48 protein-coding genes are annotated in these 51929 nt (G+C 62.4%); 31 read left to right on the forward strand and 17 right to left on the reverse strand.

What is annotated here, in order from left to right:
* The first annotated feature begins 278 nt into the window (after positions 1-278).
* From GSQ79_RS01615 to GSQ79_RS01650, 8 genes are all read left to right on the forward strand, one after another.
* Positions 279-998, forward strand: coding sequence for a FadR/GntR family transcriptional regulator (locus GSQ79_RS01615; RefSeq protein WP_210252981.1), 720 nt, complete (start codon positions 279-281; stop codon positions 996-998).
* Positions 995-1990, forward strand: a complete 996-nt coding sequence (locus GSQ79_RS01620) for an ABC transporter ATP-binding protein (protein ID WP_158806993.1) — start codon at positions 995-997, stop codon at positions 1988-1990. The genes GSQ79_RS01615 and GSQ79_RS01620 overlap by 4 nt, the downstream gene beginning before the upstream one ends.
* The gene (locus GSQ79_RS01625; RefSeq protein WP_158806994.1) at positions 1987-3075 is read left to right on the forward strand and encodes an ABC transporter ATP-binding protein; all 1089 of its coding nucleotides are present in this window, start codon (positions 1987-1989) and stop codon (positions 3073-3075) included. The genes GSQ79_RS01620 and GSQ79_RS01625 overlap by 4 nt, the downstream gene beginning before the upstream one ends.
* Complete coding sequence (locus GSQ79_RS01630; RefSeq protein WP_210252982.1) at positions 3072-4574, forward strand: ABC transporter substrate-binding protein; 1503 nt, start codon at positions 3072-3074, stop codon at positions 4572-4574. Before GSQ79_RS01625 ends, GSQ79_RS01630 begins: the two co-directional genes overlap by 4 nt.
* 25 nt (positions 4575-4599) lie before the next feature.
* Positions 4600-5547: an ABC transporter permease gene (locus GSQ79_RS01635; protein ID WP_158806995.1), complete on the forward strand. Its 948-nt coding sequence runs from the start codon at positions 4600-4602 to the stop codon at positions 5545-5547.
* Entirely contained in the window at positions 5544-6422 is an 879-nt protein-coding gene (locus GSQ79_RS01640) for an ABC transporter permease (RefSeq protein WP_158806996.1), read from the forward strand. Before GSQ79_RS01635 ends, GSQ79_RS01640 begins: the two co-directional genes overlap by 4 nt.
* 12 nt (positions 6423-6434) lie before the next feature.
* Positions 6435-8027 (forward strand): gamma-glutamyltransferase family protein, encoded by a 1593-nt coding sequence (locus GSQ79_RS01645; RefSeq protein WP_158806997.1) that lies wholly within the window; start codon positions 6435-6437, stop codon positions 8025-8027.
* Positions 8028-8229: 202 nt separating this feature from the next.
* Positions 8230-8832 (forward strand): SOS response-associated peptidase family protein, encoded by a 603-nt coding sequence (locus GSQ79_RS01650; protein WP_158806998.1) that lies wholly within the window; start codon positions 8230-8232, stop codon positions 8830-8832.
* 70 nt (positions 8833-8902) lie between these two features.
* Here GSQ79_RS01650 and GSQ79_RS01655 read toward each other — a convergent pair whose 3' ends face one another.
* The 3 genes from GSQ79_RS01655 to GSQ79_RS01665 form a co-directional block, all read right to left on the reverse strand.
* Positions 8903-9157, reverse strand: a complete 255-nt coding sequence (locus GSQ79_RS01655) for a hypothetical protein (protein WP_158806999.1) — start codon at positions 9155-9157, stop codon at positions 8903-8905.
* A gap of 261 nt (positions 9158-9418) precedes the next feature.
* Positions 9419-9571, reverse strand: a complete 153-nt coding sequence (locus GSQ79_RS01660; protein WP_158807000.1) for a hypothetical protein — start codon at positions 9569-9571, stop codon at positions 9419-9421.
* Between the two features lie 124 nt (positions 9572-9695).
* Positions 9696-11795, reverse strand: a complete 2100-nt coding sequence (locus tag GSQ79_RS01665; protein ID WP_158807001.1) for a methyl-accepting chemotaxis protein — start codon at positions 11793-11795, stop codon at positions 9696-9698.
* A 273-nt stretch (positions 11796-12068) separates the two neighbouring features.
* On the opposite strand from GSQ79_RS01665, the gene GSQ79_RS01670 reads away from it, so the two are divergent.
* On the forward strand, positions 12069-12275 hold the full coding sequence (locus tag GSQ79_RS01670; RefSeq protein ID WP_158807002.1) for a hypothetical protein: 207 nt from the start codon (positions 12069-12071) through the stop codon (positions 12273-12275).
* A 138-nt stretch (positions 12276-12413) separates the two neighbouring features.
* Here the strand turns inward: GSQ79_RS01670 and GSQ79_RS01675 are convergent, their stop codons facing one another.
* Positions 12414-13220: a pentapeptide repeat-containing protein gene (locus tag GSQ79_RS01675; protein WP_158807003.1), complete on the reverse strand. Its 807-nt coding sequence runs from the start codon at positions 13218-13220 to the stop codon at positions 12414-12416.
* Between the two features lie 187 nt (positions 13221-13407).
* On the opposite strand from GSQ79_RS01675, the gene GSQ79_RS01680 reads away from it, so the two are divergent.
* From GSQ79_RS01680 to GSQ79_RS01695, 4 genes are all read left to right on the forward strand, one after another.
* Positions 13408-13746, forward strand: a complete 339-nt coding sequence (locus GSQ79_RS01680; RefSeq protein ID WP_158807004.1) for a hypothetical protein — start codon at positions 13408-13410, stop codon at positions 13744-13746.
* A 495-nt stretch (positions 13747-14241) separates the two neighbouring features.
* Entirely contained in the window at positions 14242-15918 is a 1677-nt protein-coding gene (locus GSQ79_RS01685; protein ID WP_158807005.1) for a hypothetical protein, read from the forward strand.
* 177 nt (positions 15919-16095) lie between these two features.
* Positions 16096-16401, forward strand: coding sequence for a hypothetical protein (locus GSQ79_RS01690; RefSeq protein ID WP_158807006.1), 306 nt, complete (start codon positions 16096-16098; stop codon positions 16399-16401).
* A 248-nt stretch (positions 16402-16649) separates the two neighbouring features.
* The gene (locus GSQ79_RS01695) at positions 16650-17348 is read left to right on the forward strand and encodes a response regulator transcription factor (RefSeq protein ID WP_210252983.1); all 699 of its coding nucleotides are present in this window, start codon (positions 16650-16652) and stop codon (positions 17346-17348) included.
* 22 nt (positions 17349-17370) lie between these two features.
* Here GSQ79_RS01695 and GSQ79_RS01700 read toward each other — a convergent pair whose 3' ends face one another.
* Positions 17371-18708, reverse strand: a complete 1338-nt coding sequence (locus tag GSQ79_RS01700; RefSeq protein WP_158807008.1) for a HAMP domain-containing sensor histidine kinase — start codon at positions 18706-18708, stop codon at positions 17371-17373.
* A 158-nt stretch (positions 18709-18866) separates the two neighbouring features.
* On the opposite strand from GSQ79_RS01700, the gene GSQ79_RS01705 reads away from it, so the two are divergent.
* The gene (locus tag GSQ79_RS01705) at positions 18867-19049 is read left to right on the forward strand and encodes a hypothetical protein (RefSeq protein WP_158807009.1); all 183 of its coding nucleotides are present in this window, start codon (positions 18867-18869) and stop codon (positions 19047-19049) included.
* 535 nt (positions 19050-19584) lie between these two features.
* Here the strand turns inward: GSQ79_RS01705 and GSQ79_RS01710 are convergent.
* A complete protein-coding gene (locus GSQ79_RS01710; RefSeq protein ID WP_158807010.1) occupies positions 19585-21021 on the reverse strand; it encodes a porin in 1437 nt (478 codons plus the stop codon).
* A gap of 627 nt (positions 21022-21648) precedes the next feature.
* Between GSQ79_RS01710 and GSQ79_RS01715 the strand changes: the two genes are divergently transcribed.
* Positions 21649-23223 carry a porin gene (locus GSQ79_RS01715; RefSeq protein ID WP_158807011.1) on the forward strand — a complete coding sequence of 525 codons (1575 nt, stop codon included), beginning with the start codon at positions 21649-21651 and terminating at the stop codon, positions 23221-23223.
* A gap of 835 nt (positions 23224-24058) precedes the next feature.
* On the opposite strand, the gene GSQ79_RS01720 is transcribed toward GSQ79_RS01715, so the two are convergent.
* A complete protein-coding gene (locus tag GSQ79_RS01720) occupies positions 24059-25885 on the reverse strand; it encodes a sigma-54-dependent Fis family transcriptional regulator (RefSeq protein WP_158807012.1) in 1827 nt (608 codons plus the stop codon).
* Positions 25886-26299: 414 nt separating this feature from the next.
* Between GSQ79_RS01720 and GSQ79_RS01725 the strand changes: the two genes are divergently transcribed.
* The 5 genes from GSQ79_RS01725 to GSQ79_RS01745 are packed head-to-tail and all read left to right on the forward strand — an operon-like array spanning position 26300 to position 31220.
* On the forward strand, positions 26300-26707 hold the full coding sequence (locus GSQ79_RS01725) for a copper chaperone PCu(A)C (RefSeq protein ID WP_158807013.1): 408 nt from the start codon (positions 26300-26302) through the stop codon (positions 26705-26707).
* A gap of 14 nt (positions 26708-26721) precedes the next feature.
* The gene (gene aldA, locus GSQ79_RS01730) at positions 26722-28149 is read left to right on the forward strand and encodes an aldehyde dehydrogenase (protein WP_246725034.1); all 1428 of its coding nucleotides are present in this window, start codon (positions 26722-26724) and stop codon (positions 28147-28149) included.
* A gap of 43 nt (positions 28150-28192) precedes the next feature.
* Positions 28193-30007: a PQQ-dependent dehydrogenase, methanol/ethanol family gene (locus GSQ79_RS01735; RefSeq protein WP_246725035.1), complete on the forward strand. Its 1815-nt coding sequence runs from the start codon at positions 28193-28195 to the stop codon at positions 30005-30007.
* 8 nt (positions 30008-30015) lie between these two features.
* Positions 30016-30585, forward strand: a complete 570-nt coding sequence (locus GSQ79_RS01740; protein ID WP_246725036.1) for a c-type cytochrome — start codon at positions 30016-30018, stop codon at positions 30583-30585.
* The gene (locus GSQ79_RS01745) at positions 30582-31220 is read left to right on the forward strand and encodes a hypothetical protein (RefSeq protein WP_158807014.1); all 639 of its coding nucleotides are present in this window, start codon (positions 30582-30584) and stop codon (positions 31218-31220) included. Before GSQ79_RS01740 ends, GSQ79_RS01745 begins: the two co-directional genes overlap by 4 nt.
* A 248-nt stretch (positions 31221-31468) precedes the next feature.
* Here GSQ79_RS01745 and GSQ79_RS01750 read toward each other — a convergent pair whose 3' ends face one another.
* Positions 31469-32287, reverse strand: coding sequence for a transporter (locus GSQ79_RS01750; protein ID WP_158807015.1), 819 nt, complete (start codon positions 32285-32287; stop codon positions 31469-31471).
* Positions 32288-33264: 977 nt separating this feature from the next.
* Between GSQ79_RS01750 and GSQ79_RS01755 the strand changes: the two genes are divergently transcribed.
* From GSQ79_RS01755 to GSQ79_RS01780, 6 genes are all read left to right on the forward strand, one after another.
* Positions 33265-34017, forward strand: coding sequence for a response regulator (locus GSQ79_RS01755; protein WP_158807016.1), 753 nt, complete (start codon positions 33265-33267; stop codon positions 34015-34017).
* Between the two features lie 89 nt (positions 34018-34106).
* Positions 34107-35024: a cytochrome-c peroxidase gene (locus GSQ79_RS01760; RefSeq protein ID WP_158807017.1), complete on the forward strand. Its 918-nt coding sequence runs from the start codon at positions 34107-34109 to the stop codon at positions 35022-35024.
* Positions 35021-36517, forward strand: a complete 1497-nt coding sequence (locus tag GSQ79_RS01765; RefSeq protein WP_158807018.1) for a DAHL domain-containing protein — start codon at positions 35021-35023, stop codon at positions 36515-36517. Before GSQ79_RS01760 ends, GSQ79_RS01765 begins: the two co-directional genes overlap by 4 nt.
* Positions 36426-37475: an ATP-binding protein gene (locus GSQ79_RS01770; protein ID WP_158807019.1), complete on the forward strand. Its 1050-nt coding sequence runs from the start codon at positions 36426-36428 to the stop codon at positions 37473-37475. The genes GSQ79_RS01765 and GSQ79_RS01770 overlap by 92 nt, the downstream gene beginning before the upstream one ends.
* A 152-nt stretch (positions 37476-37627) precedes the next feature.
* Positions 37628-37894 (forward strand): chorismate mutase, encoded by a 267-nt coding sequence (locus GSQ79_RS01775; protein ID WP_158807020.1) that lies wholly within the window; start codon positions 37628-37630, stop codon positions 37892-37894.
* 538 nt (positions 37895-38432) lie between these two features.
* The gene (locus tag GSQ79_RS01780; protein ID WP_158807021.1) at positions 38433-39188 is read left to right on the forward strand and encodes a hypothetical protein; all 756 of its coding nucleotides are present in this window, start codon (positions 38433-38435) and stop codon (positions 39186-39188) included.
* A 108-nt stretch (positions 39189-39296) separates the two neighbouring features.
* Here GSQ79_RS01780 and GSQ79_RS01785 read toward each other — a convergent pair whose 3' ends face one another.
* From GSQ79_RS01785 to GSQ79_RS01810, 6 genes are all read right to left on the reverse strand, one after another.
* Positions 39297-40310 carry a methyltransferase gene (locus GSQ79_RS01785; protein WP_368669901.1) on the reverse strand — a complete coding sequence of 338 codons (1014 nt, stop codon included), beginning with the start codon at positions 40308-40310 and terminating at the stop codon, positions 39297-39299.
* Positions 40311-40511: 201 nt separating this feature from the next.
* Positions 40512-41282 carry an AraC family transcriptional regulator gene (locus tag GSQ79_RS01790; RefSeq protein ID WP_158807022.1) on the reverse strand — a complete coding sequence of 257 codons (771 nt, stop codon included), beginning with the start codon at positions 41280-41282 and terminating at the stop codon, positions 40512-40514.
* Between the two features lie 417 nt (positions 41283-41699).
* The gene (locus GSQ79_RS30205) at positions 41700-42803 is read right to left on the reverse strand and encodes a response regulator (protein ID WP_368669902.1); all 1104 of its coding nucleotides are present in this window, start codon (positions 42801-42803) and stop codon (positions 41700-41702) included.
* 16 nt (positions 42804-42819) lie between these two features.
* Positions 42820-43545: a class I SAM-dependent methyltransferase gene (locus tag GSQ79_RS01800; protein ID WP_158807023.1), complete on the reverse strand. Its 726-nt coding sequence runs from the start codon at positions 43543-43545 to the stop codon at positions 42820-42822.
* Positions 43546-44350: 805 nt separating this feature from the next.
* Positions 44351-44812, reverse strand: a complete 462-nt coding sequence (locus tag GSQ79_RS01805; protein ID WP_158807024.1) for an SRPBCC family protein — start codon at positions 44810-44812, stop codon at positions 44351-44353.
* Positions 44813-44994: 182 nt separating this feature from the next.
* Positions 44995-45828, reverse strand: coding sequence for an SDR family oxidoreductase (locus GSQ79_RS01810; protein WP_246725037.1), 834 nt, complete (start codon positions 45826-45828; stop codon positions 44995-44997).
* Between the two features lie 68 nt (positions 45829-45896).
* Here GSQ79_RS01810 and GSQ79_RS01815 point away from each other — a divergent pair, with 68 nt between their 5' ends.
* Positions 45897-46319 carry a helix-turn-helix domain-containing protein gene (locus GSQ79_RS01815; RefSeq protein WP_158807025.1) on the forward strand — a complete coding sequence of 141 codons (423 nt, stop codon included), beginning with the start codon at positions 45897-45899 and terminating at the stop codon, positions 46317-46319.
* A gap of 26 nt (positions 46320-46345) precedes the next feature.
* On the opposite strand, the gene GSQ79_RS01820 is transcribed toward GSQ79_RS01815, so the two are convergent.
* Positions 46346-47272, reverse strand: a complete 927-nt coding sequence (locus GSQ79_RS01820; protein ID WP_158807026.1) for an AraC family transcriptional regulator — start codon at positions 47270-47272, stop codon at positions 46346-46348.
* A 151-nt stretch (positions 47273-47423) separates the two neighbouring features.
* Between GSQ79_RS01820 and GSQ79_RS01825 the strand changes: the two genes are divergently transcribed.
* On the forward strand, positions 47424-47774 hold the full coding sequence (locus GSQ79_RS01825; protein ID WP_158807027.1) for a nuclear transport factor 2 family protein: 351 nt from the start codon (positions 47424-47426) through the stop codon (positions 47772-47774).
* Positions 47775-47826: 52 nt separating this feature from the next.
* Here GSQ79_RS01825 and GSQ79_RS01830 read toward each other — a convergent pair whose 3' ends face one another.
* Entirely contained in the window at positions 47827-48678 is an 852-nt protein-coding gene (locus GSQ79_RS01830) for an alpha/beta fold hydrolase (RefSeq protein WP_158807028.1), read from the reverse strand.
* 153 nt (positions 48679-48831) lie between these two features.
* On the opposite strand from GSQ79_RS01830, the gene GSQ79_RS01835 reads away from it, so the two are divergent.
* Positions 48832-49734, forward strand: coding sequence for an AraC family transcriptional regulator (locus GSQ79_RS01835; protein ID WP_158807029.1), 903 nt, complete (start codon positions 48832-48834; stop codon positions 49732-49734).
* A gap of 236 nt (positions 49735-49970) precedes the next feature.
* On the opposite strand, the gene GSQ79_RS01840 is transcribed toward GSQ79_RS01835, so the two are convergent.
* Entirely contained in the window at positions 49971-51125 is a 1155-nt protein-coding gene (locus tag GSQ79_RS01840; RefSeq protein ID WP_158807030.1) for an epoxide hydrolase family protein, read from the reverse strand.
* Positions 51126-51373: 248 nt separating this feature from the next.
* Here GSQ79_RS01840 and GSQ79_RS30210 point away from each other — a divergent pair, with 248 nt between their 5' ends.
* Complete coding sequence (locus GSQ79_RS30210) at positions 51374-51628, forward strand: hypothetical protein (RefSeq protein WP_210252985.1); 255 nt, start codon at positions 51374-51376, stop codon at positions 51626-51628.
* Positions 51625-51870, forward strand: a complete 246-nt coding sequence (locus GSQ79_RS30215) for a DEAD/DEAH box helicase family protein (RefSeq protein WP_368669903.1) — start codon at positions 51625-51627, stop codon at positions 51868-51870. Before GSQ79_RS30210 ends, GSQ79_RS30215 begins: the two co-directional genes overlap by 4 nt.
* Positions 51871-51929: the final 59 nt, after the last annotated feature.

The raw sequence follows: 51929 nt of genomic DNA on the forward strand, positions 1-51929 counted from the left end.
CCAGCGACGGCTCGCTCGAAGCGCGCCTGACCCGATCGATCGCGGGCGTCGATCCGGACGTCACCATCGTCAACGTCGGAAACGCGGACGACCACGCCGGCATGCTGACCCGCGTCATCAAAGGCGAATGAGGTTCACGTCGATTCAACGAACCAATTTAAAACTGGTACGACCCTTGCCAAGAGGCTTCACAACCTTCAGACCCTAGACCTCTTTATGTTTTTAAGCCTTTATAAGTCACCATGGTAGATCCAGCCTGTGAAACCAACGATCAAAGGTTGAGCGCGAGCATCGACTCCGCTTCGAAGCGCGCGCTCGACGGTTTGCGAGCACTGCTCGTGCAGCACGCGTCCGATCCCGAGCGGCCATTGCCGCCGGAGCGCGACCTTGCCGCAGATTTTGGCGTCGGTCGCGGTTCGGTGCGCCGTGCCCTTTCAATTCTCGAGATGGAGGGCCTGGTCTGGCGCCGTCAGGGCAAGGGGACGTTCGTCGGGCCGATCCGCCGCGGCGCTGCCCTCAACGTCGCGACACTTTCGAGCCGAACCAATCTGAGCGAGGTCATGGAGGCGCGGCTCCATCTCGAGCCCTCGCTTGCCGCCTTGGCCGCCGTCCGGGCCAGCCCCGAGCAGGTGACGATGCTGCGGCGCCTCGCCAAACAGACGGCGCAGCAGCAGCGCGCCGGGGACGACCCCGACGAGTTGGAGCGTTGCGACAGCGCCTTCCATCGCGGCATCGCCGAAGCCGCCGGCAACCGCCTGCTGCTGGATATTTTCGAGCTCGTCGACACGATCCGCGTCGATCCGACATGGCAGGCGCTGCGGCAGCGGGCCCGCACCGCTGACCTGCGGACCGGATACATGCGCGATCACGACCTGATCGTCGATGCCATCGCCGAGCGCAACTCGGTCACCGCGGCCGCGGCAATGCGCAGCCACCTTCGCACCCTGCAAAAAGCTCTCGACGACACCATTCACGGCGACCTGGAGGGGCGTGCGTGACCGCAGGTCTCCGCGACGTCCTCAGCGTGCGCGATCTGACGGTTCGCTTCGGTGGCGCTCCGGCCAATGTCATCGACGGCATTTCCCTTGACGTCGCAGCCGGCCGCACGCTCGCCATCGTCGGGGAATCCGGCTGTGGCAAGAGCGTAACCTCCATGGCGTTGATGGGGCTGCTGCCGTCCAATGCCACCGTCGCGGCGACGGCGACGACGTTTCTCGACGCGCCCCTGCTCGGGCGGGACGAAAAGCATTGGCGCGACATTCGCGGCAACCGGATGGCGATGATCTTTCAGGAGCCGATGACGGCGCTGAACCCTGTCTTCAGCATTGGCGACCAGATTGCCGAAAGCATCGCCCGCCACCGGGGCCTTTCCGCCAAAGCGGCGCGGGCGCGCGCTCTGGCGATGCTGGAGACGGTGCGCGTGCCCGATGCCGCGCGGCGCCTCGACGCCTATCCGCACGAGCTGTCCGGCGGCCTGCGCCAGCGCGTGGTCATCGCCATGGCGCTGGCCAATGCGCCGGCGCTGATCATCGCCGACGAACCGACGACGGCGCTCGACGTCACCATCCAGGCGCAGATCCTGTCCCTGATCGCCACGTTGCAGGCGGAGACCGGCACGGCGATGATCCTCATCACCCACGACCTCGGCGTTGTCGCGGAAGTCGCCGACGACGTGGCGGTGATGTACGCAGGCCGCATCGTCGAAAGCGGGCCGGTGGCGGCCCTGTTCGACGATCCGCAGCATCCCTACACGATCGGCCTGATGGGCTCGATGCCCTCCCAAGGTCCACGCGGCGGGCGACTTGCGACGATTGCCGGCCGTGTTCCGACACCGGCCGAGATGCCGCCGGGCTGCCGCTTCGCCACCCGCTGCCCCTTCGTCGTCGAGGCCTGCCGCACGGCGCGCCCGCCGTTGCGCGCGATCACGCCGGGCCACGACGTCGCCTGCATCCGCGCGCCGCTGGAGCAGCATCTGGGTGCGGCGGCGTGAGCCTCGCCGCGCATCCGATCCTCGAGGCCATCCACCTCACCAAGCATTTTGCCACGCCGCCCGGCTTTCTCCAGCGCGCCAAGCCCCCTGTGCAGGCCGTCACCGACGTCTCGCTCGCGGTCCGCAAGGGCGAGACGCTGGCGCTGGTCGGCGAATCCGGCTCGGGAAAGTCGACGCTCGGCCGCCTCCTGCTGAACCTGATGCCGGCGACATCGGGCGACGTCCTATATGATGGTCGTAATCTCGGAAATCTTAGCGCGAGCGCGCTGCGCCAGGTGCGCCGCGACCTGCAGATCATTTTCCAGGATCCGTTCGCCTCGCTCAACCCGCGGATGAGCGTGGAAGCCATCGTCGGCGAGCCGATCTGGCTGCATTCCACCATGAGCCGCGCGGATCGGCGCGCCCGCGTGGCGGACCTGCTGAAGACCGTCGGCCTCGCGCCGGAGCAGGCCGGCCGCTACCCTCACGAATTCTCCGGCGGTCAGCGCCAGCGTATCGGCATCGCCCGGGCGCTCGCCTCGGAGCCGCGGCTGATCCTCGGCGACGAGCCGGTGTCGGCCCTCGACGTCTCGGTGCAGGCGCAGGTGGTGAACCTTTTGGAGGACTTGAAACATCAGTTCGGCCTGACGCTGCTGATCGTGGCGCATGGGCTCGGCGTCATCCGCCACATGAGCGATCGCGTCGCGGTGATGTATCTCGGCGAGATCGTCGAGCTGGCGCCGGTCGACGCTTTGTTCGAGACGCCGCTGCATCCCTATACGCAGGCGCTGATGACCGCGGTGCCGGTCAGCCATCCCGGCCTGAGGCGGCCGCGCGCGATCCTGAGCGGCGAGATGCCAAGCCCGACGGCGCCGCCGTCCGGCTGCCGCTTCCACACGCGCTGTCCGCATGGGCGGCCGCTGTGCCGGGACGAAAAGCCGGTCTTCGAGCGGTTGGATGACGATCGTCATGTCGCCTGCCATTTCTGGAAAGAGCTGGCGAATGCCGGAGCCGGCAGCCTCGCGCCGCCGCCAGCCAGCGCCGCATACGTTACGCGGCTCGACCTGTTCAAGACCGCTCAAGCGACGATGGAGAGCCACCCGTGACACGCCTCAGGATTCTGATTGCCGCGCTCGCCCTGCTCGCCAGCACGGCCGCTTTCGCCGAAACCACCATCAAGATCGGCATCCAGGACGATCCCGACTTCCTCGATCCCGCACGCTCGCGCACCTACGCCTCGCGCCTGGTCTTCACGGCGCTCTGCGACAAGCTCGTCGACGTCGCGCCCGACCTGACCTTCGTGCCGCAGCTCGCCACCGCCTGGACCTGGAGCGCCGACAACAAGGTTTTGACGATGACGCTGCGCGACGGCGTCACCTTCCATGACGGCGAGCCTTTCGACGCGGCAGCGGTGAAATTCAACCTCGACCGCTCGCGCACGCTGCCGGAGTCGCTGCGCAAGAGCGAGATCGCCTCGATCGTTAGCGTCGACGTTGTCGATGCCAAAACCGTCGCGATCAACCTGAAGCAGCCCGACGCCACGCTGATCGCCCAGCTCTCCGACCGCGCCGGGATGATGCTGGCACCAAAGGCCTCGACCGGCGACGTCGGCGCCAAGCCGGTCTGTTCGGGCCCCTACAAGTTTCTCCAGCGCGTCCAGCAGGACCGCATCGCGCTGACCCGCTTCGACGGCTACTGGAACAGGGCGGCCTATCATTTCGACAAGGTCGTCTTCCTGCCGATTCCCGACACGTCGGTGCGGCTCGCCAACTTGCGCGCCGGCGATCTCGACATCATCGAGCGCGTGGCGCCGACCGACATCAAGACGGTGAAGGATGACAAGAGCCTTCACGTCTTCAACAATCCCGGCCTCGGCTTCTCCTTCATTACCTTCAACGTCGCCAACGGCGACCGCGCGAAGACGCCGATCGGCCAGGACAAGCGCATCCGCAAGGCGTTCGAGCTGGCGATCGACCGTTCGGCGATCAACGACGTGGTGTTCGAGGGCCTCTACACGCCGAGTAACCAGCCGTTCCCGCCGACGAGCCCGTTCGTCGACAAAAGTTTCGCGCTTCCCGCCCGCGACGTGGCGAAGAGCCAAGCGCTGCTCGCCGCCGCCGGCGTGAAGACGCCACTCGATGTCGAACTGACGGTGTCGAACAGCCCGATCACTCAGCAGGTCGGCCAGATCATCCAGGCGATGGCCGGCGAAGCCGGCTTCAACGTCAAGCTCGTCGCCACCGAATTCGCGACGCTGCTCAGTCAGCAGCAAACCGGACGCTTCCAGGCCAGCATGCAGTACTGGTCCGGCCGCCCCGGTCCGGACGGCAACATCCATCAGTTTCTGACCTGCAAGGGCAGCCAGAACGACAGCCATTACTGCAATCCCAAGCTCGATGATCTGCTCAACACGGCGCGCACGACGACCGACCTGGCGCAGCGCAAGGCGCTTTACGCGCAGGCGCTGCCGATCCTGGCCGACGACATGCCCAGCATCGACCTCTATTTCGAGCCGCGGCTGATCGTGATGCAAAACAAGATCAAGGGCTTCGTCCCGAATCCGGATGGGCTGATCCGCCTGAAGGACGTCGAGGCGAAGCCGTGACGACCGGCGCCTACGGACAACGCGCATGATCGCTTTCATCGCGCGGCGGCTTGTCGGCGCCATCCCGACGCTGATCCTCATCTCGCTGTTCGTGTTCACGCTGCAAAAGCTGCTGCCCGGCGATCCGATCCTGGCGATGGCGGGCGAAGAGCGCGACCCTGCCGTGATCGCGTTGCTGCATGAAAAATACCATCTCGATCAGCCGATCCCGATCCAGTACATCCGCTGGGTCGGAGGCCTCCTGCAAGGCGATTTCGGCATGTCGCTGCGCACCGAGCAGCCCGTGACCACCCTCGTCGCCTCGAAGCTGCCGGTGACGCTGGAGCTTGCCGCCCTGGCTCTGATCATCGCCCTCGCCATCGGCATTCCCGCCGGAATCATCGCGGCGCTGCGCAAGGGTACCGCGCTCGATTACGGCGCCAATATCGTGGCGCTGTCGGGCATTTCGATCCCGCATTTCTGGCTCGGCATTCTGCTGATCATGCTGTTTTCCGTCAAACTGAAGTGGTTGCCGGCCTCCGGCTTCGTGCCGCTGTTCGACGACCCCGTGCAGAACTTCAAGACGCTGATCTTGCCGGCCTTCGTCGTCGGCGTGGGCCTTGCCGGCACGCTCATGCGGCACACGCGTGGCGCGATGCTCAGCGTGCTCGGCACCGACTACGTCAGAACCGCCCGCGCGAAAGGCTTGATGCCCCGTTCCGTGGTCCTCAAGCATGCCTTCCGCAACGCTCTGATGCCGATCGTCACCCTGACCACACTGCTGTTCGGCGAGATGCTCGGCGGCGCCGTGCTGACGGAGCAGGTTTTTAGCATTCCCGGTTTCGGCAAGATGATCGTCGATGCCGTGTTCAACCGCGACTATGCCGTTGTGCAGGGCGTGGTGCTGTGCGTCGCCGTTGGCTTCGTCCTGCTCAATCTGCTTGCCGACGTCCTCTACCGCGTCATCAATCCGCGGCTGAGGACGGCATCATGACGATGATCGAGACCGTCAGCCCGATCCTGTTCCGCCCCCGCTCGACCTCGCGCGCGCTGCAAAAATTCCTCGGCAATAAGGGCGCGATGATCGGCGCTGGCATTCTAATCGTGTTCGCGCTCGCTGCGATCTTCGCGCCATGGATCGCGCCCTACAATCCGATCAAGACCAACTTTCTCGTGATCCGCAAGCCGCCGTCGGCGCTGTTCTGGCTCGGTACCGACGAACTCGGCCGCGACCTGCTGTCGCGCCTGATTTGGGGCGCGCGCGGGTCGCTCGTCGCCGGCGGCATTTCCGTCGCCATCGCGATGGCGATCGGCGTGCCGCTCGGCCTGCTCGCCGGCTATTTCGGCGGCAAGCTCGACGCGCTGATCTCGCGCATCGTCGACGCTTTGCTCTCTTGCCCGTTCCTGGTGCTCGCCATCGCGCTCGGCGCCTTTCTCGGGCCGAGCCTGATCAATGCGATGATCGCCATCGGCCTATCCGCGATGCCGATCTTCGCGCGGCTGACGCGCGGCCAGGTGCTGTCCATCCGCCACGAGGATTATCTTGAGGGCGCCCGCGCCATCGGCCTTCCCGATCGGTGGATCATCGCCCGCTATGTGCTACCCAACATCCTTTCGCCGCTGGTCGTTCAGGCGGCCCTGACCATCGCGTCCGCGATCCTTGCGGAAGCCAGCCTCTCCTTCCTCGGCCTCGGCCAGCAACCGCCCTACCCGTCGTGGGGATCGATGCTGAACGCAGCCCGAAACTTCATGGAACAGGCGCCGTGGATGTCACTTGCGCCCGGCGCCGCCATTTACATCACCGTCCTCAGCTTCAACCTGCTGGGCGACGGCCTGTCCGACGCGCTCGACCCCAAAAGCCAACACTGACAGAGATTTTTCATGCATACCCTCGACTTCAGCCGCCCTTACTCGTCCGCCCGCTCGCCGGTGATGGGCCGCAATATGGTATCGGCCTCGCAGCCGCTGGCAGCCCAAGCGGGACTCGAAATGCTGCGCCGCGGCGGCAGCGCCGTGGATGCGGCGATCGCCGCCGCCATGGTCCTGACGGTGGTCGAGCCGACCGGCAACGGCATCGGCAGCGACGGTTTCGCCATCGTCTGGGACGGCAGCAAACTGCAGGGCCTCAATGCCTCCGGTCGTGCGCCGGCTGGTTGGACGCCGGCGTATTTTGCGGGGCGCAAAACCATGCCGGTGCGGGGCTGGGATGCTGTCACCATCCCCGGTGCCGTGTCGAACTGGGTCGCGTTGTCCGACCGCTACGGCAAGCTGCCCTTCGCCACGCTCGCGGAGCCGGCCATCCGCTATGCTCGCGACGGATTTCAGGTCACCCCCATGATCGCCGAGCTGTGGCGTCAGGGCGGCGAGGCTTTGAAGGATCAGCCAGGCTTCGCCGATTGTTTCCTGCCCAACGGCCGCGCCCCGAAGGCCGGCGAACGGATCAAGATGCCGGGCCACGCCCGCAGTCTCGAGCTGATCGCGCGGACCAAGGGCGAAGCCTTTTATCGCGGTGAGCTCGCCCGCGAGATCGTCGCCTTCTCCACTGCCTGCGGCGGCGTCATGAGCCTCGAGGATCTCGCGAGCCACACCGTCGATTGGGTCGACACAATCTCCGTGCCCTTCGCCGGCGCCGTGGTGCATGAACTGCCGCCCAACGGCCAGGGCATCGCCGCGCTCAGCGGCCTCGGCATTCTGGAAGCCCTCGGCATCGGCGATCATCCCGTCGATAGCGTCGAAACGCTGCACATCGTGCTCGAGGCGATGAAGCTGGCGCTCGCCGACCTCAACCAGCATGTCGCCGATGAAGGCCACATGCGCGTGCCGACCGCGCATCTGCTCGATCCCGCCTATCTCCGCGAGCGCGCCGCACTCGTCGGCCCCACCGCCGTCGATCCCGGCCACGGCACGCCGAAGCCGGGCGGCACCGTCTGCCTCTCCGCGGCGGACGAGGGCGGCATGATGATCTCCTTCATCCAGTCGAACTACATGGGCTTCGGCTCCGGCGTGGTCGTGCCCGGCACCGGAATCAGCCTGCAGAACCGCGGCGTCGGTTTTTCGCTCGATCCCGCCCACGTCAATGTCGTGGCTCCCGGCAAGCGGCCGTTCCACACCATCATCCCCGGCTTCGCGATGAACGCCGACGGCACGCCGCTGATGGCCTTCGGCCTGATGGGTGGCCCGATCCAGGCGCAGGGCCATCTTCAGATGATGCTGCGCATCCTAAGCTACGGCCAGAATCCGCAGGCCGCCGCCGACGCACCGCGCTGGCGCCTCGAAGGCGGCCTGAAGGTGGCGGTCGAAAGCAGTTTCGACCCCGATGTCGTCGCGGCGCTGCGCGCGCGCGGCCACGACATCGAGGTGCAGCCGGCGAACGGCGTTTTCGGCTTTGGCGGCGCGCAAATCATTCTGCGCACGAAGGACGGTTATGTTGCCGGCTCCGATCCGCGCAAGGACGGACAGGCCGTCGCCTATTGATAGGCCGCTTGCGACCGCGCAGGCGCATCGCCATTCGGCGGCGTCTGCTGCGATGAATATGTGATGTGTGACAGTCAGAAACCGGCTATACACATTGTTAGACACAGTTCGAAGGCAATGCGCGCCGCTCCGCGGCTCGTGATCTGACTGGTAACGGCTCCCTGATGGCGACCATGCAAGGTCGGCACGAAGGACCGGCTGCTTGAAGTCAGAACGGGCCGCCATGGCGAATGCATTTCAGCTCAGATACGAGCATGGCCGACTGTATCGCCAATTTCAGGTTTCTAACGCCTATGCGTCCTGGGCGAGCGACGTGACCTTCGAAGCCGGAAGCCTCGTCGCAACAGTGGGATGGGATACCGTCGGCCGATCCATTCTGCGGTTGGCGAATTTCGGCTTCAAGATGCGGCATGGCGTCTTCCCGATGACGAGCCATCGTTCGGAATCGATCAATCTCGACACGCCATCCCAAACTTTCCGGGAAGGCCGCTGTCTGGTGCCCGTCGATGTCTTCTACGAGCAGGGACTCGGACCTGACGGCGACATCGTCCGGTCGTCCTACGGGTCATATGACGGCAGTATGCTCGGGCTCGCCGCGCTGATCAGGCCGGAAGGTGCCGGCCTTTCCGTGACGATCCTGACCATTCCCGCGGGCGTGACGGTCGGCAGCGCGAACGGGCGGATGCCCGCGATCGTCGGAGAAGACGACTACGATCTCTGGCTCGACGACACGACGCACGCGAAGGCCGCGATCAATCTCATTCGTTTGCCGCGCGACGATCTTCTGGTCGAACGGCCATTCTGAAACCGCTCGCGGGTGATGGGCTCTGTCGGAAGCGTCCTCCCGACAGAACCTGAAGCGATGTCGGCTGGCGCTAGAGGCTGTGCAGGCCGAACAGATCCTCATGGACCTTATGCGCGATCAGCTCGGCATCGCGGTCATGACGCAGGCTCCGGCCCGCCTCGACGTGTTTTCGCGCCTCGACGATAATCGAGCCCGCCAGTAGATCTTGCGTCGTCTCATCCACGTCGCCGGTCTTTATCAGATCGCCGAAGATCTTGGAATAAGCGCGCTTAATAATCGCGGCTTCCGTCGTACCGAAATCGGCAAGGTCGACTGCTTGAACCATCCCGAATAACCCCCGTTTCTGCAGGAGTGATTAACGTATAGCTAAGCTGCTGCCGCTGGCAACCCCTCTCGTCTTTATCGGACGCCCAACCGTGTCGGCTATCGCTGAATAGCGCACAATTAAACTGCTTCGCCAGACCACGACACGAGCGCAAAAATCCGATTTGTAACAGACGGTTGCTGCCGTGTTGCGGACCGGTGCGGTAGCCGATCTCCTTCGGGCGCCCGAACCGGGTACGGGCCGGAAGTTCGAAAGATTGATTTAGTAGCAAACGGATTTTGCGTCGGACCCGATCGAGGTTTCCTGACAAAGCGCCCGCTTTCGGTAGGTGCCGTCGTCGGCATGCGATCCGCTCCCGGCACATCCGCCGAGCATGAGCACAATCACCAGCAGGGCCGCGTTTTTCTTCGCCATCGTCGCTTCGTCCTCGTCTGCAAGTGGCCCCGGCACATCGGACGCGCACTGCGCGCCAGGTCAGCGCAGCGTGGCCCTTGCCATGAAGGCGCCAATGATCGTCGCGATGCGGCCCGGCAGCCTGTTACGCCGAGCGCAGATGATCGAGGAAACGCCGCACCTCGCCCTCTAGCGCCGAGGAACACAGGGCCAGGTCCGCCGCCGAAGTCAAGACGCGGCCGGCCGAGAGGCCGGTGCGACTGGCGGTCTCGCGCACGCGTGCGGTTTCCTCGGTCAGCACACTGGCGCCGAGCGCGGCACCCGCCATTTCGCTCGCGATATCGTGAGTGGCGGCGCGCTGTTCCTCGGCAGCGGCGGCGATGGAGCGCGCGATCGAGTGCACTTCGTCGACCACGGCGGAAACCGACGCGATCGCCGAAACCGCGCTCCCGGTCGCCTGCTGGATGGCCTCGATCTTCGATCGGATCTGCGCGGTCGCCCGGATCGTCTGGTGGGCGAGTTCCTTCACTTCCGACGCGACGACGGCAAAGCCGCGTCCGGCTTCGCCGGCGCGGGCCGCCTCGATGGTCGCGTTCAACGCGAGGAGATTGGTGCGCGAGGCGATTTCATTGATCAGGCTGACGACGCTGCCGATCGCCGAGGCCTCCGCGACGAGTGTCTCGATCGTCGCGTGGCTTCGCCGGGCGTCGACAACCGCCTGGGCCGCGATCGTCGTCGTCTGCGTGATCTGGATGCCGACCTCCTGCGCCGAGGCGGACAGTTCCTCGGAGGATCGCGACGCCGCCTCGACGTTGCGCGCGGCGCTCGCGGCGGCGGTCGTGACAAGCACCGAGCGTTCGCGGGTGATGTCGGCTGTCTGAGACATTTCCAGAGCGGTTGTCTTCAGCTCGGCCGCGCCGATCGCGAGCGTGCTGACGAGACCGCTGACGGTGCTTTCGAAGGACTTTCCAAGCTCCGCCAGGGCCTGCCGCTTCTCTTCCGCCATCCGACGCTTCGTCTCGTCGGCTTCGCGCTCGAGGGTCTTGCCGCGAATCATCGTCTGTCGAAAGATTTCGAAGGCCTGGGCCATCGCCCCGAATTCGTCGGGACGGTTTGCCCCGATAATCGTGACCCGTTCGTCGCCGCCGGCGAGGCGCCCCATGGCGCGTGTCATCGACCGCATCGGCGCGATGAGACGACGGTTGATCAGGATCAGCCCGGCAATGCCCACGAGGCACGACAGCACCAAGGCGGAAATACGAAACACGAGCCCATTGCGGGTGACCTGCTGCCGCTCGACCGCCCGGTGCTCGGCGACCTGCATCGCGGTGCCGGCCACTTCGGTCAGCGCTTCCAAGGCGTCGAACGACACCTCCGTCAGCTCCTCGATCGTGACGTTGGAGGACTTTCCGTCCATCAGATCGCCATACAGACTGTCGCTGAGTCGACGAAAGATTTTGAACGTCTTCACGTCGGCATCGGCGACCGCCGCAGCGATTTCGGGCGCTGTCCCCGGCCGGGCGGCAAGCCCGCGGACCATCGACCAGCTGCCGTCGGCCTGGCCGCGCAGACGCTGATAGAGCTCCTGACGCGGGCGCGTCATGACGAAATTGGCGAGAGAATCGGTGAGTTGCACGCGCTCCAGCCCGACGCCGTCTCGCGCGAGCCATGCAAGCTCCTTGATTTCGATGAGCTCCGCGGTCTCCGGGTCGGCCCGCTGGATGCGCGCGCCGAGCGAGAGTGAGATCGCCTGCAGCCGGTCGACGACCTCCGTCGCCTGGCGGTCGAAGAGGTCCGGAAGGTCCTGGCGGCGGTCTGCCGCCGGCTTGCGCAGGTTTTCATCGACCGCGCGGCGCGTCTCCCCTAGCCGTTCGACCGCGGCGCTCAGCCCGCCGCTCACCGCGCGGTCGTCGATGCACGGAAACGACCCGCATTCCAGCAAGGTTTCCTGCAACGCCGGGGTCTCGATCGCGCGATAATGATCCATCAGCTTCAGGAAACGGTCGCTCGCGGGCGCCGCGGACCGCAGGGCCGCATGGGTCGGGCCGCGCTGCATCCGGCTGTTCTGCAGAGCGACGAAGACTTTTCGGGCGATCGTCGTGTTCCGGACGATACGGGCGGCCTCGAGCTGTGCGGTGATATCGCTCGACAGCGGCATCGCGACGGCGCCGACCATCAATAGGATCATCGTGCCGAAAAGCAGCTTCGACGTGAAGGCGATGGTTGGCGTAAAGCGTCTCGTCATAGGGCCCGCACGCAGCTTCTGCGTTAAAAGTCTCCATGATTTCAATTAACGATCAGATAGCGCGGCGCCTTGGGCTTTCCGCCAATCGGGCGATTGACGGCGGCCTGTGGCCGTGAAGCAGCGAATTGGGCGTCAAATGCCTGCGATTTGCCGAGATCGGCCCAAATTGTCGGGCCACGCGCGATTTCTGGCGTTAAATCCGTTTGCCCCTCTTGTCTCGAATCGTGAAAATCATCAGTTTAGGAGTCTTCAATCGTACCTACCGGACCCAGTATGACCGCCCAGCCCGCGCCGACCGCGCAAGACAACCAGCATGAATATTTGAACGGCATCGCCGAAATAGCGGTCGCCGCCGGCCTGACGAAGGCCGAGGTCAAGGCCCTCGGCAAGGCGGGTCGCCTGCCGCTTTCGCGTGCACGCGACGGCTCGCTTTACGCCACGCGCAAGGCGATCGATGCCTGGCGTGCCGAGAACCACTAGCGAATCTCGCAAAACCTTTGTCCTTGGGATGGCCGGAGGTCGACGTCCGGCCGGTCCTGACCGTTCGACGAGCGTCACGGCAGAGCCAGGACTGCGATCTCGTCCAGCTTTTGCCAAGCCACGTTGCTCGGCCAGGGCTCAGGGCGCAGCCTTGTAGCCCCGCGCCTTGTCGAGGTTTTTGGCCTGGTCGAGGCCTTTCGCACCTGAAAGATTGGTGCTGTCGAGTTCCGCCCCGGTCAGGTCGGCGCCGGTAAAGTCGGCGCCGCTGGCATCGGCCCCGGTCAGGACCGCCCGCGACAGGTCGGCGCCCGCAAACGACGCGCCTTTCAGATCGGCGAAACTCATATCCACGTGGCCCATGTTGGCCTTCGAAAAGTCCGCGCCTTCGAGGTTGGCGCTGCCCATTTCGGTGTGCATCAGGCCCATCGACTGGTTTTTCAGATGCGCCGAGATGTCCCCGCCGACGAATTTGGCGCCGCGAAGATCGCCCCCTGTGAAGCGGGCCTGGACGCGGGCGCCCGTCATGTTGGCGCCCTTAAAGATCGGAATTTCGCCGGCGGTCGCCGACAGGCCCTGCGCCACCACGGGCGCGACGAGACTGGCATCCGTCAGGTCGGCGTCGGTAAAATTCGCGTGGATGAGCCAGGAGAGATTGAGGTTGGCGCCGGAGAGATCGGCGCGGGTCATGTTCGCGTCGGCGAGTTTTGCGCCATAGAGGTTCGCGCCCTTCAGATCGGCGCCGGTGAAGTCGAGCTTCGAAAGATCGAGGTTGCGCAGAGACCTGCCGGCAAAACTGGCCGGATGGCCCGGCGTCGCGGCGGCGAGCGCGCTCCTGACCTGATCGACGGTGACGTCGGCGGCCATGTCCGGGTCGGCCGGGCTCATCGCCAGGCCCGGTCCCGTGAGGGCCGCCCAGAGGACCGTGGCGGCGCCAATGTTGCGCATCGTATTTCCCCCGCGTCTTATGATCGATGATGCCTTAGATAGACACTACCATGCACGCTCCGGGCGCATCGCTGTCCTCCGACATGTCCTGCTATTGCAGGCGCACGGACGGAACGAAACCCGTCCGATCGGCATGTTATGGGAAGCTGGCGTGAGCCATGGTGCCTTTGCCTTGAAGGAGGCCTTGATGACGATACCGCGACTCAATCTCCGCGCCCTCGCTGCCGCCCTGGTGGTTGCCGCGGCCTGTCTGGCCATCCCCGCTTCCGCGGCACCTCGCCATCATCGTCCGGCGACGACACCCAAGACGTCCGCGCATGCCCCTATGACCGGCAGGCACCATCGGGTTCGCCATCGTCACGCGGGCCATCGGTTCTATGGCTACGGTTCGCCTGATGCTGCCCCCTATCCGCTGCCGGCACCTCAGCATACGCAGGCCCCGAGCTACTGCGCAGGGCAGTTCCAGGATGCGTCCCCCGACGGCATGTTCAGGGACAATGTCGGCCGGATCCGCCCCTGCTTCTGAACAGTCTCGGCTTTTGAAGCCCGACGCCGCAACGGTCGCTGCGTCGATACGCCCGATCGGTGGTCGGCGTCAGGGGCCCATGTCGGCACACTGACACCGCCCCCAATCGACGGGGACTCAAAAAGCCTGGAGCATCACAGTGCCGCCTCGTCCGGGTCATGGGCGCATAAGCGCCCGAGCATCAGGACTCCGTTTTCAGTGTGGCCCAAAGGTGACACACTGCACATCAAAGAGTCAGCTCTGATGATTGTTGCACCCTCCAGCGCCTGCACACATACAAGCTAACCGCCTGAATCGTATGCAGAAAAAAAATATGTCATATTTAATTTGATACGCAACCTTTTGGGCCGAAGCCGCCTCACGGCGCCGTGTGTCACAAAACTGTTTTCGAACCCACGATAAGTGCCCCAATCGGCGATGAGCGATCATCGTGCGGTTTATATTCCTTTGAGATGGGGGCGTCTCGTGACTGCCAGAACTGAAACTACCACGACCATGACGGCCGCACGCGGGGCGTTCCGCTCGCGCGGCCTCCGCGCCGGTTTGGCCGCCGCACTTCTCCTGTCGACGTCGTCGGTCGCGCTGCACGCGCAGGACCGTGATCTCCAGAAGGAGCTCGATCAGCTCAAGGCGCAGATCAACTCGCTGAAGGCCGCGATCAACGAACAGAAGGTCGAGACGCGCCACACCAAGGAAAAGCTCAAGGTCGTCGCGGAACGCCCCTACAGCCCACCGCTCGTCGCCGCCGTTCCCGAAGGCGCAACGCCGCTCTTCGTCACCGCCGACAAGAAGATGCATTTCGGCGCGATCACCATCACCCCCGGCGGCTTCGTCGCGATGGAAGGTCGGTTCTCAACCCGGAACGAACAGGCCGATATCGGCACCCAGTATTCCGCCATTCCGTTCGGTCCGCAGGGCAACACCAACGAGCTCGTCTTCTCGGCACGCCAGTCGCGCATCGCGGCTCTTGTCGAAGCGCCGATCTCCTCGAACATGTCGGTTGCCGGCTACGGCGAATTCGACTTCCTCGGCTCCGGCGCCACGTCGAACCGTAACGAGTCCGACTCCTACGTTCCGCGTATCCGTCATCTCTACGCGACCCTCGACAACAACGAATACGGCATGCACGTCCTGGCCGGTCAGACTTGGTCGCTGCTGACGATGAACAGCAAGGGCATCACACCGCGCAACGAAGTCACGCCGCCGACGATCGACGCGCAGTACGTCCCCGGCTTCGTCTGGAAGCGTCACCCGCAGATCCGCCTCACCAAGGACTTCAACGAAAAGCTTTGGTTCTCGGTCTCGGCCGAAGAAGCCCAGACGACCTTCGGCACCGCTTGCGCCGCCGGCGTCAACGCCCAGGCTGTCACGAGCAACACCGGTGCGACCGAAACCGCGACGTGCGCGCTCGGTGGCCAGGCCAACCTGAATGGTACGGCCGTCACCAACTTCTCGATCAACCATGTTCCGGATGTCGTCGGTAAGGTTGCTTACGAAGCGCGCCTCGGCGATCACGACGTGCATCTCGAAGGCTCGGCCATCTATCGCGACCTCTACGATCGCGTGGCTTATGCCAACGGGACGGCGGCTAATCTCGATACGACGGGTTACGGTTTCGGCGGCGGTATGATCGCCGCAATCATTCCGAAGCGCCTCGACTTCCAGGTGTCGGGCCTTATCGGCAAGGGTATCGGCTCCTACGGCACGGCTCAGTTCGGCGACACGACGTTCGGCTCGAACGGCAGCCTCAGCGGTCTTCGCGAAGAGATGCTGCTTGCCGGCCTGACCTTCCACGCCACGCCAAGCATCGACCTCTATGCCTTCAGCGGCGTCGAGCAGGTTCAGCCGAACTACTACGCGACCAACGCCGCCGGCACCGCGTTCGCCGGCTACGGCGCTCCGAACGCCAACAACAGCGGTTGCTACAACGACGTGACCGCCGGGACTTGCGCCGGTAACGCCAAGCGCATCTGGCAGGTCACCGCCGGCATGTGGGACAAGATCTACAAGGGCAACTTCGGCGAAGTTCGCGTCGGCGTGCAGTATGCCTACACGCAGCGTGAGCTGTTCTCCGGAAACGCAACCACGGCGCCTCTCCCCGCTTTGGCCGGTTCGCCCCGCACTGTGGATCATTCGATCCTGACCAGCCTTCGCTACTATCCCTTCCAGTAAGACGTGACGCAGGACACGCGAGCGCTAGGGCTCGCGCGTCCTCCTCTTCGGCGCTCAGGGGCCACAGCCGACACGCTCGGACGCGACGAAAACAGATTATCCCAAGCTTTTGACCCTGGCGGCGGCCCTTATGGAAGTCCCCACGGTCACTTCGTGTAGATTCCATTGGAGCCCGTTATGAAAAAAGTCCTCTTCGCCCTCTCGTTACTCGTCGTCGCCGCGGCGCCTGTTCGCGCGCAGCAGGTTGTCGTGCAGTTCGGTCCCACCACCGAGTTCAGCACGCTGGTTTGCGCGAACTTCGCCAAACTGCCGGACGGCAAGTGGAAGGCTCTGAACCCAACCAAGTTCGGCCTCGGCTTCGTCACCGCGATCGTTCCCCCGGTCCAGCCGATCGCGCTCGGCGGCTACATCTACAACAACATCGACCTCTACTCGCAGCTCGACCTGCAGTGCGGCGCTGGCGTCGTCATCGCCCGCTACTGATCGGTCACGCTTCCCATAAAACGCCCCGGCAGCCCCCGCTGTCGGGGCGTTTTACGTTCGAGACCGGTCCCAAGTCTCCGACCAACGCCATGCCTGACCCCGGCCGTGCCCGCAAAAGCGCCGAACCTGAATGCATGACCGACCCGCCATAACGCGTCGTGCGCTCGAGGAAGGCTTGCAAAGCAAGCGCAATTCGACGCCCGATGCTTTATGGGCCGCCTTATGGCCTCGGCTCGGTTGGGATCGCCTTGAAAGACACGTCAGAACAAACCAGCATTTTCCTGTTCGAGGACGACGCTGGCCTTGCGAGCGAAATCATCCTGGCGTTCGCACGCGAGGGGCTCACCGTGTTGCTCCTTGCAACCGAAGACGAGCTCGTGACGGTCGCCGGGCCCGGAAAGTCCTGCGTTCTCATCATGGATCGCATGGTCGATAACGTCGATAGCCTCGCGATCCTCGAGCGTCTGCGGGCAAGCGGCAACCGAACGCCGGTGATCGTCATCTCATCGCTGGCATCCGTCGACGAGCGGATCAAAGGCTTGAAAGGCGGCGGGGACGACTACCTCATTAAGCCATTCGCGATGGGCGAACTCATCGCCCGCGTCGAGTCCCTGAGGCGACGGACGCCGGACGATCGGCGGACGACCCTGAGCGTCGGTACGCTGAGCATGGACATCATCGGTCGCACCGTCGTGCGCGGCAAGCGCTCGATACCCATGCCGCCGCGCGAGTTCAGCCTGCTGGAATTCCTCATGCGGCGCCCGGATCAAGTCGTCACCCGCACGATGATCCTCGAGGACGTCTGGAAATATAAGGGGACGATCGACACCAACATCGTGGATGTCCACATGGGCAATTTGCGGCGCAAGATCGATGGCGAGGGTGAGGTGCCGATGATCAAGAGCCAACGCGGCATCGGCTTCATTCTGACGTCCGACGATCGGTAATCCCGCTCGCCCGGCGGCTCATCTAGGCCGGTGGCGATATCACCTCGAAGACGGCGCCAGGCGCATTGTCGCGCACGCGTATCTCGAAGCCATGCAGTTCCACGATGGTCGCAGCCATGCTCAGCCCCAGCCCCACGCCCGGCGCATCGCGCGCCGCGCTGGATCGATAGAAGCGCCTGAAGATCTCCTGTTTTTCGCCCTCGCGAACCCCTGGCCCGCTATCCGCGACGCGGATCAGAACGGGACCGTCATTGTATTGCAGCACGATCGACCCACCCCCAGGCGTAAACTTGATGGCGTTGTCGACAAGGTTGACCACGGCCTCCTGAAGGAGGCCGCGATCACCCTGCACGATGCGGGCGGCAGAGGCCTCGAGGCTCATGTCGATGTGCTTCGCTTCGGCCAAGGGCTCGAACAGCTCGTAGATCTCCCGACAGAGAGCTCCGATCTCGACACCCTCGAAGGCGCTCCGCCGTGTGCAGCTCTCGAGCGCGGAAATGCGCAGCAAAGCCGTCACCGTGCCCATCGCCCTGTCGAGGTCGACCATCGCGTCGCCGGCGGCCGCATGCAGGACTTCGAGAGACTGGGCCGCCACGCCGCGTTCGAGCCGGGCGCGCATCAGGGCGAGCGGCGTTTTCAGATCATGCGCGATGTTGTCGCCGACGCTTTTGATCTGCGCCAGCAGGCGGACGATCTCGTCGAGCATCAGGTTCACCGCGGCGACGACCTCGTTGATGTCGTCGCTCGACCGGCGCACCGGCAGCCTGGCGTGAAGCTCCCCCTGCATCACCCGCTGGATCGCGTGCCGGATCGTCAGCAGGCGGAGCGACGCGCGACGACTGACGAAGGCGCCGATCGCGAGGGCGATGATCACGGTCGGCAAGATCGTCGCGACAAAGGCGGAGCGCATCGTATCCTGCAGACGATAGACTTCGTTCAGGCTGCGGCCGAGGAGAAGAATGCTGCCGTCCGACCGCCGTCGCGCGACGAACACGGCCGGCCCCGGCCATTCCGGCGCCACCGTTTCCGTCGTCGTGACGTGCGCCTCGCCGTCGATCGGCACGGGGATTTCGCCTTGGACGTTGCCGTAAGTCTTCGTGCCATCGGCCTTGAAAAGCCCGACATAGTCCACCCGACGGAGATCGTGGGTCAGCCGAAGATGAAACTCCTCGCGCAGCTGCGCGGCAGGATACTCGGGAGCGTTCAGTGCCTCGTCATGAAGCACGTTACGCACCTGCGCGATATCGGCCCGCGACACCTTCACGTAGACGAAGAGAAAGACGCTCAAGGTGATGAGGGTGACGGCGAGTGCGAAGGCGATCGCAATGCGAAAGGCGCTGGACCGGAGGATGTTTGCCATGCGCGAAGCATAGCGTGATCGTCATACCAGGCGAAGGGTTCACAATGGCTGGGAGGCCCTTGTCACCAGGGGAGAAGCCTAGGCCGGCTGATGACTGGCGAGCGTGATGCAATCGCGCTATGAGGCAGCGTACGGACTCGGCCAGGGAAGCCACGATCATGAAGACCTTTTTCGCCATGGCGGTCGCCGCGCTTCTTCTCTCGGGATGCGTCACGAAGGACTCGAGCGCCGACGACATCGACGTCGACAGCGCCGCTTCTCATCCGGAATGCGCGAAACAGTTCGGATCCACAACCGACGGAATGGCGCGCGACGCGAACGGACAGCACGCCTGTTTCTGAGGCTCGAAGCGGCTCGCCCGCGCGGCCGCGTGCCCGACCAGCCTGCCAGGCAACCATTCGGGCCGCCTTCAATTATCGGTCGAGAACGGAAGGAAAAACATGGCGAAGTTTGGAAGACGACTGGCGTGCACCGCAGTGCTGATGGGCCTGGCGATGCCAAGTGCTTTCGCACAAGCCGATAGTGCATCGGCACCGGCACAGACCGGTCGCAGCATTGATCGAGCCGCGGCTCGACCAGGGTCGACGGCGCCGGGATCGGCTCAGACGTCGTCGGCGAATTCCGAATGCGCCAGCCAGTTCGGCCCCGCATCGAATGGCATGATCCGCGACAACGTCGGCACCCCGCGCCCCTGCTTTTAAAGCATTTACACGTTGGCACCTGAGGGGCGGCCGCCTGCAGCGCTTCAATCCGAGACCGCATCGGCACATAACGACAAAAGCTCTGCCCACGTCTGTGGGCAGAGCTTTTTTGTTGGACACCATCACACAAAAAGAAACCGGCAACCTGATGCGCCAGGTCGCCGGCTGGTCGCCTTTAGAAGCGGAAGCGAAGTCCCGCCGTCGGCGCGAAGTTATTCGTGTGAAGATAGCCGTTCGCGAGTCCGTTCTGCACGGACGAGTACATCATGCCGGCATAGACATCGAACTTGGCCGCAAACTTCCAGTCGACGTTGAACGATGCTGCGTTGAGCGTGCCCGCGCAGGTGGAAGCCGACGTATTGTTGCAGAACGTCTTGCCGAAGCTGTTCTGATCGTAATGGTAGTAAGCAACGCCGGCATCCACCGTGCTCGTGAAGGCATAGCGCGCGCCCGCCCACATGATCTGAAGGTGCTCGTCATGGAAGCTGAAGGCCGTCTGGTTGATATTCGGGAAAGCGACACCGTACCCGGAGAGGTTGGTGAAGCCTGATCCCAAAGGCGAGCTTGGATTGCGGAAATCGATATATTCGTAACCGCCGAACAGCCGAACCTTGTCGTAGGTATACTTGCCCAGCAGCATGAAGCTCTGATTGTCAGACACCGTTGCTGCAAGCGTGTTCGGAAAAGCTGCGGCCTGCACCGCGGACAGCGACGACGCCGACACCGCGTTCTTATCGTTGGTATAGATCGCATCGCCCGAGAACTTCCCGTAGCGGCCGAGGTCAAAGTCCTTGCCAATCTGAACGCCGTAGGAGTTCTGAGCGCCATTGTTGGTGTCGTAACCGCCGACCTCGACGAGCGCGCCGAGCCGGAACAGATTGTCGCCGACGTTGACGCGATATTTCACCGACGTGACGCGCGCGTCTTCGGTGTCGCCGCCGCCGACGGCGGTACCCTGCCAGCCGATCACGGAGAAGGCGTAGGACGCGCTCATCGGATCATAAGCGATGACGCCGTCGAGCTCGAGCGAGTTCTGGTGGCCGAACGTCAGCGTGCCGAAGGTCTTGGAGCTGATACCGGCGTAACCGGTGCTGTTATAGAACTGTCCGCCGCGGCTCGAGTCGGCGTTGGACGACTGGTTGGCTTGCGCGACGCCGTTGTTGTCGACGAGGGACTTCGGGCCGTTCGCAGCGGTCAGCCCATAGGGGTTGAAGCCGAAATTCAGATCGAAGACGAAATCAAAGCCGGGCGTGATCGTCTCGACACCCTTGAGGCCGATGTTCGACTGCGACAGGCCGCCCGGCGTGGCGAGCCAGCGGGATCCGGTGCTGTTCTTGCGGATCAGCTCCTGAACGCCGGTGATGATGTCGGGATTGAAGGGCGCGCCGTGGCTCTCATAGCCGACGCCCATGTCGATGGTGCCGTAGAAGGTGATGCCATAGGCGCTCAACGGGCAATCCGTCACGATGAACTTGATCGGATCGGTGCAGTACGTCGGTGCGGCGGAGGGCACCAGCGGCGGCTGGTATGTCGGCAGATCCGCCGCATGGGCGGTCCCGCACAGTACGATCGTCGCTGCGGACGCCAGAAGCATCTTTCCCAAGTTATTCACTATCCACCCCATTCATTTGAGTCATACGAGCGTTTGGCTCGAAGCGGGCGGCGCTGCCAAATGAGCAGCAAACCCGTTTCGTCCCCAGCCAAAGCCGTTTGCTTTCCAACCGCACGCAGCCGTGCGTTGCTGAATGTCCGGTATATTAGAGCGAACACAGCGACAATAGAATTTCTCGTGACCTCGCCGTGAACAGCAAGAGAGCGCTGCGCATGAGATAAATGCGCAACATAATTCTACGTATCGACGGAAGAGAGCCTGGCACCGCTCCCGCCGCGCGGCCGGTTGCGGCCGTCTTTGGAGCGACGCACCGTTGCTGGCCATGACCGCGGCGAGATCACCTCGATCCCCTGCTCCGAACCAATATCGCAGCGCGCATTAATCTTTTATTTACCAATATGCATTTCCGCTATCGCATTTCGGCCCTAATCTACCAAATGCTGCACCGCAACGATGCTGACTGTTAGGGAAGTGTCACGCGTTAGCCACAGATGTGACCCAATGCCGTACGACCATAGTTAAAGACTAGCCGCGCACGGACGGCGGGGTTATGAAAATTCGGGGGATCCGGATCGATTGCTAGCAATTGCAACCGATTCGATTTTTGGAATTTTCGGGGGGACGTTCGTGCAAAAAGTTCTAATTTCAGCGGCAGCTATCGTCGGCATCGCAGCCGGCAGCGCGCACGCCAGTGAATCGGCGACGGCTGTGCCGCCGAAAGCGGCGGTCAAGCACCACGTTGCGGCCAAGAAGGTCGCGATGCGCCACAAGGCGCACGTTCCGGCTGATGCCCAGGCCTATCAGGCTCAGGCCGAAGCCCCTTACGCGCCGCCGGCTGATCTTGCCGCGCCGCTCGTTCCGCTCGCCCGCGCCATGAACAGCATCGGCCTGCCCGCCAAGGATGGGTCGCTGACCTACCATGGCGTGACCGTCTATGGTGGCATCGACCTCGGCCTCGGTTATCAGAGCCACGGCGCGCCGCTCAGCAGCTACTACGGCTCGGGCCGTAACTACACCCCGAACGCCGCGAACTCGCACACCCAGGTCGGCCTGATGCCGAACTCGCTGAGCTATTCGAACATCGGCGTGAAGGGTGTCGAGGAGATCGTCCCCGGCTTCAACTTCGTCTTCAACGCGCAGACGACCTTCCTGCCCACCTCGGGTAACCTGTCGAACGGCAACAAGTCGCAAGTCGTCAACAACGGCGTTGTGGCGAGCTCGCGCACATCGGCCGGCGACTCCAGCCGCAACGGCCAGATCGACAATGCCCAGGCTTACGCGGGTTTCAGCTCGCCGACGTACGGCACCCTGACCTTTGGCCGGCAGTACTCGCTGACCCTCGATGCCGTCATCGCCTACGATCCGATGAGCGCCTCGAACGCCTTCTCTCTGATCGGCTTCGCCGGCATGACCCCCGGCGGCGGCAACACGGAAGACGCCCGCCAGGGCGACGCGCTCAAGTATCGTGTCAATTTCGGCCCCTTCCGTGCGGCCGCGATGTACAAGTTCGACGAATTCGGCAACAGCAACCGAAACGCCTACGCCGCGCAGTTCGGTGGCGAATACCAGGGCTTTTCGGCCGATGTGATCTACAACGTCGTCAAGGATTCCGTGACGACCTCGAGCATCGGCGCAGGTTTGGTGACCCCGACCAACGTCAATCAGCTGAATGGCACTGTTTCGGACAACTATGCCGTCATGGCCGTCGCAAGCTACAAGATCGACAAGTTCAAATTCTACGCAGGCTTCGAGAATATCCGTTTCGAGAATCCTGAAAATCCGCTCGGCAACGGTTCGCCTGCTGAAGGTGTTCAGCTCGCCACTGTTACTAATAATGCGTTCGGTTCAGCGACGACCAAGAACAGGATCGTCAACATCTTCTGGGGCGGCGTGAAGTACGCATTCCGGGACAACATCGATCTGATCGGCGCCTATTACCACTACAACCAGAACAGCTACGCTGTCGGCGCCAATGCCGGATGTTCGTCGCGCCTCATTTCGGCGACCTGCTCCGGTACCCAAGACGCTGGTTCCGTTCTCATCGACTACCGCTTCTCGAAGCGCTTCGATGTCTATGCCGGCGCAATGTATGGCGTCGTTCACGGTGGCTTCGCAAACGGGTATGCGCCGGTTGCCAACGGCACCACAGGCGCCGCGACCAACACCATCGATCCAATGGTCGGCGCCCGCTTCCAGTTCTGAGGTTTGCTAACCGTCGATATCTACGGAAAGGGCCGCCCAATCGGGCGGCCCTTTTTATATGAAACTCAGTTGCCGCCGTTGGGCGAACCGGCCCCCGGGCCGCTTCCCTTGCCCGAGGCGGTTCCGCTCTCAAGGCTCCGGGTCGAGTTCGAAAGATCGCTGCCAGCCATTGGGCTCCGCGAACCACCCGTGCTCGGACCCGAATCGCGTGGCATCGCTTGCATAGACCCCGACGACGTCGTACCGGTCGTGGCGCCGGTCGCGGTCTGAGCCATGGCACCCGATGCCGCGGCAAGGAATGCGACAACAGACAAAGACAATTTCAAAGACTTATTAGACATCTAACTATCCTTCGTTGCGTTCTATGGCTCGGCAACGGTCGAGACTCAGATTCGTTGCAAGGTCAGAGAAAGCGCGGCCCCGACCGTCAGGCGCGGTGCGAAAGCGGCCCGGACCGAGGACGGTCCCCTCCCCGTCCGGATCACCTGGAACGCCAGCGGCCGTTAGCATATCGGAGTCGTCCAGCCCTCAGACACACGTCAAGCGACAAGACGATGACGGACTGCAGATCATCCGCGAAGCGATCCCATCGACCGCACGGGACAACAGCGATGGCTCGTTGCGCGTTGTCTTGGCCATGAAAGCCTGGGATCGCGAGGCCGACCGCTAAGCTTACGACACAGCGTCGTGCAGCCGTATCCTTGCCTTATCCGTCGTTGAGCACGCTACCGATGCGGCGTTCGCCAAACGGCAAGCTTTCAAATGCCGCGCGCAAAAAGCGCGGCCGTCGACCGCGCGGTGAACACCGACGCGCCATTGCCTTGCTACGACGATGTCAGGTCGTCTTAATGTCGAAGCGGCGCATGCGGCGGTACAATGTTGCGCGACTGACGCCCAACGCCCGCGCGGCTTTGGCAACGTCGGCGCCATTCGCTTGCAGCTTATCGACAATGACCTCGCGTTCTGTAGACCCAAGGAGGGCGTGAAGCTCGGTCCGCGTTTCGGAACCGGGCGCTTTAGATGGCAACGAAACCTTGATGTCCTCTGCGCCGATCCGACGATCTCCAGCGAGCGCCCTGACGATTTTCAACGTCCGGTCGAGCTCCCTGAGATTTCCCGGCCAGCTATAAGCATCGAGCGCGGTGACCGCCTCGGCAGACAGATGGGCGAGAGGATCGATCGAGACCATCATCGCTTCGATGAGCGCGGGCCGATCCTGTCGTTCGCGAATCGGCGGCAGATGTACGGCGAGACCGCAAAGACGCTGATAGAGATCGGCCCGGAAAGATCCTGCAGCCACCATGGCGGGAAGATTCCGCTGGGTCGTACAGATTATTCTCATCGCGATCGTCACGGGCGTGTGCGATCCGGACGGTTTGATCTGCCGGAGCTCGATCACGTCGAGAAAGCGCGCCTGGAGATGGAGCGGGATGTCGCCGACCTCGTCCAAGAAGAGCGTGCCACCGGCCGCCAAGTCCACCAGACCGCGAACCGAAGCATGCCCCGCGCCCGCGATGCCAAACATCGTCTCATCGAAGGCGACCTCAGACAGCGTGGCACACGCGACCGTCACGAACGGGTGCTCCTCTCCGACGAGCGAGTTGTGAACCGCCTCCGCGAAAGTTTTCTTGCCGGTCCCGGTCTCACCGGAGATCAGAAGAGGCAAGTCGAGCGACGCCGTGGCGCCGATCCGTCGGATGGCCTCGCGGAGGGTTGGCTCGCTCCCGACAAGATAGGCGAGGTCGGGTGCCCGCGCAGGCTCAAGAGGCAAGCGCCGAGCGGGTCGTTCGATCGGGGGAGAAAACGGCGCGGACCGCGCCACCTGCAGCACCGCACGGCTGCCGTCGACGAATAAAGATCCTTGCAGAGCAAGAGGAAAGTCCCGGAACTCCGTTTCGTGAACCTCGATTCCCGTTGCAATCAACGTGTTGTCGACGCCCAACGCCGCCCGCGCCTTGCGATTGGCGCCAACGAGACGACGGGAGTCGTCAAAGGCGCAGAGAGCGCCACTGGTGCCGGACGGATCCAACGAGACGATCCAGTTGCGCCGGTAGGCGTAGCGGAAGCTGGCATCCTCGATGGCACTTGCGGTGCGCTCGGTAGCGGCACGCGCGAAGGCCGCGAGGCGGCGGTCGATGTCAAGGCTGCAGGACGAGACATCCAAGGCGCCGGCGAGATCCCCGAACGCATCGAAGATGGGTACGGCGTTGCATGTCATGACCCGGTAGCGCGATTTGAAATGCTCTTGCCGATGAACGGTGAACGCGCGCTGTTCCGCCAGGCAAAGACCGACGCCGTTGGTGCCCTCGCAGGCCTCGCTCCAGACGGCGCCCGGCGAAAGCCCCCACTTTTTGAAGCCAAGGTCGCCATCGGCATGGCACGTCAGGGCGATTCCGGCCGTGTCGGTCAGGATTACGGCATAGCCGCTGCTGGCGACGAGGCCATGGAGTTCGTCGAGTTCTCGATGGGCGATGGACACGAGGTGGTCGAGGGGGTTCAGGGCATCGCGAAGCTCGCGCCGCGTGACGATCTGGATCGCATCGTCACGCTCGGGATCCATGCCGTACTGATCGAGACACCGCCGCCACGATGCCGCGATGGCCTCGGCCTCGTCGAGGACGGCCCGGCCGGTACTATGCGAGATGCTTTGCAGAGCGACCATCGTCGAGCCTTTCTTTGTCGCTGCCAGGCTCGACATACGCCGGTGCGGAGGGACCTGCCTTCCATATCGCAGGCGGGACGCCCGACGAAAGGGCACCTTCAGACGATCGTTCGGGCCGGAAAGCCAGGGTGAGAACGAAGTTATCAGATTTGAGACAGGCGGATTTCGATAGATGAATATAGTACATATTAGGAATTTCCCATAAATCATGCACCTAACGGCACCATATCTGCTTATTGTACGCATAAATCCTCGGCGATAAGGTCGCCCCGGTAGCACGTATGGCGGATCGTGCAGGCATTTGTCGCTTCGCTTCTTACCTGCAGCCTCGGGATCGCAACCACATCCATGAAAAGACTTGCTGTTTTCTCTTCGATTGCATTGAAGTTGCCGCGACCGCTGATGGCGGGTCTGTTGGCAACGACTGTCTGCATCCCGGCTCACGCAGACGACGCTTCCATCGTCGTATCGCATGCCTGGACACCCATCCAGGCTCAGTCCGGGGTCGACACCGCGCTCTACCTGCGCATCGAAAACCATGGCAAGGACGCCGACGCGCTCACCCGGGCCCGGTGCCCCGTTGCAACATTTACAGAGAAGAAGGTCGTTGACATCGGCGAAGGCGTCCCCGCGCCGCGCACGGTGACGTCCGTCCCGCTTCCCGCTTCGTCCACGACCGACCTGACCCCGAAAACCGGATTCGTCGCTCTGCTCCAGACGACCGAGGCGCTGCCGGTGGGAACATCCTTCACCTGCACGCTGACCTTCCGCATCGCCGGAAGCATCGACGTCGCCGTCGTGGCCGCCACAGCCGCACCCTGAAAAGGAACATCCCGTTGCATCAGAACTTTATCGGCGGCCGCTTTGTCGATGGCCCGTCGAACGATCCGATCGTCGTCCTCAATCCCGCCACCGGCCGCCAGATCTCGACCACGCCGGACACCGGCGCCGACATCGTCGACGAGGCGGTCGCCGCGGCCAAGGCCGCGCAACCGGCCTGGGCGAAACTTCCCGCGATTCAACGCGCTAACCATCTTCGCCGCCTTGCGTCAGCGATCCGCGACAAGACCGACCTCATCGCCCGTACCATTTCGGAAGAGCAGGGCAAGCTGCTCGGCCTCGCCAAGGTCGAGGTCGCCTTCACGGCCGACTACATGGACTATATGGCCGAGTGGGCACGCCGGATCGAAGGCGAGATCATTCCCAGCGACCGCGCCGGTGAGTCCATCTTCCTGTTCCGCCAGCCGATCGGCGTCGTCGGCGGCATTCTGCCGTGGAACTTCCCGTTCTTCCTCATCGCGCGCAAGCTGGCGCCGGCCCTCGTCACGGGCAATACGATCGTCATCAAACCGAGCGAAGAGACGCCGAACAACGCCGCGCTCTTCGCGGACATTGTCGCCGCCTCCGACCTGCCGGCCGGCGTCTTCAACCTGGTCTACGGCCGCGGCGGCACGACGGGTGCAGCGCTCGTCCGCAACCCTGACGTCGGGATGCTGACCTTCACCGGTAGCGTGCGCGCGGGGTCCGCCATCATGGCCGCCGCCGCGCCCAACATCACCAAACTGAGCCTCGAGCTCGGCGGCAAGGCGCCGGCTATCGTCATGGCCGATGCCGATCTCGACCTCGCCGCCCGGGCGATCCGCGACTCGCGCGTCCTCAACAACGGCCAGGTGTGCAACTGCGCCGAACGCGTCTACGTCCAGGACAAGGTGGCGAACGATTTTGCCCAGCGGCTGACCAAGCTGATGGCGGAAGTCAGCTTTGGCGACCCGCTCGGCAACGCCGAGGTCGGCATGGGTCCGCTCATCAACCGCGCTGCGATGGACAAGGTCGAGAGCATGGTTCGCGTTGCGGTCTCGGACGGCGCGGAATTGCTGACCGGTGGTCATGCCGACGGCAGCCATGGCGGCGCCTACTTCCAGCCTACCGTGCTGATGAACTGCCGCAACGACATGGCGATCATGCGCGACGAGATTTTTGGCCCGGTCTTGCCCATCGACGTCTTCCACGACTTCGACGAGGCCGTCGCCAAGGCGAATGACAGCGAGTTCGGCCTGACGTCGTCGATCTACACCAAGGATCTGACCCTCGCGATGCGCGCCTGTCAGGAAATCCGCTTCGGCGAAACCTACATCAACCGCGAGAACTTCGAGGCGATGCAGGGCTACCATGCCGGCGTCAGAAAATCCGGTATCGGCGGCGCCGACGGAAAGCACGGCGTCTACGAGTTTACCCAGACCCACGTCGTTTACATCCAGAGCTGACCCAAGGCCGCGCAGACGGCCGCTTATCGAGGGAATGAGAATCATGACAGACCAGACGACACGCTCGCAGACCCGCACCAGCGCTCAAGCGCTGCTACGCGCCATGGTCGGCGGGGCCAGCCTGCTGACCCTTCTCGCCGTCACGACGACGACCACGAGCGCCGCAGATAGCGGCGTGACGCAGCAGACGCTCGAAGCAGCTGATGCCAACACGGCCGACTGGCTGACCTATGGGCGTAACCTCTCGGCGCACCGCTTTTCGCCGCTCGCTCAGATCAATCGCGATACGGTGAAGAACCTGAAGGTCGCCTACACGCTGCATCTCGGGGGCGTCGAGGGCGGCGGCATCTGGACCCATGGCGGCCTCGAGGCGACGCCGATCGTCAAGGATGGCTTCATGTACGTCACCGACGGCTGGGGGTCGGTGTACAAGCTCGACCTGCACGGCGGTCATGCGGAACTCGCCTGGAAGATGGATCCGAAGACCGACCACGACTGGGCCGGCGCCGTCGCCTGCTGCGGCGTCGACAACCGCGGCGTGGCCCTCTGGCACGACCAGGTCATCTCGCATGCCCTCGACGGCCGCCTGATCGCCACCAACGCCGCCGACGGCAAGGTTGCCTGGCAGCGCCAGATCGCCAACCCCGACAAGAGCGAGTCGATCACCGGCGCGCCGCTCGTCATCAACGACATTGCCATCTCCGGCGTCGCCGGCGGCGAATACGGCATTCGCGGCTGGATCGCCGCGACCGATCTCAACACCCACAAGGAGATCTGGCGCACCTACACGATCCCGGCCAAGGGCGAGCCCGGCAGCGAGACCTGGAAGGACAACTACAACGCCATGGCGACCGGCGGTGGCGCGACCTGGGTCACCGGCACTTACGATCCCAAGACCGAAACCCTGTTCTGGGGCGTCGGCAATCCGGGTCCCGATTGGGACCGCCAGTTCCGTCCCGGCGACAATCTTTACAGCGACAGCGTTCTCGCCCTCGACGTCAAGACCGGCAAGATCAAGTGGCACTACCAGTACATGCCCAACGACGCCTTCGATTATGACGGCGTGTCGGAGCCGGTGCTGGTGGACGTCGAGACCAAGGGCGCCAAGCGCCATGTGATGATGGCGGCAGAGCGCAACGGCTTCGCCTATGCGCTCGATCGCGACACCGGCAAGTTCATCTGGGGCGAGCAGTTCGTCGACAAACAGTCGTGGACGAAGGGGCTCGATCCCGTCACCGGCAAGCCGCTCGAATACGACCCGACGAAAGAGATCCAGCCCTATCTTCCCGAGGGGACGCCCAGCCGCGAGGCCGGCAACAAGATCGTCTGCCCGGGATCGATGGGCGGCAAGAACTGGCCGCCTAGCGCCTACAATCCGACGCTGAAGCTGTGGTACATCCCGGTCATCGAAAGCTGCAACCGCATCACCACGACCGAGGCGCCGAAAAATCCGAAGCTGAAGCCGGGCGAAGGTTTCACCGGCGGCGGTCCGTCGGACCCGGTGCGCATCACCGGCAGCGTCGCCGCGATCGACGTGACGACCGGCAAGCTGGTGGCCAAGGAGCGTACGCCGTTCCCGTCGCTCGGCGGCGTTCTGGCGACGCCGGATCTCGTCTTCAACAGCGAGCCTGACGGCAAGCTGGTCGCGCTCGACGCCAAGACCCTGAAGCCGCTCTGGCAGTTCGACACCGGTGCCGGGCTCAACGCGCCGCCCATCACCTTCTCGGTCGATGGCAAACAATATGTCGCGGTCCTCGCCGGTCTCGGCGGTGCCTGGGACAAGTGGTACATCGACGGCACGCCGGAGCTGAAGAAAATCCAGCCTGGTTCGTCGCTCTATGTCTTCTCGTTGAATTGAGGTCTCGAATGGCACGACGACTGTTTGCCGGCGCGTTCGCGCTTTTCGCGGCGCTGCCGATGGGCGGCGCCTTCGCCCAGGGCGCAGCGCCCAACGGTGAGACGATCTTCAAGGCGGCAAACTGCGTCGCATGCCACAAGTGGAACGGAGCGGGCGGCGGCGGCTACGGCGGAGCCGCCGCCAACCTGCGCAAGACGGCGCTCGACGAGGACGGCATTGTCGTGACCGTACGTTGCGGCCATTCCGGCGGCGGCATGCCGTATTTCGAGGAGGGCGCTTACGACAACGGCAGCTGTGGCAAGAAAGCCGATCTGGATGCGACCTCGATGCCGGCAGCTGCCGAACATCCGCTGAGCCCTGTCGAGATCAAGGCCGTCGCCGGCTACGTGATGACCCACTTCAAGGGTAAGGGCGATCCGACCTTCGAAGAATGTACCGGCTTCTTCGGCCACGAGACGCATCTCTGCGAGGATCTACCGAAAACCGCATCGGCGGCCGGTGGTGCGCCAGCACCCGCGCCGTCGCACCATCTCCAGATCGATGCGGCGCCAGACGCCAACGCAGTGAAGAAGCCATGATGCGCTCGATCGCGGCGGCTCTCGTCGTGTCGATCGCCGCGGCCTCGGCGGTCGGCGCGCAGCCAGCCAACGACCTGCGGGATTTTCGCGTCGGCATGATCGCGGCGGACATCAAAAGCGACATCTACGAAAGCCTGACCTGCCAGGAGGCGCCCGAGACGACGCTCGCGACCTGGGCGGACTTCGGTCGCTGTCCGAAGACCGCTGATGGTTTGCATGCCGTCGGGTTCCGCTACCGTGACGATCCCGTTCTGGGCGCCGTGTCCGAAGACGGGCAAGGCACCAAGGTCGCCGGCCAGCCGGTCGTCCTCGCTCTTCTGATCGATGATGCCGGGGTTCTCGCCGGTCTTTACATTCAGACCGATCCGTCCGTCCGCCTGTTCACGCGGCGGCGCGCCGACATTTTTGCGCTGCAGGCCATGGCGCGTTACGGCGAAGAGGGATGGGCTTGCGCGAAGTCCGCACCCACCGCTCATGCCCAGCCGATCGGTGAAACGTTCGTCAACGACGAGTGCCGCAAAACCGCGAACGGACGCGACTATGTCGTCGACCGCATGCTGTTTCGCGATCCCGACCGGCCGTTGAAGGAGTTTGTCAGCAAAGCAACCGTAACGATTTTGCGCGCGAAGTCCTGAGGCGCGCCGGGGCCCGGCTGCCGTTTTGCGAACGCGGCAAAGCAACCCAGGGACGGAAGACATTGGGTCGCCGCAAGCCAGCCTGCCTTGCCGCCAGCCCACAAAGACCGCCCGGCGATCTTGGATCGCAATCCAACGCTCGTCGCCCGCTGCGCGCTATCGGCGCGCCCCAGATCGGGTAGCCGCACGCCGCCGTTTCCAGCCTTCGTGAAGACTTGACGGCACGCGCTACGCAACAGCGCGACGTCTCAATACACGACGACAAGCTTGAAATAGCCGGCGTTCGTGGCGTCCACATTGCGACCTTGAACAGCGTGGTTGTAGAACACGGACAGATTGATCTTCGGCGTGAACTTCGCCTGCACGCCGACATCGACGGCTGTCTCTTCGCCGTGCGGGGCGCTTTCGAGGCCGGTGTTCACCACGTAGCTTGCACCGGCCGTCTGCCAATCGGCGCCGACGAAGGGCTCGAACATGGTTTCGTTCTTCAGGCCGAACCGTGCGTTGGCGAAGACCGTCGATCCCGGCGTGACCGCCGCGATGCCCGGCCCGTATTGCGTCGATTGGGTCACCACACCGATGTCGCCGCTGAAGCTCAGATGCGAGAACTGCGCATCGAGAAACACGCCCACGTTGTTGGTCCAATCGTGATTGGAAAGATAGGATGAAGCGGTCGGGCCGGACAGATAGTCCTGAACACCAAGCGTCACGTTGGCTAGCGGCTTATACCAAATGAGAAGGCCGAAAATATTGTCGCCGATGCCGCGGACATCACGGACTGCTTGATCGTGGCTGACGCTCAGTTCCGGCGTGATGCTCTCGACGGCGAACCCGAGATTCGGTAGCGCCGGTACCTTGAAGAGATAGACGAGCTTCGTGAGGCCGACGAACGTGTTCGTCTTGCTTCCGGCAACGTTTGATCCTGAACCGTTGAAGGCCCGCTGCGCCGAATCTTGCTGGCCGTATTGGATCGCGATAAAGAACGGCGTGTAATCGACCGGCAGTTCATACTCGTGCGGCGCGATCACCGAAAAGGTGATGTTGCTGGCAAAGGCTTGCTGCGCCATAACGCAACCCAATGCGACAGTGCCCGCGCCAAACATCCGCCGAGCCGTCAAGTTTGGTATCATAGTATTTCCTGCCCAATTCGCTGGGTCTATTTCTTAGCATTCAGATATCGGCACGCTAGCCCTCCTGTTTGTCTCATGGCAAAATGCGATACCGCCAGACTATAGAATATTATTCGCGTATTTTGGGATTGAGAAAACAGTCTCACGTAACGTACCGCCGGGGAGTCTTTGTGGAAGCGGCAGATCGGGCCATCGTTCGAGCGGCAGCATGTCTCGGGGATCGGAATGACAAAACGCCTTTCTACATGCCGCCCTAAATCGGGAGGCAGACCGTGGCGTGTGTGTCCAAGACGGCTGGCAGCACTCCATACCCTTAGAACGGCTATTCCTTCGCAGTTGGACGCAATGTCGGCTGCCTTGCGACACGCGTCTTTCTGAGCGCGCCCGCTGTTTCCCCGAGGACGGTTTTGGCTCTTGATCAAAGCGCGCTACTCGCCGCGCTGGCTTTGAGCCTGAGACCACAGGATTGACAGGATTGATGGCGTGGGGACCCTCGGCCGCTCCGCCGGGATCAGCGATCGGCTCACTCGAACGCCGTTATAGTCGTGATAGCGATCCTCAACCTCTGCCGCATATTCAACAATATCTGGGCGGTAGGTGCGCGGCCAGACGCGTAGCTCATCCGATGGAACAGATTACTATTGACTGGATTGATCGCTTTCAGAGATGCGATCAATGACCCCATGACAACTGTAATGCGCTTGCTTGAAATTGAAACAGAACGGTAGTGCGGCTTCCTCAAACGAGAGATCGGGTAGCTGAAAACGCTCCGGGACGGAGCTATTCCGAAGACCGGCGCGCATCCCTGCGAGCCTCAAAACGGCGCCGACATATTTCTCCTTGTCCTCCAAAATTGGAAAGGTGACCTCTCACATGCGGATGCCCGTCACGAGGTGCAGGCTATGAGTGGATCGATGCTCGCCTCCATCGACAACGCCCACGCAAGCCCGGTCGCTGCTCGCGTTTTGATCGTCGATGACGACCCGGCTCTTCGCAATCTCATTGTCGATTATCTCGAAAGCCATGGGGTGAATGCCAGGCCGGCCTCCTGTGCGGTCGAGTTGGAACGCGAGTTGCTGCTGGGCGAACCCAGCCTGATCATTCTCGATATTCAGCTTGGCCAAGACGACGGGTTCAATCTTCTCAGAAAGCTTCGCTCTCGCACGGATGTCCCGATCATCATCACGACAGGACACCGCCGCGACGAAATTGATCGTGTTGTAGGGCTGGAGCTTGGCGCCGACGACTACGTGACGAAGCCTTTCAATCTTCGGGAACTCCTAGCGCGCATCCGCGCCGTGTTACGACGGCGGGAGAACACGATGACGCCGACGAAACGCGAGCACATCCGGCCAAATTATCGTTTCGGCGGCTGGAAGCTCAACAGCCGAACGCGAAAGCTGATCGACCTAGAGGGCGCACCTGTCGCCCTCACGAAGGGCGAATATGCTCTTCTCACAGCGTTCCTCGATGCGCCCCAACGAATTCTCACGCGTGAACATCTTCTGCAGGCCACACGCGTCCACGAGGACGTTTTCGACCGCAGTATCGACGTGCAGATCCTTCGCCTTCGGCGAAAACTCGAAGCCGATCCAAGCTCCCCGCAAATCATCCAGACCGAGCGCGGCGTCGGTTACATCTTTGCTTTAGCAGTCGAGTCGTGGTGACAAGGAGCGGAGCAACGGAGAAACGAGCGCCGTCCCGAAATATTCGACGGTATTGCGTGTTTCTCTGTCTGGTTGCGGCAATCGGTAGTATGGCGGTTTTTGTCTGCGGCAGAGGTCTTGCCGAAGCGTTCGTTCCGGATTTCCCGTCGCAACTTTCAAGCGACGTAGAACCCATAACCCCCATTCCGTCGGCGCCGCCTGTCAACCCTGCAAAGCTCGAGCTCGGATATCGTCTCTTTGAAGATCCGCGCCTATCGGCAAGCGGGACCCGCTCCTGCCTGTCCTGCCACGATACGCGCACGAATGGTGCCAGCGGTCGGCGTTTCGATACCGCGCTCGACGGCTCGCTACTCGCCCTTAACACGAACACCGTCTTCAATGCGGCGTTGAGTTTTAGGCAGAACTGGGAAGGTGACGCGCGGACGCTTGAAGCGCAGGCGGAAGCAGCTCTACAGAGCCCTAGGTTCATGGGAGCGGACCTGAACAGCGTTGTTCAAACGCTATCCAAAGATCCGGATTTGGTTCGGCTCTTTCAGCAGGTCTACGATGGCGCGCCCGATCGTTCCAGGCTTGTCGATGCGATTGGGGCCTACGAGCGATCGTTGCTAACGCCTGGATGCCGTTTTGACGCATGGCTTGGCGGCGATCGCGCGGCGCTCTCTTCCGAAGAACTGGACGGTTACCAAACCTTCAAGTCGCTTGGCTGCATATCCTGTCATCAAGGCGTGAACGTCGGCGGCAATCTGTTCGAAAGAAACGACGTCTTTCATCCGCTCGCCGCGCAGCAGCCGGCCGTGTTGCGCGTTCCCAGTCTGCGCAATATTGCGACGACGCCGCCTTACTTTCACGATGGAAGCGCGGCGACGCTGGATGACGCCGTCCGTCGCATGGGCGCGGCGCAATTAAACGTTGATCTTTCTGTACACCAGATAACGGTGATCGTCGCATTCTTGAAGACATTGACTGGGTCCTACGAAGGCCATCCGGTCAAGGGCTCGACGCCATGAAGACTTGCCACACCTTGGTGGCTCTGGTCGTCGTCCTCGGCCTGCTCTTGTGGCTATCGATCCGCGCTATCGACACCGATTCGAGCGGTTTCGATCGGCGTCTTGCCGAAATCGACCGCGTTGCCATGATCAATAACGCTCAACGCCGCGACGTGCTCAGTGCCCGGGTCGGGCTCTTGCGAGACTACGATTCTTTAGCGCGACAACGCGACGGCCTCGAAGGCGCGATCGCAATCCTGCGCCAGGGGCAAAAGAATTTGTCGTCCGCCACGGCGACGATCGATGGGATCTCCGTGCTCATCAAGCAACAAGAGGCGCTCGTGGAGCGTTTCAGTAGCGATAATGCATTGCTGCAAAACTCATTCGCCTACTTCGGGCTTTTCACCAGTCGCCTGGGCGCGTCGGAAGAAGGCCAACGCAACGTGCCGGCATTCAGCGCCCTTGCAGCCGCGATGCTCCACCTGACGCTTGATACGTCGAAGGACGCGGCCCAAGACGTCGCGACACGACTGGACGAATTGGCTACACAGGCACCGGCTCCCAGCGACGCTCGCTCCGTCAAGGCCCTGATTGCACACGGCTGGCTTCTTCAGAAGCTGCTCCCGGAGGTGAACGGGACCCTGAAAAGCTTATTCGCCCTTCCGATCAATAGCGAAGTCATGCATCTCCGTGAGATCGTAAAAGCCTCTCAGAATACGACCCGCGCAACCGCCACGACGTTTCGGATTCTTTTGTCAATCACGTCGCTTTTGCTTCTGGCGATTCTTGTTCGTCTCGGTCACCAGCTACACGCACGGACCCTTATGTTACAACGCCGCGCCGCGCTGGAGCACAAGCTGGCAGAAATATCGACCCGCTTCATCAACTCTCGACCGGACGACGTCGGGCGCCTTATCGAACAGGCTCTCGGCGAACTGGCGATCGAGATGAATGCAAATCGCGCCTACCTCATTCTGGCTGGCGCTTCCAGGCAGATCTACGTCTGGTCGGAGGATGGTGCAGCCCGGCCGCTCGGCTGGCCATATCAGGCGCTCGCTTTGGCAATGCAGTTCCGACAGGCCGGAGAGAATATCATCCGGATCACCAGGACAGACCGTTTGCCCCCCGGCGACGAGGCTGAAGCCTTTCTGTCCGCTGGCGTGCGAAGTTGGGCTTGCGTCTACAGAAACGGCACCGACGGTATCAGCTGTCTCTTGTCCTTCGACAAGTTCAAGACGCCGGGGAGAGTTCCGACGCGTGACCTCGGGCTTCTGCGTATGGCACTCGACGCAATGGCAACAGCCCTCGAGCGGCGAAACCTCGAACTGGAGCGGACGCGCCTTGAAACCCGCCTTCAGCAGGCCCACCGGCTGGAAACTGTAGGGGCCCTCACAAGCGGGCGCGATTCTTGGCTACGTCGAGATGGAGGAGTCGACGTTCGCGTCCGAAAAACGGAACGCGACCCGGCTCCTGCAAATCCGACGTGCCGGCGAAAACGCGCAAGACCTGATTAATCAAATTCTTGTTTTTGGTCGTCGCGATTACGCGCGCCACCGCGCTGTGAACGTCCGTGATCTGATCACCGAAACTGTATCGCTGCTCGAGGCGCTGCTTGCGCCCGGCCTCCAACTGGTCATACGCGACGGCCCCGATCTGGCGACAGTCAGAGGCGCCTACGCCCATCTTCAGCAAGTGATCCTCAATATCTGTCGAAATGCCGCGCAGGCGATGGATGATGTGGGACGCATCGAAATCGAAACGGACGTGATCGAGATCAAGACGGCTCGATCGCTGAATCACGAGAAGCTGACGCCCGGGCACTACGTCCGCATCGCGGTCATCGATAACGGACGCGGGATGAGCAAAGCTACGCTGTCCCGCGTGTTCGAGCCATTCTTCACGACGAGGCTCGCGGGCAGCGGCCTCGGCTTGGCGACGGCGCGGGAAATCATCCGGGAACACCAGGGTGCTATGCACATTCAGAGCGAGCCGGGCGTCGGAACACGATTCGAAACCTGGCTCCCTTCGTGTTCCTCGCCGCCTCCGGCATCGAGCGAGACACTTGGCACCCTACCCTTTGGCAGCGGCGAAACGGTGCTGGTCATCGACGAAGACATCGAACGACTGCTTCGGGATGAGGAGATCCTGGCGGCACTTGGCTACGAACCCGTGGGCTTCACCCATGTGGCCGATGCTTTTGCGGCCTGTCGAGCAACGCCTGAACGTTTTGATGCCATCGTGGTCGGACATCCAGAGCCAGCAGGCCCAACCTGGGATCTCATCGCGACGTTGCAGGCCGTCGCACCACGGCAACCGATCATCGTTGCCATGGCGTCGTCGAGCGACATGGACGCGGACGCCCTCATCAACATCGGCATTTCGGAAATTGTCGGGTTGCCTCTAACGTCAAGTACGATCGCAAGCGCCCTCGCCCGCTGTCTGAAAGTGCCAGCTCCGGCGGCGCGGGCATAGCCGACGTTGACGACAGTTCGTTTGTTACGAACACAACGCATTTCTCCGCGATGTGCAACGGCGATGTAGCGCGTGCCAAGCAATGTCGCGTCGTAGCATCGTCTCGCAATCGCGCTTGCTACGTTAACCCTCTTCGTCCAGCGGGAGTACACATGGCACACTTCGCCGAACTCATCGATACCGCCCCCATGCAAGATCTGGAAAGCCTTCGTGAAAGCATCGACGCGCTAGACGCGGCGATCATCCTTCTCTTCGGCGAGCGCGCGCGCCAGAAGCAAAAGATCGGCGTCTTCGAGGCGTGGCACAATCTGCCCTCTCATGGGGAGCTTCCCGACCGCCAGCAAAGAGAGCGGCTGAAGGCGCTGGCCGTGCAAGCCAACCTCGACCCGGCCTTTGCCTCGGATCTGCTTGTCTGGTGAAGAGCGGCCGCATTTGGGCTTAGCGAAACGCGACATCACAGGCTTCGCGGCAGCCGGCACAGGACAGCTACGTCGTGCTGCACGATCAAAAATGCCCGCGCCGTTGCGACCTTGGACAGTCCGCTTGCAATCCCATGTATGCATCATTGCGGCCGTAACACGGTTCCGGGATTGTGAAGTCGCTTTGAAGTCAGGGCCGTCCATCCTCTTTCAATCGAAAGAGAGGATCCGCCATGACGGGGCCGCGACGCTCGACCGCGGCCTGCGACTTGTGCAAACCAGCCCAAGCCACGTCGGCACTATTCTGGATGACATCCGCCGACGCCTCCTGGATGCGTGCGGCCCGTAGCGCTAGCGTCGCGAACGCGACGTTCGTCGTTGAACCGCAGGTCGCGTAGCCGAAAACGGTTCGGAGAACAATGCGCGGCAGGTCACGATCTCTGCTTTTACGGGCGTCGTTATCGGCGGATTGCCTCAAGGCGTGGACTTTAGGAGATTGGTCTTGTCATACAATATCCTAGTGCCGACAAGTGTTCACTTGAGCGGCTTCGTCCCGCTGCTGAAAGCGGCGCGGTTGTTACGCGAACGCGGTCATTCCGTGCGGCTTATTATCAACAAACCGGTGCGCGGGAGATTAGGCGAGAGCTGCTTCCAAACAGTTTTGTGGTCGGGCGCCGCAGCGTCTGTCGTGAGTGTCGCCGCCAACGCGTCGAGTCTGAGGGAGTGGCTCGAGCAAGCTATTTTTAATCCCCTCGATGCGTATGCGTCCGACATTGGCGATGAAATACGGCGGCGCCCGACCGATATAGTCTTGAGCAATGATACGCTCTTCGGTGCGACGCTTGCGGCAGAGGCAGCCGGGGTACCGATCGCTTTGCTCTCGCCAGAAATTCAGTTTCTACCGCGGCCGGTCAAAGGATCGAACAATTTGTGTTCGAAGCCGGCGATGACTTCCGATGAGGAGACCGCCTTCACCGCGATAGCGAACAGATGGAGCGAACTGCTGAACGGGTTCCTGCCGGCGCTGAATGGAGCGCGTACGAAGCTCGGCCTAAACGGATTGTGCGACGTCATGGCCCTGTTCGACCGCGCCGACCGCATTCTGATTCCAGACGCGCCGGACCACCGCATCCCGACGCGGGTACTCGCCGACAACGTCCGCTTCGTTGGTCCGCTCCGCAACGATGCCGGCGGAAGCGCCGAAAACGCGACGCCCGTTCGCTGCCTCGCTCACGAAATCGAGTTGACCATCGCTGCTCATGGGCACCATGACTTTCGGGCTTCGCCCTCTTAAGCGCGGTCCTCGCCGGCCGGGCGAACTCCCCGGCCGGCACTCTCTCAAGGAGTGCATTTGCAGTCACGCCCATGGCCAAGATCCTCGGCTGCCGAACGTCTGCCGTGTCTACTTGATTCCAATCATCATGGTGTCCGGGCCGCCGGCTGATTGCCGTCGGACTGCGGAAAACCCGGCCTCACGTATCCAAGACTCACAATCGGCAGCCGTGTAGTCGGATCCCCCCTTGGTCTCGATAAGCATATTTAAGCTCATCAGCAGAGCGAACGTATTTTCACGTCGATCGTCATCGATCATGGCGTCATAGACGATCAACGCACCTCCTTCCGGAAGGGCGGCAAACGCTTTGCCCAGCAACAGCTTTCTCTGCGCGAGATCCCAGTCATGGAGGACATGGCCCATGATGACGACATCCGCATTGGGTATGGCGTCCGTAAAAAAGCTTCCCGCTTGAAACCGCAGCTTTTCCGCCAGGCCGTGGTGCATCACGAACTCTTCGAAAGCAGGTTGCACTGGAGGCAGGTCAAACCCTATCCCCTTGAGATGCTTTTGGGCGTGCTGCAAGGTCACCGGGACTATGCCCTGCGCCGTTCCGACGTCGACGAAGGATGCGTAGTCTTTCCAGGGAAAGGTCGTTGCAATGACTTGCGCGGCACTGGCGCTCAAGGCTGTAAACGTCGCAAGGAAGCGACGTAGATGTTCGGGGTTGGCGTAGATGGTGGCAAAATGGTCTTTATCCGCCTTGGTTTCGTTCTGCGGTTCTCCCGTTCGAAGGGCCTCGGTCAGTGAGCCCCAAAAGCCGTAAAGTCGTGAATTTGCCATCTGCAAAGGGCCGCCGATGTAGGTTGCCTTGGCTTTGTCGAGGAAGAGGTCAGCGTCCGGAGCGTTGCGATAAATGCCATTGTCTCGTTCAAGGACCTTGAGCGCCACGAGCGTATCGAGAAAATCCTGAGCCGAGCGGTCGTGCAGCGACAGTTGCTTCCTTAAGGAGCCCAGGTTCGCCGGCGCTACAGCGAGGACATCGAAGACGCCAATCTCCACCGCGCTCAGCAGCGTTTTGGAGGCCCAGAAACCCATCCCAAGATTAAAGATATAGTCTGGAGTACCGGTGTTTATCGTCATAGTTTTTTCTCTCGCTTCATAACGACTTTGATTTGCAGCAGCCGCGAGAAATATAAATCGTATGTTACAGATGCGTTTCAAGAATTCAGTGATCCTCGCTGTTGGCAAAGAACAAATCGCAGAATCCTGGAGTTTGGCTTCAACGAAGAACGATCGATGCGACATTGCCTTTGGTGGACGGCGGGGCGGGGGCAGCATCAATTACCAGGCGGAGATGCCGTCGTAATGCAAAGCTTGCACAGGCGATGCGCCGACGATCCCTTGAAAATCATTGATCATATGAGGTTGATCCACAAACCCGCAGGTATAGGCGATATCCGCCCATGCCAAGCCGCTGCGTCGTTGCGCCATGATCGTTTCGACACGCGCAGATCGCGCAAACTGTTTCGGACTCGTTCCTAACATCGCGCGGAAGCGTCGCGAAAAATGCCGCTCGCTCATGCCAAGTTCCACCGCGAGCTGCCGCACTTGCAAAGCGGGCGTGCGGCGTAGCTTGGCTGCCGCATAAGAGACGGCCCGATCGGAATTGCCTGCTCTCAGGTTTGCCTGGACGAAGCGTCGGACGATACCGAAGCGCTCGTGACTATCCGAAGCGCCCGCCAACATCTCCGCCAAGCGCGATACGTTACGTGTCCCGAATATCCCATCGAGGCCCACCTTGGTATCAACGAAGTCTTCCATTCCGGCACCTAAAAGACGGGGCGCCGCCTCCGGCCTGAGCTGCACGATGATGACACCAAGTGGACCTGTCGGCCGGATGATGGCGACGCCGGTCTGGACCTTTGTCGCGATATGCCAATACGGCGGGTGTCGATTTTCCAACTCGCCGTAGCGTCGCGAAGAGCGCACCGGCGCCCTGTATTGAACGACAAAAAACGGCATCGTGCTCGGGAAGATCTGCACCGTCAGGCCGATGGCAGCGGCGGTCTCCGGAATATCCCAGTCGACGATCTGTTCGACAACATCGTCCAAGGACGCACGGGAGGAGGAGAGATCATAGGGCGCCCATGTTCCGAAAGCCCCGTTTGGCTCAGCGAGCATGAGACATCTCATGGGTCGGCGCCTGCCGGAAAAACGTTTGAACCTTTAGCAACGCTGTCACGATTCTGCCCCTGCCTCCAGGCGCAAACGGCGGATGCCGTGCTGCCTCGAGGCTTTCCAGATGCCGTCTCCGCTACGACGCGTTTGCGGCACCCTGTGGCATGACACTTAATTTGCAGCTCGCACTATTTAAAGGCCTGGCACGTAAGGCACCGCGCGCGATTCTCTAGCCGCTTCTCAAACGAATGGCGAAACTCAGAACATGCCACGTCCTGAAAGAAGCTTAGTACGTGTTCGTTAGCAGGTTTCGACGGTCAGGGCGAGAATATAGCCGATGCCACGCTCGGTCTAAATGATCTGCGGCGCGCTTGGATCAGTCTTGAGCTTGCGACGAAGACGTAGGATCTGCACGTCGATGCTGCGATCGAAAACGTCGTCATGAATGTGGGTCGCCCGCAGAAGATGTTCGCGGGTCAGGATCCGCTGCGGTGCTTCAAGGAAGGCCATCAGCATCGCATATTCGCCTTTTGTCAATGCGACCCGGCACCCATCAGGATCGGTCAGCTTCCGAATACGGCTGCTCAAGTGCCAGCCTCCAAATCGGTATGTTGGCTGCATTGCCTTTCGCTTCGGCGAAGACACGTTTTCCCGGCGCCGCAGAACCGCGCGAATGCGTGCCAGCAGCTCCCGCAAATTAAGCGGTTTTGTGACATAGTCATCAGCGCCCAGCTCCAGCCCGACGGCGCGATCGATTTCGTCGCATCCGTGACCGATCGTAACGATGATCGGGACGTCTGTCCGCGAGCGAAGCTTCCGAAGCAGGCTGAAGCGATCGGTATGACCGAGCTGAATGTCGAATATGATCAGGCCGGGGTCGCCCACCAGCATCTCCCGTTCCAGCTCGATGGCTCCGGAAGCGGCCCTAGCGCGCACGCCATAGCTTTCGAGATAATCGACGATGCGTTTTCGGATGACAGGGTCATCGTCGGCGACAACAATTCTGGTGGCGAAAAGGTTTGCTGACGCGTGTTCAAAAGGAGCCATCGGAGATCCGCGCATGGCTTGCTCTTCCCGACGATAATCCGCCTCACGCAGAACACTTTTTGTTACATGAGAAGAGGACCGGTATACAGACTGCTCCATAGTGATCTTTACGCCTTCCTTAGGTATCCAAGCTTTCGGCCGGAGCGCATTGGCGCTCGGGTAGGGAGACTGCGTTGGCAATCGGCCGCGCTTGATTTTGCGAGGCCGCGATCGACATTGAATTTCAGATGAGGATCTCGCTTCGCGGAGCTTTGCCCGTCTGATCAGTATGCTTGTAAACAAACTGAGCCCTTCGGCATCGAGTCTTGCCGGATGGAATCCGATGGATCGACCAAACTCTATCGCCGACAGCGCCTCGCCGGCTCGAGTTGCGACAGAGATACGAATGAAGCGCGGGGCCGGATTCATCCAGAGTCCGCGGCGTTCATCGCGGCACGGGAGCCCAGACGCATACTTGCGCCCAAGTCGCGACTTGAGCGTCTGCCGCGAGCACGGCAGCCTCAAGGCGCTCGGCGAGCCCGTCGAAGCCCGGAAGCGCCTGCCCCGAAGGCGCTATCTTTTGCGCACTCGGCATGAAAACCTGGCAGGTGTCAGCGACCCAACGATAAATCAGGGCGCCCGGGCCGCGTCCCGTCACCATCTCGCACACCATCGTGGTTTGAGGCAGACCCGCATCGCGGAATGCGCGCGGCGCCCTGAGGGCGATGTCCGCCCCCGGAACCAAGACGCTGATCGCTTTGGTCAGCAAGAGGCCGATCTGATCCCAGAGGGCGACGGGCGGTTCAGAGACCGGGAGATATCGGGTGGAAATCTCATGCACCGCCACGATCCCGCCGGATCGCGTCAGCCGTGCCGCCGCGCGAAGAAAGCCGACCGGATCGGCCTGATGGATGAGAACATACCGGCAAATGACCATGTCGAAATCACCATGGCCGGCATAATCGTCCAGTCCCGCTTGTTGAAAGGCTATATTGGGATAGTTGTACTGCGTACGACGCTTGGCGAGCGCGAGCCCGTCGGCGGCGCGGTCGATGCCGACAACGGAGCCGGTTGGCCCAACAAGGTCGGCCGCCAGCATCGCGACGTCGCCTGCGCCACAGCCCACGTCGAGGATCCGCATTCCTGGCTCAATCCCGGCGCTGCGCAGCATCCGCTCGGTGGTCGGGCGTAAGACGGCGGCTTGAACCATCAGCCTCTGGAGTTCGGGCTCGGCGTGGCCAAGGCGATAATCTAGGCCGTCGCCTGTCGCGACGGCAATCGGATGAATGACTTGGTTCATGGATGGTGGGCTCCTATCTGTTTGCATCGTGTTGGGACACGGCAAACTTCACTTTAGGAGCCTGGGATATCGATTGATTGTACAAAACGGACACTCGAATAGCTTCGCCCGCGTTGAATGCGAAATCGCACGATAATAGGTAGTGGCAAGTCCGTTTCAGCGGGCCAATTTTACCTCACGCTTGTGCAATTTGCGTTTCAATGAGCCTTGTCTGAAGGCGTCAAACCGAAACGTCCGTCGTCGGCTTCAGAAGGCTTAACCGTCGTGCAGCACCATTGGGCGCATTGCCCTTCAGGTTACAAATGCCTCTAAGACCGCAACTCATAGCGAAAACCATACGAGCGCGATCATGTTCGCGACCGCGGTTCCCGCAGGACCGTAAGTTTTCATCCTGTCGTGGATCGATACGCCGATTGCTGCATCGCACGACTGAACGACGATCATGCCGACGGCAACAGCCTGCAACCAGGCGTTCGATCCTGTGAGGACCGGGACAAGGCTGAGCACTGCGAACGAGAGACTTCTTGCAGCGGCATAGTACGCGATCGTCCGCGCTTGCCCTTTACTCTTCATGACGGCGACGGTCGAAAACCCGAGGCTCACGAGCGCGCTCAGAATCGTTATCGCCAGACATACGACAAATCTGATCATCGATTGAACATCCCATTTCGCGCAGCTATCTCAGTCCAAGATCCGAGATCGCACGCAGAGCCATAGCGTTCAATCCGCGCTGCATGAAGTCCCGATAGTCTTCGCCGACATAGGATCGGATCATCCATCCATCCGGCGGCTGAACCTTCGGTTCGAAATCGGTGATCCACGTGACCCGTGTTCCGGTCGGCGTTTCGGACAGCGCGAAATTTTCGACCGCGTAGGCGATGTAGCGTCCGGTCTTGTTCTCGAGATCCCACATCTCGACGCGCATGTTCCGTGGTCCCTTGTCGAGGATCTGTTCGAGCACGCTGGCACCGTCGACGAAGATCAGTTTTCGCCGATCACCCGGATCGCGCCAAACGCCCATCGGCGGCTCCGACCGGACCACGCCGGGCACGGTTGCGGTGCTTTTCAGAAAGGAGCCAAGCTCCGGCGCGCCGGTCCGATCGAACCAGCGCGCGAATGCGGCGAGAGGTATTGGCACGTCCACCAACGCACTGGCCGTTTCATAACGAGGACTCGCGTTCAGTAATGGCGGCGTGATCGCGGCTTGCTGGCCGTCCGGCGCAATCGTTGGCACGATTTCGCTGCAGCCGGAGAATGCGAGTACAAGAGCGGCAGGAAGCAGGACCCAAATGGCATCGAGCACAATGCGGCGGGAGCCTTTCACCTTGCCGCCCTCAGGGTCGGCTGCGGGTCCTGCTTCCCGACCTTCGCCAATTGTTTGAACATGAACTGTGGGGCGACACGGCTCATGATTTTTAAGACGTTGCTAAGGCCGGGACGGATCTCGATCTTGCCCGCCTCGATGCCGGCGATGGCGGCCTTGACGAGGACCGTGACGTCCATCCCCTTCTGCCCTTTCATCTCTTCGGCGAACTCGCCTCTGAACAACGGCGTCTCGACCCCGGGCGGGGCCAGTTCCACGACTGTCACACCGGTGCCCTCAAGCTGCACGCGCAGGCACTGTGTGAAACTATGGAGCGCGGCCTTGGTGGCGCAGTAGACCGGCGACATGGCCATCGGAATGAAGGCCAGGCCCGAGGAGACGTTGACGATGAGCGCGCCTTCGCGGGCCTTCAGGTGCGGCAAGAACTGTTGGACCATCCTGACGGGCCCGCTGAGGTTGACCTCGATCTCACGCGTTACATCGTTCAGATCGCGCGCGCCGTTGATGTTCAGGTTGCGCATGATCCCGGCGTTGTTGATGAGGACATCAAGGTCGGGAAAGTGCTCGATGACGCTGGCATAGAGCTTGGCGATGGCGTTCGGGTCGCTGGCGTCGCTCTGGAAAGCCTGCAGCCCCGGCAGCTTTCGCTGGGCCGTCTCCAGCTTCGCGATATCCCGTCCGGTGACGATCACCGTGTTCCCGCGCTGCAGGAGCTGGTCTGCCAGCTCCATGCCGATGCCGCTGGTGCCTCCGGTGATGAGGATCGTCTTCTTGATGAGTTTCATGACTTGGACCTGCTTTGCGTTGATCTGCGCGAAGCTAAGGGTCATACTCTCCATTGGGAAGAAGGCACCGCAAAGTGCTATACGCACCTGAAAGAGAGTATAGGATTTCCGACATGACGAGCTTCACGCCGGAGCAGATCGCCAAGGCCAAAGCCTACGCGAAGATGACCCCGCCGACGGACATGGACCCGCGCATCGAGACGTTGGTCACCGAACTGATCGGCCGGGTCGCCGACAAGTGGACCATGCTCATCCTCGAGGTGCTGGCCGACAAGGGGGAGCTGCGGTTCACCCGTCTCAGCGAGATGGTGGATGGCATCAGCCAGAAGATGTTGACGCAAACGCTCCGGCAGATGGAACGCGACGGGCTTCTGGTCAGAACCGTGCACCCGGTCGTGCCGCCGAAGGTCGAGTACAGGCTGACCGACTTGGGCTTCACGCTCGGCGCCGCGTTCTGCGGGGTCTGGGTTTGGGCGGCCGAAAACCTGACGCAGGTCGAAGACGCGCGCCGCGCCTTCGATGGCAGGCTGCGCTGATTGGGGACACCGGCGGCTTCGCGCGATCATCGGGACTTCGTTGCCGCGTTGCCGGCGAAGCGTTTTGGCGAACACCCCACGGCGCGCGTGAAAGCCGTACTGAACGCGCTTGGGGACTTGAAGCCGATGGCGTAGGCGATCTCGCCGCTGCTGCGCTCTCCGCAGCGCAGCGCATCCTTGGCGAGCGCCATCCGCCAATGCAGCAGATAATCGATCGGCGCGGTGCCCACGATCGTGCGGAATCGCGTGGCGAAGGTGGACCGGGAGACGCCGCATAGTTTTGCCAATTCACCGACGGTCCAGTCGTGCGCCACGTCCCGATGCATCGCGGCCAGCGCGCATGCCGTGACGGGATCGTTGAGACCGGCGAGCAGTCCGGTTGTCGCCTCGTCTGCCTGCGAGCGCTTGGTCCTGAGAATTTCCACCAGGATCAGCTCGACCAGCCTCACGATGATGAAAGCGCTGGCGGGGCCGGGCTCCCGCGCCTCCATCTCGTTCATCGTCAAAAGCGCGCGTACGCGGCCCAAGGACGTGTCGCAAGCGGCGAGATGGACGAGCGGCGGAAGTAGCCCGGACAGCAAGTCTTCGTTTGCCGTATCGAAGGCGAACTTTCCCGCGTGCAGCGTAACTGGTCGATCGCCGCCCGCCCCGAGCGTAAGCCGGACGTTCCCGGTCGTAGCGACAGCAGTCTCGCTATCGATGGGCTCGATCGACACGTCCGAGGTCAGCGTGAACGGCGTTACCGTGCGGATCAGGACGAAATCGCCTTGGCAGATCTGCAAGGGCGCGCAGTGCGGCCGCGTCAACCGGCACTCGCCGCGCTCGATCCAGCAGAACAGGAGATCGTCCCGCTTCCGGAACGACACTGCCCACGCGCCGGAGGCGTCGAGACCGCCTCCAAACAAGGCCGCTCGCGGTCGAAGCAACCGGATGAGATCGATAAGAGGATCCATCAGATTTGGACGATACGTAAATAACATAGGAGCATCAATTATCGACCCTATGATCTGAGCCATCTACCTTCGAAGTCATGGAGCGTCAATCCGATGCTCCGCGACAGCTCACAGCTCGCTGCGAGCAACCCGAGCTCACGAAGGATCGACCATGGATGACGACACGCTCAAGCGGCGATGGACCGCCTATTTCGCCGCCTACGCCACCGTCGACAAGGATGAGCGCCAGCGCCTCCTCGAAGAGAGCGTTTCCGAGGATGTCGTCTTCACGAACCCGGGCGGAGAAGGAAGAAGCCGCTCGGGCCTGAACGCCCACATCGAAGGGTTCCAGAAAAGCATGCCGGGCGTGTCCTTCAGCACCGACAAGATCCATGTCCATCATGGCGAGCTTCTGGCGGTATGGACGATGTACAAGCCGGACGGCACCAAGGCCGCTACCGGCTATAACTTCGTCCGTCCCGATAGGGACGGCTTGTTCGGCTACATGGCGGGTTTCTTTTAATCGCCTCGAAGTCTCGCCATCAGCGCGCCCAGCCCAAGGGCCGGGTTTGTCTCTATGGTCCCGCAAACGATCCCTGTTCGCAGGCGGCCTGTTCGATGAAGGCGGCAATCTCCTTCGGGTGCGATACCGGCGACGCGTGGCTCGACGGGATCGTTATTGTTGTCGCCTTTATTTTCTGCGCGAAGGCGGCCTCCGCTTCGGGCGGGATCATCAGGTCGTTGGCATGAACGACATAGTAGGTCGGCTTTGTGCGCCAGGCCGCGACGGACGCCGTGTCCATGACGGCTTTAACGCTGAGCGGCATTTGCGTCTTGGCCATGGCTTCCGCCTCGGCGACCGAAACGTCGCCGGCAAAGACGCGCGGAAACGCGGTCTGATTCACGGACACAGCCTTCGCGCTTGCGAGGAGCGCTTTCAATTTGGCCTGGGCCACGACGTCCGATTCCGGAGCCGGAACATCCGCTACGCCCGGCGCTGTCGGGTCCACCAGGACTTTCAAGCCTTCCGTCGGAGGAATCCCGTCGATCAGGGCGCCGACGCTTTCGCCTTTATCCAGCGCGAAGGCGCCGACGTAGACGAGGGCTTTGACTTTCGGATCGTCACCGGCCTCGCCGATGACGACGCCGCCCCACGAATGGCCGACGAGGACGGTCGGCCCATCCTGTGCGGCAAGCACCTTGCGCGTCGCGGCGACATCGGCGCCGAGAGAGGTCAGCGGGTTGTGGACCGCGGTGACGTTGAAGCCCCTCTTGCGCAGCAGGGCCGCGACCTTGTCCCAGCTTGAGGCGTCCACGAAGGCGCCGTGAACGAGCACGACGTTCCGGATGGTTTTGGCGGACACGGCGATGGGGGTGGAAACGACCAAAGCCGAGGTGAGGCCCAGGAGGGCATATAATCTCTTCATGTTCGTAGCCTCTGCGGTTGCGTGACGAGGACGATCGGCAAAGATTGTTACCGAGCACCTCGCACTACGGGTTAGTGGTTGATAAGCGTTCGACTCGTGCTTTATGGTTCGCGTCGTTGACGTTCTATGTGTAGCCGTCGGAGAAATGGAGCCATGGCGGAACGGCTGGAAAACTTGTCGATTCATCCGGAAACGCCTGGATCGGGTTCCGCGAACAGCGATCTGCTGTCTCATGTTCTGTCGCAAATCCGTTTGACCGGTGATGGGATCGTTCCGATGACGGTTGCGAGCGGCGTGGCGCTGCCGCTAGTGGCTGACGCGGGACATATCTGCCTGGTGACGGAGGGCGCTGTTCGCGTTGAAGGCGACGAGGGCCTGCCAGTGGTCGTCGCGGCGGGCGACCTTCTTCTGCTCCCGCACAGCGACGGCGGCATCCGCCTGCTGGCGGTCGAGGCTTCCGCAACGGCAGTGCTCTGCCGCTTCCGCTTCGATCCCACCAGTCTGCGCGGCATGGTCGCGGGTCTGCCGCCCTACATCCATGTTGGCAGGGCGGAGGGGGCGAGCTGGCTCGACGGTTTCTTACACTTCATGATGATCGAGGCCAGCGACGTCCAGCCGGGCGCAGGCTTAATGATTTCGCGGCTGATCGACTTGGCCGTGATCCGCACGCTACGCACCTGGATCCAGCGCGGACAGAGCTCGGGCTGGCTCGGTGGCCTGTCTGACGAGCGCATCGCGCGCACGCTCCGGGCCATCCACGAAGCGCCCGGGCAACGATGGAGCATCGAAGCCCTGGCCGGCATCGCCGGCATGTCGCGCTCGAGCTTCTGCGAACGTTTCGCCGCACTCGTCGGGCGTTCGCCGTTGCGCTACCAGAACGAATGGCGTCTCACCTTGGCGCGCGACCTCCTAACGCAGCGACAGGCGCGCATCGGCAAGATAGGGCTGCGTGTCGGCTATGAATCCGAAGCCGCATTCAGCCGTGCCTATAAAGCCTTCTTCGGCCATTCCCCGCGCGGGGAATACAAGGACCAGGGCCGCTCCGAACCGATCTGAGCGCTGTGACAGCACCTTCCACGTCGACAGTGCGGCATGGTCCTCACGATGCGCCCTGCCGTTCGTGAATTGAGCCACGACACGACGACAATCCTACAAGCCGATCGTTGTCCCAGACCAGATCGTCCGAATCATCAGGCGGCAGGCGACGCTGACACGCGCCATGGCCCATGCCGCAGAATTCGGCCACCAAGCTGAAGAAGCAGTTCGATGTCGCGGCCATTCAAACGATACCGTCACAGGTCGGCGGCCCATTCGCGTAGGTCCGCCACGAAGAGATCCGGCGCCTCCATCGCAGCGAAGTGACCGCCGCGCGGCATCTCACGCCAACGCATGACGTCGTAGCCGCGCTCCACCCATTCGCGCGGAGGAGTGGGCGAGCGCGGATCCGGATAGGCCGCATAGGCCGTCGGCACTTCGACGCGTCGGCCCCTCGGCATGCGCCGGACATTCTCGGCGGCCGCTCCGGCGTAGTACCAAGTCGCCGTCGCGAACGAATCCGTCAACAGGTAGAGCATCGCGTTGGTGAGCAGCACATCCTTCGGGAAGACGTCGGCAAAGGGCCGATCGCGGAGATCCGCCCAGTCGTGGAAGCGTTCGACAAGCCAGGCCAGCTGCGCGACAGGGTTGTCCGCCATGGCGTAACCGAGCGAAAGCGGCCGGGTGCCATGCAGCGCCGAGTAGGCACCGAGACGACGCTGGGCCTCGTCGAAGTCCGCTTTCCAGGCCCGCTCCACGGCGCTTTCCGGCTCGCCGTCCGGCTGTACGAGCAGGTAATTGAGATGGATCCCGCGCACCGCCTCCGCGTGGTCAAGCGCCAGCCACGCGCTGACGCCGGCGCCCCAGTCCCCACCCTGCGCCAGGTAGCGGTCGTAGCCGAGCGTCTCGCGCATCAGCCGGTCGAACAGCCGTGCCGTCGTTCGGGCCCCGATTGGCGCCTCCGGTTTGCCGGAAAAGCCGAAACCCGGCAGCGCCGGGATGACGAGGTCGAAGGCCTCCTCGACCCGGCCACCGTGGCGTGAAGGATAGGCGAGCGGCCCGATGACCGACCAGAATTCGTAGACGGAGCCGGGCCAGCCGTGAGTGAGCAGCAGCGGGCGCCGCCCCTGCGCCTCGCCGACGACGTGAATGACGTGAAGGTCGAAACCGTCAACTGTCGCCATGCCCTGCAGGAAGCGGTTCAGCGTATCCGCAGCCGCCGCATGGTCGAAGCGGTCGAGCCAATAGGCGCGGAGTTCGTCGAGGACGTTTGGATCGCAGCCGTAGCGCCAACCCGCATCTTGCGGAATGCGGGGCCTCTGAAATTCGCGAACGCGACCGAGCGTCCGCTCGAGCGTGGCCTTGTCCCAGGCGACGGTAAAGGGGTGCAAGCCTGCCGGCGTAGTCGTCATTGGGGCAGTCCTTCTTCCATGGCTGACGTGCAACGCGGAATCGCCGTCTTGGGTTGGCGAAAGGGTGTAGCCTGTGGACAGCATCGCGAGGCTACGGGCCCGGCAGAGGCCGCAACAGGCAGAATGCGGCCTTTGACCCAAAAATGATCATCGGCGTCCGAGCGCGCGAGTTCGGAACGCGCATACGAACAAGATCGCCAAGTGCCCATAGCCTCGCCGCAGCCCCGATCGGATGCTAACGACGCCGGATGTGCAACCTCTACTCCATCGCCGGCAGCCAGGAGGCCATGCGGAAGCTCTTCGCCGCCTCGCGCGACCTAACCGGCCACTTGCCGTCCATCCCGGACGATTTTCCCGGCGAGCATCGCCTATTGGGCTTCCTGATGACCCACGCGAAGGGAAACGTCGGACCTGTGCCTTCGAAATCTATGCCGGTGTTGCTGACCACGGACGCGCCTGCCCATTCGCAAGCCGCGGCACCGCCGCAGCGCGATCTGCTTTGACAGTTCTTGTCCCTCGATCGCATCAGCGCGCGGCGACGCGCGCGATCCTCGATGCTCGGGCAGCGGGCCAGCCAGGTTTCCTGCTCGGCGACATGACGGGGCTCGGCAAGACGCTGTCCGTCTGGGCCGCCTTGGCAGAGATGCCGGAGCAAGAGATCCTCATTGTTTGCCCAAGGGCGCCATCCCCCAGTGGCGGCGAACCATGGCCCTCGCCGGCCTGCCTGAAAAGGCTGTCACGCTGATCAACTATGAGCGGACCAAATCGCTCATGGCGCCCCCGGCCGCTACCAAGCGGCGCTCG

Origin of the sequence: Beijerinckia sp. L45 (genome assembly GCF_009765775.1) — a bacterium.
Taxonomy (GTDB): Bacteria; Pseudomonadota; Alphaproteobacteria; order Rhizobiales; family Beijerinckiaceae; genus RH-AL1.

What these genes read in the sequence shown, in the direction of transcription:
- GSQ79_RS01635 (WP_158806995.1), top strand. Translation starts at nt 4,600, where the DNA reads ATGATCGCTTTCATCGCGCGGCGGCTTGTCGGCGCCATCCCGACGCTG.
- GSQ79_RS01640 (WP_158806996.1), top strand. Translation starts at nt 5,544, where the DNA reads ATGACGATGATCGAGACCGTCAGCCCGATCCTGTTCCGCCCCCGCTCG.
- GSQ79_RS01645 (WP_158806997.1), top strand. Translation starts at nt 6,435, where the DNA reads ATGCATACCCTCGACTTCAGCCGCCCTTACTCGTCCGCCCGCTCGCCG.
- GSQ79_RS01655 (WP_158806999.1), bottom strand. Translation starts at nt 9,157, where the DNA reads ATGGTTCAAGCAGTCGACCTTGCCGATTTCGGTACGACGGAAGCCGCG.
- GSQ79_RS01660 (WP_158807000.1), bottom strand. Translation starts at nt 9,571, where the DNA reads ATGGCGAAGAAAAACGCGGCCCTGCTGGTGATTGTGCTCATGCTCGGC.
- GSQ79_RS01665 (WP_158807001.1), bottom strand. Translation starts at nt 11,795, where the DNA reads ATGACGAGACGCTTTACGCCAACCATCGCCTTCACGTCGAAGCTGCTT.
- GSQ79_RS01670 (WP_158807002.1), top strand. Translation starts at nt 12,069, where the DNA reads ATGACCGCCCAGCCCGCGCCGACCGCGCAAGACAACCAGCATGAATAT.
- GSQ79_RS01675 (WP_158807003.1), bottom strand. Translation starts at nt 13,220, where the DNA reads ATGCGCAACATTGGCGCCGCCACGGTCCTCTGGGCGGCCCTCACGGGA.
- GSQ79_RS01680 (WP_158807004.1), top strand. Translation starts at nt 13,408, where the DNA reads ATGACGATACCGCGACTCAATCTCCGCGCCCTCGCTGCCGCCCTGGTG.
- GSQ79_RS01685 (WP_158807005.1), top strand. Translation starts at nt 14,242, where the DNA reads ATGACGGCCGCACGCGGGGCGTTCCGCTCGCGCGGCCTCCGCGCCGGT.
- GSQ79_RS01690 (WP_158807006.1), top strand. Translation starts at nt 16,096, where the DNA reads ATGAAAAAAGTCCTCTTCGCCCTCTCGTTACTCGTCGTCGCCGCGGCG.
- GSQ79_RS01700 (WP_158807008.1), bottom strand. Translation starts at nt 18,708, where the DNA reads ATGGCAAACATCCTCCGGTCCAGCGCCTTTCGCATTGCGATCGCCTTC.
- GSQ79_RS01705 (WP_158807009.1), top strand. Translation starts at nt 18,867, where the DNA reads ATGAAGACCTTTTTCGCCATGGCGGTCGCCGCGCTTCTTCTCTCGGGA.
- GSQ79_RS01720 (WP_158807012.1), bottom strand. Translation starts at nt 25,885, where the DNA reads ATGGTCGCTCTGCAAAGCATCTCGCATAGTACCGGCCGGGCCGTCCTC.
- GSQ79_RS01735 (WP_246725035.1), top strand. Translation starts at nt 28,193, where the DNA reads ATGACAGACCAGACGACACGCTCGCAGACCCGCACCAGCGCTCAAGCG.
- GSQ79_RS01740 (WP_246725036.1), top strand. Translation starts at nt 30,016, where the DNA reads ATGGCACGACGACTGTTTGCCGGCGCGTTCGCGCTTTTCGCGGCGCTG.
- GSQ79_RS01745 (WP_158807014.1), top strand. Translation starts at nt 30,582, where the DNA reads ATGATGCGCTCGATCGCGGCGGCTCTCGTCGTGTCGATCGCCGCGGCC.
- GSQ79_RS01750 (WP_158807015.1), bottom strand. Translation starts at nt 32,287, where the DNA reads ATGGCGCAGCAAGCCTTTGCCAGCAACATCACCTTTTCGGTGATCGCG.
- GSQ79_RS01755 (WP_158807016.1), top strand. Translation starts at nt 33,265, where the DNA reads ATGCTCGCCTCCATCGACAACGCCCACGCAAGCCCGGTCGCTGCTCGC.
- GSQ79_RS01760 (WP_158807017.1), top strand. Translation starts at nt 34,107, where the DNA reads ATGGCGGTTTTTGTCTGCGGCAGAGGTCTTGCCGAAGCGTTCGTTCCG.
- GSQ79_RS01765 (WP_158807018.1), top strand. Translation starts at nt 35,021, where the DNA reads ATGAAGACTTGCCACACCTTGGTGGCTCTGGTCGTCGTCCTCGGCCTG.
- GSQ79_RS01770 (WP_158807019.1), top strand. Translation starts at nt 36,426, where the DNA reads ATGGAGGAGTCGACGTTCGCGTCCGAAAAACGGAACGCGACCCGGCTC.
- GSQ79_RS01775 (WP_158807020.1), top strand. Translation starts at nt 37,628, where the DNA reads ATGGCACACTTCGCCGAACTCATCGATACCGCCCCCATGCAAGATCTG.
- GSQ79_RS01785 (WP_368669901.1), bottom strand. Translation starts at nt 40,310, where the DNA reads ATGACGATAAACACCGGTACTCCAGACTATATCTTTAATCTTGGGATG.
- GSQ79_RS30205 (WP_368669902.1), bottom strand. Translation starts at nt 42,803, where the DNA reads ATGAATCCGGCCCCGCGCTTCATTCGTATCTCTGTCGCAACTCGAGCC.
- GSQ79_RS01800 (WP_158807023.1), bottom strand. Translation starts at nt 43,545, where the DNA reads ATGCTGCGCAGCGCCGGGATTGAGCCAGGAATGCGGATCCTCGACGTG.
- GSQ79_RS01810 (WP_246725037.1), bottom strand. Translation starts at nt 45,828, where the DNA reads ATGACCCTTAGCTTCGCGCAGATCAACGCAAAGCAGGTCCAAGTCATG.
- GSQ79_RS01815 (WP_158807025.1), top strand. Translation starts at nt 45,897, where the DNA reads ATGACGAGCTTCACGCCGGAGCAGATCGCCAAGGCCAAAGCCTACGCG.
- GSQ79_RS01820 (WP_158807026.1), bottom strand. Translation starts at nt 47,272, where the DNA reads ATGGATCCTCTTATCGATCTCATCCGGTTGCTTCGACCGCGAGCGGCC.
- GSQ79_RS01825 (WP_158807027.1), top strand. Translation starts at nt 47,424, where the DNA reads ATGGATGACGACACGCTCAAGCGGCGATGGACCGCCTATTTCGCCGCC.
- GSQ79_RS01830 (WP_158807028.1), bottom strand. Translation starts at nt 48,678, where the DNA reads ATGAAGAGATTATATGCCCTCCTGGGCCTCACCTCGGCTTTGGTCGTT.
- GSQ79_RS01835 (WP_158807029.1), top strand. Translation starts at nt 48,832, where the DNA reads ATGGCGGAACGGCTGGAAAACTTGTCGATTCATCCGGAAACGCCTGGA.
- GSQ79_RS01840 (WP_158807030.1), bottom strand. Translation starts at nt 51,125, where the DNA reads ATGACGACTACGCCGGCAGGCTTGCACCCCTTTACCGTCGCCTGGGAC.
- GSQ79_RS30210 (WP_210252985.1), top strand. Translation starts at nt 51,374, where the DNA reads ATGTGCAACCTCTACTCCATCGCCGGCAGCCAGGAGGCCATGCGGAAG.